Origin of the sequence: Lysinibacillus sp. NPDC096212, from assembly GCF_044763105.1 — a bacterium.
Lineage (GTDB): Bacteria > Bacillota > Bacilli > Bacillales_A > Planococcaceae > Lysinibacillus.
Map to the genome: position 1 here is coordinate 1 of NZ_JBIWFQ010000017.1, position 57,671 is coordinate 57,671.

General features: G+C 36.5%; 62 protein-coding genes, 1 pseudogene and 1 riboswitch (1 of these 64 running past the window's edge). Of the genes and pseudogenes, 17 read left to right on the forward strand and 46 right to left on the reverse strand.

Going from position 1 to position 57,671, the window contains the following annotated elements; genetic code table 11:
* Positions 1–820: 820 nt before the first annotated feature.
* Positions 821–1,114 carry a hypothetical protein gene (locus tag ACIQ7T_RS16410; protein ID WP_402871659.1) on the reverse strand — a complete coding sequence of 98 codons (294 nt, stop codon included), beginning with the start codon at positions 1,112–1,114 and terminating at the stop codon, positions 821–823.
* Between the two features lie 227 nt (positions 1,115–1,341).
* Between ACIQ7T_RS16410 and yjcZ the strand changes: the two genes are divergently transcribed.
* On the forward strand, positions 1,342–1,551 hold the full coding sequence (yjcZ, locus tag ACIQ7T_RS16415) for a sporulation protein YjcZ (RefSeq protein ID WP_402871662.1): 210 nt from the start codon (positions 1,342–1,344) through the stop codon (positions 1,549–1,551).
* 224 nt (positions 1,552–1,775) lie between these two features.
* Here the strand turns inward: yjcZ and ACIQ7T_RS16420 are convergent, their stop codons facing one another.
* Entirely contained in the window at positions 1,776–2,066 is a 291-nt protein-coding gene (locus ACIQ7T_RS16420; RefSeq protein WP_402871665.1) for a DUF5316 domain-containing protein, read from the reverse strand.
* Positions 2,067–2,456: 390 nt separating this feature from the next.
* On the opposite strand from ACIQ7T_RS16420, the gene ACIQ7T_RS16425 reads away from it, so the two are divergent.
* Positions 2,457–2,993, forward strand: coding sequence for a methyltransferase family protein (locus ACIQ7T_RS16425; protein ID WP_402871667.1), 537 nt, complete (start codon positions 2,457–2,459; stop codon positions 2,991–2,993).
* A 186-nt stretch (positions 2,994–3,179) separates the two neighbouring features.
* Here ACIQ7T_RS16425 and ACIQ7T_RS16430 read toward each other — a convergent pair whose 3' ends face one another.
* On the reverse strand, positions 3,180–3,473 hold the full coding sequence (locus ACIQ7T_RS16430; protein WP_402871669.1) for a 3-isopropylmalate dehydrogenase: 294 nt from the start codon (positions 3,471–3,473) through the stop codon (positions 3,180–3,182).
* A gap of 321 nt (positions 3,474–3,794) precedes the next feature.
* Between ACIQ7T_RS16430 and ACIQ7T_RS27995 the strand changes: the two are divergent.
* Positions 3,795–4,112: pseudogene (locus ACIQ7T_RS27995) on the forward strand (transposase); the annotation flags it as partial.
* Positions 4,113–4,169: 57 nt separating this feature from the next.
* Here the strand turns inward: ACIQ7T_RS27995 and ACIQ7T_RS16440 are convergent.
* From ACIQ7T_RS16440 to ACIQ7T_RS16450, 3 genes are all read right to left on the reverse strand, one after another.
* Positions 4,170–4,868, reverse strand: a complete 699-nt coding sequence (locus ACIQ7T_RS16440) for a Type 1 glutamine amidotransferase-like domain-containing protein (protein WP_402871672.1) — start codon at positions 4,866–4,868, stop codon at positions 4,170–4,172.
* 86 nt (positions 4,869–4,954) lie between these two features.
* Complete coding sequence (locus ACIQ7T_RS16445; RefSeq protein ID WP_402871675.1) at positions 4,955–5,422, reverse strand: NUDIX hydrolase; 468 nt, start codon at positions 5,420–5,422, stop codon at positions 4,955–4,957.
* Positions 5,423–5,615: 193 nt separating this feature from the next.
* Positions 5,616–6,353, reverse strand: coding sequence for a polysaccharide deacetylase family protein (locus ACIQ7T_RS16450; protein ID WP_402871678.1), 738 nt, complete (start codon positions 6,351–6,353; stop codon positions 5,616–5,618).
* Positions 6,354–6,524: 171 nt separating this feature from the next.
* On the opposite strand from ACIQ7T_RS16450, the gene ACIQ7T_RS16455 reads away from it, so the two are divergent.
* The 3 genes from ACIQ7T_RS16455 to ACIQ7T_RS16465 all read left to right on the forward strand — a co-directional run bounded on the left by ACIQ7T_RS16455 (position 6,525) and on the right by ACIQ7T_RS16465 (position 8,129).
* A complete protein-coding gene (locus ACIQ7T_RS16455) occupies positions 6,525–7,055 on the forward strand; it encodes a hypothetical protein (protein WP_402871681.1) in 531 nt (176 codons plus the stop codon).
* A gap of 12 nt (positions 7,056–7,067) precedes the next feature.
* Entirely contained in the window at positions 7,068–7,400 is a 333-nt protein-coding gene (csaA, locus tag ACIQ7T_RS16460) for a chaperone CsaA (protein ID WP_402871684.1), read from the forward strand.
* A gap of 300 nt (positions 7,401–7,700) precedes the next feature.
* Positions 7,701–8,129, forward strand: a complete 429-nt coding sequence (locus ACIQ7T_RS16465; protein WP_402871687.1) for a GNAT family N-acetyltransferase — start codon at positions 7,701–7,703, stop codon at positions 8,127–8,129.
* Positions 8,130–8,692: 563 nt separating this feature from the next.
* Here ACIQ7T_RS16465 and ACIQ7T_RS16470 read toward each other — a convergent pair.
* Both ACIQ7T_RS16470 and ACIQ7T_RS16475 read right to left on the reverse strand, forming a co-directional pair.
* Entirely contained in the window at positions 8,693–9,331 is a 639-nt protein-coding gene (locus tag ACIQ7T_RS16470; protein WP_402871690.1) for an O-methyltransferase, read from the reverse strand.
* Entirely contained in the window at positions 9,318–9,683 is a 366-nt protein-coding gene (locus ACIQ7T_RS16475; RefSeq protein ID WP_402871693.1) for a hypothetical protein, read from the reverse strand. Before ACIQ7T_RS16475 ends, ACIQ7T_RS16470 begins: the two co-directional genes overlap by 14 nt.
* 204 nt (positions 9,684–9,887) lie before the next feature.
* Here ACIQ7T_RS16475 and ACIQ7T_RS16480 point away from each other — a divergent pair, with 204 nt between their 5' ends.
* Both ACIQ7T_RS16480 and ACIQ7T_RS16485 read left to right on the forward strand, forming a co-directional pair.
* Positions 9,888–10,274 carry a hypothetical protein gene (locus tag ACIQ7T_RS16480; RefSeq protein WP_402871696.1) on the forward strand — a complete coding sequence of 129 codons (387 nt, stop codon included), beginning with the start codon at positions 9,888–9,890 and terminating at the stop codon, positions 10,272–10,274.
* A 21-nt stretch (positions 10,275–10,295) separates the two neighbouring features.
* Complete coding sequence (locus ACIQ7T_RS16485; protein ID WP_402871699.1) at positions 10,296–11,147, forward strand: hypothetical protein; 852 nt, start codon at positions 10,296–10,298, stop codon at positions 11,145–11,147.
* 101 nt (positions 11,148–11,248) lie between these two features.
* Here ACIQ7T_RS16485 and ACIQ7T_RS16490 read toward each other — a convergent pair whose 3' ends face one another.
* The 9 genes from ACIQ7T_RS16490 to ACIQ7T_RS16530 all read right to left on the reverse strand — a co-directional run bounded on the left by ACIQ7T_RS16490 (position 11,249) and on the right by ACIQ7T_RS16530 (position 16,736).
* Entirely contained in the window at positions 11,249–12,148 is a 900-nt protein-coding gene (locus tag ACIQ7T_RS16490) for a S16 family serine protease (RefSeq protein ID WP_402871702.1), read from the reverse strand.
* 339 nt (positions 12,149–12,487) lie between these two features.
* Positions 12,488–13,108, reverse strand: coding sequence for an NAD(P)-dependent oxidoreductase (locus ACIQ7T_RS16495; RefSeq protein WP_370078664.1), 621 nt, complete (start codon positions 13,106–13,108; stop codon positions 12,488–12,490).
* A gap of 69 nt (positions 13,109–13,177) precedes the next feature.
* On the reverse strand, positions 13,178–13,567 hold the full coding sequence (locus tag ACIQ7T_RS16500) for a hypothetical protein (RefSeq protein WP_402871705.1): 390 nt from the start codon (positions 13,565–13,567) through the stop codon (positions 13,178–13,180).
* 162 nt (positions 13,568–13,729) lie between these two features.
* Positions 13,730–14,032 carry a hypothetical protein gene (locus tag ACIQ7T_RS16505; protein ID WP_402871708.1) on the reverse strand — a complete coding sequence of 101 codons (303 nt, stop codon included), beginning with the start codon at positions 14,030–14,032 and terminating at the stop codon, positions 13,730–13,732.
* 235 nt (positions 14,033–14,267) lie between these two features.
* Positions 14,268–14,468 (reverse strand): hypothetical protein, encoded by a 201-nt coding sequence (locus ACIQ7T_RS16510; protein ID WP_402871711.1) that lies wholly within the window; start codon positions 14,466–14,468, stop codon positions 14,268–14,270.
* 52 nt (positions 14,469–14,520) lie between these two features.
* Positions 14,521–15,204, reverse strand: coding sequence for a DUF1963 domain-containing protein (locus ACIQ7T_RS16515; RefSeq protein ID WP_402871714.1), 684 nt, complete (start codon positions 15,202–15,204; stop codon positions 14,521–14,523).
* A complete protein-coding gene (locus ACIQ7T_RS16520; RefSeq protein WP_402871717.1) occupies positions 15,194–15,769 on the reverse strand; it encodes a DNA-3-methyladenine glycosylase I in 576 nt (191 codons plus the stop codon). Before ACIQ7T_RS16520 ends, ACIQ7T_RS16515 begins: the two co-directional genes overlap by 11 nt.
* A gap of 21 nt (positions 15,770–15,790) precedes the next feature.
* Positions 15,791–16,387 carry a class I SAM-dependent methyltransferase gene (locus ACIQ7T_RS16525; protein ID WP_402871720.1) on the reverse strand — a complete coding sequence of 199 codons (597 nt, stop codon included), beginning with the start codon at positions 16,385–16,387 and terminating at the stop codon, positions 15,791–15,793.
* A gap of 148 nt (positions 16,388–16,535) precedes the next feature.
* Positions 16,536–16,736 carry an isochorismatase family protein gene (locus tag ACIQ7T_RS16530; protein WP_402871723.1) on the reverse strand — a complete coding sequence of 67 codons (201 nt, stop codon included), beginning with the start codon at positions 16,734–16,736 and terminating at the stop codon, positions 16,536–16,538.
* A 97-nt stretch (positions 16,737–16,833) separates the two neighbouring features.
* Here ACIQ7T_RS16530 and aac(6') point away from each other — a divergent pair, with 97 nt between their 5' ends.
* Positions 16,834–17,268: an aminoglycoside 6'-N-acetyltransferase gene (gene aac(6'), locus ACIQ7T_RS16535; RefSeq protein ID WP_402871726.1), complete on the forward strand. Its 435-nt coding sequence runs from the start codon at positions 16,834–16,836 to the stop codon at positions 17,266–17,268.
* 40 nt (positions 17,269–17,308) lie between these two features.
* Here the strand turns inward: aac(6') and ACIQ7T_RS16540 are convergent, their stop codons facing one another.
* The 9 genes from ACIQ7T_RS16540 to ACIQ7T_RS16580 all read right to left on the reverse strand — a co-directional run bounded on the left by ACIQ7T_RS16540 (position 17,309) and on the right by ACIQ7T_RS16580 (position 27,116).
* Complete coding sequence (locus ACIQ7T_RS16540; RefSeq protein ID WP_402871727.1) at positions 17,309–18,301, reverse strand: anti sigma factor C-terminal domain-containing protein; 993 nt, start codon at positions 18,299–18,301, stop codon at positions 17,309–17,311.
* Positions 18,285–18,794 carry an RNA polymerase sigma factor gene (locus ACIQ7T_RS16545; protein ID WP_402871730.1) on the reverse strand — a complete coding sequence of 170 codons (510 nt, stop codon included), beginning with the start codon at positions 18,792–18,794 and terminating at the stop codon, positions 18,285–18,287. The genes ACIQ7T_RS16540 and ACIQ7T_RS16545 overlap by 17 nt, the downstream gene beginning before the upstream one ends.
* A gap of 252 nt (positions 18,795–19,046) precedes the next feature.
* Positions 19,047–19,238, reverse strand: coding sequence for a hypothetical protein (locus tag ACIQ7T_RS16550; protein WP_370078642.1), 192 nt, complete (start codon positions 19,236–19,238; stop codon positions 19,047–19,049).
* Between the two features lie 464 nt (positions 19,239–19,702).
* Complete coding sequence (locus ACIQ7T_RS16555) at positions 19,703–21,349, reverse strand: right-handed parallel beta-helix repeat-containing protein (RefSeq protein ID WP_402871734.1); 1,647 nt, start codon at positions 21,347–21,349, stop codon at positions 19,703–19,705.
* Positions 21,350–21,610: 261 nt separating this feature from the next.
* Positions 21,611–23,293: a methyl-accepting chemotaxis protein gene (locus ACIQ7T_RS16560; RefSeq protein ID WP_370078638.1), complete on the reverse strand. Its 1,683-nt coding sequence runs from the start codon at positions 23,291–23,293 to the stop codon at positions 21,611–21,613.
* Positions 23,294–23,563: 270 nt separating this feature from the next.
* Positions 23,564–24,001, reverse strand: coding sequence for a hypothetical protein (locus tag ACIQ7T_RS16565; protein WP_370078636.1), 438 nt, complete (start codon positions 23,999–24,001; stop codon positions 23,564–23,566).
* A 70-nt stretch (positions 24,002–24,071) separates the two neighbouring features.
* Positions 24,072–25,607: a YndJ family protein gene (locus tag ACIQ7T_RS16570; protein WP_402871738.1), complete on the reverse strand. Its 1,536-nt coding sequence runs from the start codon at positions 25,605–25,607 to the stop codon at positions 24,072–24,074.
* A complete protein-coding gene (locus ACIQ7T_RS16575) occupies positions 25,576–26,187 on the reverse strand; it encodes a DUF4166 domain-containing protein (protein WP_370078632.1) in 612 nt (203 codons plus the stop codon). The genes ACIQ7T_RS16570 and ACIQ7T_RS16575 overlap by 32 nt, the downstream gene beginning before the upstream one ends.
* Positions 26,184–27,116 (reverse strand): DoxX-like family protein, encoded by a 933-nt coding sequence (locus tag ACIQ7T_RS16580; protein ID WP_370078630.1) that lies wholly within the window; start codon positions 27,114–27,116, stop codon positions 26,184–26,186. The genes ACIQ7T_RS16575 and ACIQ7T_RS16580 overlap by 4 nt, the downstream gene beginning before the upstream one ends.
* Positions 27,117–27,635: 519 nt before the next feature.
* On the opposite strand from ACIQ7T_RS16580, the gene ACIQ7T_RS16585 reads away from it, so the two are divergent.
* The 4 genes from ACIQ7T_RS16585 to ACIQ7T_RS16600 all read left to right on the forward strand — a co-directional run bounded on the left by ACIQ7T_RS16585 (position 27,636) and on the right by ACIQ7T_RS16600 (position 33,439).
* Positions 27,636–28,175 (forward strand): sigma-70 family RNA polymerase sigma factor, encoded by a 540-nt coding sequence (locus ACIQ7T_RS16585; RefSeq protein ID WP_370078628.1) that lies wholly within the window; start codon positions 27,636–27,638, stop codon positions 28,173–28,175.
* A gap of 52 nt (positions 28,176–28,227) precedes the next feature.
* A complete protein-coding gene (locus ACIQ7T_RS16590) occupies positions 28,228–28,956 on the forward strand; it encodes an ABC transporter ATP-binding protein (protein ID WP_370078822.1) in 729 nt (242 codons plus the stop codon).
* Positions 28,956–31,460 carry an ABC transporter permease gene (locus ACIQ7T_RS16595; RefSeq protein ID WP_402871743.1) on the forward strand — a complete coding sequence of 835 codons (2,505 nt, stop codon included), beginning with the start codon at positions 28,956–28,958 and terminating at the stop codon, positions 31,458–31,460. Before ACIQ7T_RS16590 ends, ACIQ7T_RS16595 begins: the two co-directional genes overlap by 1 nt.
* 320 nt (positions 31,461–31,780) lie before the next feature.
* A complete protein-coding gene (locus ACIQ7T_RS16600) occupies positions 31,781–33,439 on the forward strand; it encodes a DUF6138 family protein (protein WP_402871746.1) in 1,659 nt (552 codons plus the stop codon).
* A 145-nt stretch (positions 33,440–33,584) separates the two neighbouring features.
* Here ACIQ7T_RS16600 and ACIQ7T_RS16605 read toward each other — a convergent pair whose 3' ends face one another.
* From ACIQ7T_RS16605 to ACIQ7T_RS16655, 11 genes are all read right to left on the reverse strand, one after another.
* The gene (locus ACIQ7T_RS16605; RefSeq protein WP_370078622.1) at positions 33,585–34,109 is read right to left on the reverse strand and encodes a tubby C-terminal domain-like protein; all 525 of its coding nucleotides are present in this window, start codon (positions 34,107–34,109) and stop codon (positions 33,585–33,587) included.
* An 86-nt stretch (positions 34,110–34,195) separates the two neighbouring features.
* Positions 34,196–35,302 (reverse strand): DUF4179 domain-containing protein, encoded by a 1,107-nt coding sequence (locus ACIQ7T_RS16610; protein WP_402871749.1) that lies wholly within the window; start codon positions 35,300–35,302, stop codon positions 34,196–34,198.
* Positions 35,286–35,828, reverse strand: a complete 543-nt coding sequence (locus tag ACIQ7T_RS16615; protein WP_370078618.1) for a sigma-70 family RNA polymerase sigma factor — start codon at positions 35,826–35,828, stop codon at positions 35,286–35,288. Before ACIQ7T_RS16615 ends, ACIQ7T_RS16610 begins: the two co-directional genes overlap by 17 nt.
* A gap of 115 nt (positions 35,829–35,943) precedes the next feature.
* Complete coding sequence (locus tag ACIQ7T_RS16620) at positions 35,944–36,132, reverse strand: hypothetical protein (protein ID WP_402871751.1); 189 nt, start codon at positions 36,130–36,132, stop codon at positions 35,944–35,946.
* 71 nt (positions 36,133–36,203) lie between these two features.
* Positions 36,204–36,920 carry a toast rack family protein gene (locus ACIQ7T_RS16625; RefSeq protein WP_402871754.1) on the reverse strand — a complete coding sequence of 239 codons (717 nt, stop codon included), beginning with the start codon at positions 36,918–36,920 and terminating at the stop codon, positions 36,204–36,206.
* 177 nt (positions 36,921–37,097) lie between these two features.
* Entirely contained in the window at positions 37,098–37,979 is an 882-nt protein-coding gene (locus tag ACIQ7T_RS16630) for a hypothetical protein (RefSeq protein ID WP_370078612.1), read from the reverse strand.
* The gene (locus ACIQ7T_RS16635) at positions 37,963–38,496 is read right to left on the reverse strand and encodes a sigma-70 family RNA polymerase sigma factor (protein WP_370078610.1); all 534 of its coding nucleotides are present in this window, start codon (positions 38,494–38,496) and stop codon (positions 37,963–37,965) included. Before ACIQ7T_RS16635 ends, ACIQ7T_RS16630 begins: the two co-directional genes overlap by 17 nt.
* Before the next feature lie 90 nt (positions 38,497–38,586).
* Positions 38,587–38,970: an SRPBCC family protein gene (locus ACIQ7T_RS16640; RefSeq protein ID WP_402871758.1), complete on the reverse strand. Its 384-nt coding sequence runs from the start codon at positions 38,968–38,970 to the stop codon at positions 38,587–38,589.
* 158 nt (positions 38,971–39,128) lie between these two features.
* Positions 39,129–39,917, reverse strand: a complete 789-nt coding sequence (locus ACIQ7T_RS16645) for an ABC transporter permease (protein WP_370078606.1) — start codon at positions 39,915–39,917, stop codon at positions 39,129–39,131.
* Entirely contained in the window at positions 39,914–40,924 is a 1,011-nt protein-coding gene (locus ACIQ7T_RS16650) for an ATP-binding cassette domain-containing protein (protein WP_402871762.1), read from the reverse strand. Before ACIQ7T_RS16650 ends, ACIQ7T_RS16645 begins: the two co-directional genes overlap by 4 nt.
* Before the next feature lie 149 nt (positions 40,925–41,073).
* Positions 41,074–42,273 carry an MFS transporter gene (locus ACIQ7T_RS16655; RefSeq protein WP_402871765.1) on the reverse strand — a complete coding sequence of 400 codons (1,200 nt, stop codon included), beginning with the start codon at positions 42,271–42,273 and terminating at the stop codon, positions 41,074–41,076.
* A gap of 133 nt (positions 42,274–42,406) precedes the next feature.
* Between ACIQ7T_RS16655 and ACIQ7T_RS16660 the strand changes: the two genes are divergently transcribed.
* The gene (locus ACIQ7T_RS16660) at positions 42,407–43,285 is read left to right on the forward strand and encodes a LysR substrate-binding domain-containing protein (protein ID WP_402871768.1); all 879 of its coding nucleotides are present in this window, start codon (positions 42,407–42,409) and stop codon (positions 43,283–43,285) included.
* A gap of 59 nt (positions 43,286–43,344) precedes the next feature.
* Here the strand turns inward: ACIQ7T_RS16660 and ACIQ7T_RS16665 are convergent, their stop codons facing one another.
* The 7 genes from ACIQ7T_RS16665 to ACIQ7T_RS16695 form a co-directional block, all read right to left on the reverse strand.
* Entirely contained in the window at positions 43,345–43,485 is a 141-nt protein-coding gene (locus ACIQ7T_RS16665) for a hypothetical protein (protein ID WP_402871771.1), read from the reverse strand.
* Between the two features lie 129 nt (positions 43,486–43,614).
* On the reverse strand, positions 43,615–44,715 hold the full coding sequence (locus tag ACIQ7T_RS16670) for a lactonase family protein (protein WP_402871773.1): 1,101 nt from the start codon (positions 44,713–44,715) through the stop codon (positions 43,615–43,617).
* 131 nt (positions 44,716–44,846) lie between these two features.
* Positions 44,847–45,842 carry a sensor histidine kinase gene (locus ACIQ7T_RS16675; RefSeq protein WP_402871776.1) on the reverse strand — a complete coding sequence of 332 codons (996 nt, stop codon included), beginning with the start codon at positions 45,840–45,842 and terminating at the stop codon, positions 44,847–44,849.
* The gene (locus tag ACIQ7T_RS16680) at positions 45,839–46,510 is read right to left on the reverse strand and encodes a response regulator transcription factor (protein ID WP_402871779.1); all 672 of its coding nucleotides are present in this window, start codon (positions 46,508–46,510) and stop codon (positions 45,839–45,841) included. The genes ACIQ7T_RS16675 and ACIQ7T_RS16680 overlap by 4 nt, the downstream gene beginning before the upstream one ends.
* On the reverse strand, positions 46,510–47,499 hold the full coding sequence (locus ACIQ7T_RS16685) for an alpha/beta fold hydrolase (RefSeq protein ID WP_370078592.1): 990 nt from the start codon (positions 47,497–47,499) through the stop codon (positions 46,510–46,512). The genes ACIQ7T_RS16680 and ACIQ7T_RS16685 overlap by 1 nt, the downstream gene beginning before the upstream one ends.
* 121 nt (positions 47,500–47,620) lie before the next feature.
* The gene (locus ACIQ7T_RS16690) at positions 47,621–49,432 is read right to left on the reverse strand and encodes an ABC transporter ATP-binding protein (RefSeq protein ID WP_402871782.1); all 1,812 of its coding nucleotides are present in this window, start codon (positions 49,430–49,432) and stop codon (positions 47,621–47,623) included.
* Positions 49,429–51,162 carry an ABC transporter ATP-binding protein gene (locus ACIQ7T_RS16695; RefSeq protein WP_402871785.1) on the reverse strand — a complete coding sequence of 578 codons (1,734 nt, stop codon included), beginning with the start codon at positions 51,160–51,162 and terminating at the stop codon, positions 49,429–49,431. Before ACIQ7T_RS16695 ends, ACIQ7T_RS16690 begins: the two co-directional genes overlap by 4 nt.
* A 314-nt stretch (positions 51,163–51,476) precedes the next feature.
* Between ACIQ7T_RS16695 and ACIQ7T_RS16700 the strand changes: the two genes are divergently transcribed.
* From ACIQ7T_RS16700 to ACIQ7T_RS16710, 3 genes are all read left to right on the forward strand, one after another.
* Positions 51,477–52,538: a tetratricopeptide repeat protein gene (locus tag ACIQ7T_RS16700; protein ID WP_370078586.1), complete on the forward strand. Its 1,062-nt coding sequence runs from the start codon at positions 51,477–51,479 to the stop codon at positions 52,536–52,538.
* A 182-nt stretch (positions 52,539–52,720) separates the two neighbouring features.
* The gene (locus ACIQ7T_RS16705) at positions 52,721–53,623 is read left to right on the forward strand and encodes a M23 family metallopeptidase (protein ID WP_370078584.1); all 903 of its coding nucleotides are present in this window, start codon (positions 52,721–52,723) and stop codon (positions 53,621–53,623) included.
* A 46-nt stretch (positions 53,624–53,669) separates the two neighbouring features.
* A complete protein-coding gene (locus ACIQ7T_RS16710; RefSeq protein ID WP_402871789.1) occupies positions 53,670–53,945 on the forward strand; it encodes a DUF4190 domain-containing protein in 276 nt (91 codons plus the stop codon).
* Between the two features lie 149 nt (positions 53,946–54,094).
* On the opposite strand, the gene ACIQ7T_RS16715 is transcribed toward ACIQ7T_RS16710, so the two are convergent.
* Together ACIQ7T_RS16715 and ACIQ7T_RS16720 are read right to left on the reverse strand one after the other, a co-directional pair.
* Positions 54,095–55,135 carry a ribonucleotide-diphosphate reductase subunit beta gene (locus tag ACIQ7T_RS16715; protein WP_370078580.1) on the reverse strand — a complete coding sequence of 347 codons (1,041 nt, stop codon included), beginning with the start codon at positions 55,133–55,135 and terminating at the stop codon, positions 54,095–54,097.
* Positions 55,136–55,147: 12 nt separating this feature from the next.
* Positions 55,148–57,361, reverse strand: coding sequence for a ribonucleoside-diphosphate reductase subunit alpha (locus tag ACIQ7T_RS16720; RefSeq protein ID WP_402871792.1), 2,214 nt, complete (start codon positions 57,359–57,361; stop codon positions 55,148–55,150).
* Positions 57,362–57,523: 162 nt separating this feature from the next.
* Positions 57,524–57,671, reverse strand: a riboswitch (cobalamin riboswitch) (it continues 40 nt past the right edge of the window).

Here is a 57,671-nt window from a genome sequence, read left to right on the forward strand (position 1 = left end):
GTAGCAAAAGCTATCTCTTGTCTGACCTCACTTTCATCCCATGTCTAAAGACGGGCTACACCCTGCATGGGCTTTCTCGTTCGGAAAATCTGTAACAAGCCTTCATATTTGTAAGTTGCATTTGACTAGCTTCATACATAGACAACTTTATGTTAGGAGGTTTTTAGTCTAATAGCACTTTATTATCCTGCTATGCTTATTACTTATATTGTCTCAAAATAAATAAGGAGAGCATGTAGAAAAATGATTGATACAAAATTTTGAAACTGTACCTGTAGATTATTATTTTTTTAATCTAATTGTCAGGCATTTCACTATACAAACATAGCTACTAAATCATATTAATAATAGTGTAAAGCTAACTTAGCTTTGCACCTCCTAGTTTGTGGTTTAGGGTCACTTTGGTTCGAGTGACCCTTACTTATTTATCTTTCATTGTTATTTTCATAACTGTACTGATAAATATATAAGCATGATCCGATGAGTTATCTCAGATTTTGTATGATGGAATTTTCTTCAATGTACTTCCCGACATAAGTTCCACATACAATAACTTTGTGGCTTTTATATCCATCCCTTCCCCTTGAAGTCTTTTTTGGACTAGAATTTTGGGGTCTCATTAGTGGCATTTTATATGCGGTTGGTATATGTGTAGGAACAGTAGCCACTTTGGTCTGGAAACAAATTATAAATAAGCCACTTTAAAAAGAGTCTTTAAAACGAAGACCTTTATAGAAATTATAAAAATATCCCCTTGAATTTAGACACGGACAACATTATCTACTTCAAGGGAAACATTTTTTAGGCACATTGTGTCATTCTAAAACATTTCGTTAGTCATTCCACCACTTTTATCTTTCCGAACTTTGAAAAACATGTAAAGGCTAAATAATAAAATGATCATGACTGTTACTGCTAAAAAATATGTATCTTGAATCTTAAACAAGAAAGTATTCAAAGAATTTAATAATCCAGCTGACATCAACAATAACCAATAATTATTCTTTCTTTTTGATTGATCACCGTTATTTAGATAACTAGCAGAAAGCCAAATAAAGAAAGGTAAATAACAGACAATTGAAAAAGTTAGAACAGCCCATCCAATAAACGACATAGTACAAACACCTCCTAGAGCCTTCCTTATTTTATACGATTGACATTTGTAATAGTTTCAATTTTATTATTCTTTAAAAATGTTGCTTCCTTTTTGAAGTTGAGTAATTCTTCATCATTAATTTTTTTTGGGGATTATTAATTCAAACTAAGTAAAAACTAGATGAATAACCTCCCCTTCTTTCTAACCCTGAACATATTATAGATTGTAGAAGGGAGGGATATTTCATGGGATATTACGGCGGAAATTTTGGTAGCTGTTGTGGCGGTGGCTACGGTGGTTACGGTGGTGGCTATGGCGGCGGCGGCTACGGCGGTGGCGGCGGTGGCGGCGGTGGCGGTTACTATGGACATGGCGGAGGCCATGGTTCAGCATTCGCATTAATTGTAGTTCTATTCATTCTTTTAATTATTGTTGGTACAACATTCATGTATTAATTTTTCCAGTACTTTAGATTCTATTCAGATCTATAATGAATAAAGTTAATGCTATTTATCATTGTCACAATTAATCATTTCCATAACCTCTGTTACTAAATATCAAATACCTAGTAATAGTAGGATAACTAACCAGCCTAACATACTACAGTGAAAACAAAAAGGTCACTTTTGTCCGAGTGACCTTTTATTTTAGATTGTTCAACTTTTCTTTCCATTCAATATCATTTACTTAAATAATAAAATAAAACCGCTACAATAATATTTGGTAAAGCAATGTATAAGGAATGTAAAGTAATATTATTGCGTTCGTCCCGATGTTCTGTTGTTTCGGTAGCAAAATTTGCTCTCATCCGATCCCCACTAACCATGGACCCTGAAAAAATCATTGAAATGACAATGAAGATACAGCCAACCGTGCCTGAAACTAAATAAACCTTTTCCATTCCCCACAACATCATCGAGATCAAAACACCGCAAAGTGATAAGAAAACACCAATTAGTAAATATTTCACCTCAAATCCCCCCTATCCTTATTTTACGTTTGATTACCATACTTTGTTTCATTTTTGTAATCATTGCTTAATTTTCTTTTCAATTTTAGGAGTGACAGTGTTTGGCTTTGGAGATAGTACCAGCCAAATATTTATAGTTGTATATGTACTTCTTTACGTTTTTATGCCAAAAGGATTTTTAAAATAGATTACCCACACAAAGAATAATAACCAACACAAATATCATAAATAAGGATGGTTGCTATTCAACGAACGAAGCAGGTTAGTTGAATAAGCATTTTGGCTAGTTTTAACTTGTTTTGACAGCATCAAACAAGGAAGAGCAATTAGATATTTCTGAAGGGATAATGAGTTAATCATAAGATACTTTTATTGAAAGGAAAATGAATCATGTTTTTCATAGCATATTTACCTATTTTTCTTTACTTATTATTAGAATTTTATAGAAGTTCACCTATTAAAGAAGAAAAACGAGATCTTGGTTCTAGTTTTTTTATCGGGGTAGTTTTAGCCTTGATGTTAACCATTCCAGAGATTATTTATTTCTTTACAATAAATAAGATTAATTCATTGCTGTTTTTTGGTGTTATTGTCGGGCTAGTTGGTGTATGGATAAGATTTTATTCAATGAAAATCTTAGGGAGATTTTACAGTAGGAATGTCGGAATGCAGGGGGAACATAAGTTAATTCAAAACGGTCTATATAAATATATTCGCCACCCTGGTTATTTAGGGTCTTTTTTGACCTTTTTAGGATTTGCTATATCTTCATCTTCGTTCATTGCCATTTTTATAAATATCATTTTATTTTTCCTTGCATATTCGTATCGTATAAAAATTGAAGAGAGAATTCTTGTTACATTGTTTGGTGAACAATACAAACAATATCAGTCCAAAACTTGGCGAATTATTCCGTTTCTATACTAGAGATTTTAGGATAAAATAGATTAAATCTGCCTCTTATTTTTAGGCTGTTTTCTAAAAGATTGTTGCTTTTAAAACATAAAAACAGAGTTAATCTACAAAATGTGTAGAATCAACTCTGTTTTTATGTTTGATATTTCGAAAATCGAATATTTAACTAAGCAGCCGTTAGTTGAATATAGTCGTGATTTATGTTGTTCTGTTGTTATATCTTTTTATTATAGTTACTAAAATTGCAATAATGAAAACGATGATACTATTGAATAATAAATATTGTGCTAGTTGCATTCCGTAAAATACTGCAAAAGCATCACGAATAATAAATATTGCTAATGCACCACCGATTGCCCCAAAGAAAACTGCTGATAACAATATTGTAAAAGCAGCAGAATATAAATTTTTCTTTTTTTTGTAGAATATAAAGCCAATGATATTTGCAATAACGATAAAAACTCCCATAAGTGGTAATAAAAAATTAGCCATTTAAATCCCTCCCATTATAAACATATTTTACCACTAAAACTAAAACTTTATTGAATTATTCTGCTCCGATAGTTCAATAAGAAAAAAAGGGGCTGCTAATGCAACTCAATGTACTTCAAGTAAAGCACCCCTATAGTTTAAGTAGATTTCTTCACAAACTTGTCTTTTTTAAACCTAATTAATTATTACTATTTGAGTTAATTTCATAATTCTAATCCCTTTAGCATCAGGGGTTCCGATACAATAAAAAACGGGCACCTCCCCAAATTCGGTATAATGGTAGCGTCTAAACTAAACCATACTGAATGAGGTGAATGCCCTATGACTATTGTAAAACAAATGAGCCTATTTGACATCCAAGAATTATTGAAAATGGAAAGTTCCTGTCGTTTCGATGCGATTTTTGCCACTTTCGACGTACAACCGAATTTTCAGTTGTTTTTAAAAAGGACATTGCGTGGTGCCCCACGTGAACTAAACTATGGTGCGATGATTCAATCACTGATTATTCGTATTGTCGAGCGTATTCCAACGATCAAGGATTTAATCAAACGTTTGGTCAATGATCCTTTATTCCGTTTAGATTGTGGGTTTCTTGTTTCGGATGTTGTGCCTTCTGAAGCGTCTTATTCCCGTATGAATGAAAATAAGCCTTTTCAAGATCTGATTCTTGAAAAAGCTTATTTTTCGAAGTTGTTATATACTTCCTAAATATTCTACAGCTAACTCTACCTCATTGATATCATTATCCAAGGATACCTTATATGCTTTACCATTAGGTTTTGAACTAACGATTTTATGGATTTCTTGATCGATAAAATGAACGGCTACTCCATCATCAGCGGCAATTCCAGATGAGAGTTTATTAGCTTTAACCAAATTATGATAAGCAGGTCTTCGATTGATTTCTCCATCATAATGAGGGCAATTACTTCCTGGGAGAAAACCTAAACATGATATCGGCTCTAATTCTCCTCCAAATGAATCTGTTATTCCTTCCTCGAACCAACAAATTGAACCAGCACTAATGCCTGTTAATAGGATTCCCTCTTGCCAAGCAGTCTTAAAAATGCTATCTAACGACCACTCTTTCCATAAAGCTAAAAGGTTTTTAGTATTTCCTCCGCCAACATAAATAATATCTTTTTCCATAATAAAACTTTCTAAATCTCGAGTTGGAGGAGAAAAAAGTGATAAGTGGGACGGAATGCATTGTTGCGAGTTAAAGAAAGAATAAAATTTTGCAATATAATTTTCCGAGTCTCCGCTTGCAGTAGGTATAAAGCAAATCTTTGGATTGGCTTTGTTAGATTGCTGTAAAATATATGTATCTAATAATGGATTATGAGGCTCCATAGAAAAGCCCCCTCCTCCTAATGCAATAATTTGTTTCATCATCCCCCACCCCTTTTTGAAAATACTGTATTTTCTAATTATATAAAACTTCTAGAGGAAACGCACCCATTGGATTAAGAACTTTTTCATTTTATTATTGGTGTAGGTATACCATTTCTCCAATCCTTAATAAATGAGGATTGGTGAGGATTAAGGTTTAAAGGTATTTCATCTCTCGATAAAAAGTAAAATTCGCTACTTTCATCATTAATTTGTAAAGTACCTTTATAATCGCTTGAGTAAAAAATTATTTGAACACTAAATACTTTATCTCCATTTGAGTACTCTGCAAAACCATTTTTACCAGAATATAATCCAAACAATGTTATATCGTTCAGAATAAGATTCGTTTCTTCAAAGACTTCCCTTTTAACGGTCTCTTCAAAAGTTTCTCCGATTTCCAAGATACCTCCTGGGATTCCCCAAATATCACCGTCAGTCCTTTTTTGTAAAAGAATACGTCCCCTATCATCTTCAATTATTGCTCCACAGCCAATAGTCAATAGAGTTTCATGCCCGATCATCTGTCTCATCGTTTTAATGTAATCATTCATAATTGATACCTTCTTTCCTTGTTGTAGATTCCTAAAACATTCTTTTTCACAATTTACTATTTCAGCTCATTAAAAAGTAAAATAACCATAAACATCCTTATTTTACATTGTTTCTCCAAATATAAATACACATGGTTCAATAATGCAAAAAAGCAAGGCCCAGATTACATAAAAAAATGAGCCCTGCCTATATTTATTTTCCATCCTTATTACTTAACTTTTGAATCTCGAGTAGCTCAGAAATCGTTACAAATTTATATCCCTGCTCTTCAAGCTTTGGTAAGATTTTTTCTAATGCTTTCACAGTTTGCTCACGATTTCCACCGCCATCATGAAATAACACGACACTTCCAGGCTTAGCACCCTTTAAAACAGTATTGACAATTTTCTTTTCTCCAGGACTTTTCCAATCAAATGTATCTAAATGCCATGACCACATGACAACTTTATACCCTTCTTTTGCTATTGCATCAATCATGGAATCCGTGTATTGGCCTTCAACTGGTCTAAATAAAACAGGGACATAACCTGTAATACCATAAATTGTTGCATGTGTTTGTTTTATTTCTTTCATCAAATTGGAAACATTCGTTCTAAAAGGATGCGTATATGTGTGAATGGCTAGTTCGTGACCTTCTTCATGTATACGTAAAGCAAGCTCTGGATTTTTTTCTGCATTTTCACCCACAATAAAGAATGTGGCCTTTGCATTGTACTTGTCTAATATATCTAAAATGTCAGGTGTGTACTTTTTATGAGGACCATCATCAAAGGTTAAGGCGATTACTTTTTCATCCGTATTAATATCCCACAAAATTTGTCCTGCCTCTTCGTAATACTTCCTTCCCTTGTCTGCAAAAGATTTTTCATTTACAAAAAATAAAAATACCCCGAAAAAGCATAAAGCGATCAGTAGATAGTATTTCCTCAAGTTTTCACCTCCTATTTCTAATCATTATTATTTGAGGTTTAAAGTAAAAAATGCTTTTATTTTTGTTCTTTTAATTGTATATAAAACCAATAACAATCCAAAATGAATGTAAATAACGCTGCACATTCTAATCCTAAAAATGTTATATTATTTGGAAGGAGTGTGATTATTTTGATAATAAGTGTAAAGAAAGAGGATTTAGATTTTAATTGCTCCAGTTTAAGTCAAAGGTGTTTCGAGCCGCTCATTAAGATTTATAAGGTAAGAATGTCTGAAGAAACTAATATCGGTGTAAAAGAACGTTTTTATGAGGAACTTACAGAAGGTCAAAGAGCATTATTTATGTTTCATGTTTATTATAACCATATTAATAAATCTCTTATCGAATTTTATTGGTGGAGTGCTTATTTCATGGCACAGTCTAAAAAATGGGCAGCTCTCAAAGCCTGTTTTAAGTATTTTAATGATGAATCTTTTCTTTTACTCCTTGAAAATATTGAACAGGAACTAAAACAACATAATCACCCTACTACATTAGAGAATTTTACAATCACTCGAGATGAATTAAATCAAAATAAAGAGCTCCATGCATCATTTGAATCGCTTTATGCAATATTCGAAAACATTTATCCAGCTACTATAGAAAAAATAAATATTTTCATCGAAAAAAATTTACAAGACTTTATACAAATTGAAAAGTAAGGAGTATTTTTTATGGCAACTATAGAAGACTTTATAAACCTTGATATTAGAATTGGGACAGTTATCCAAGCGGAAGAGCTTCCGAAAGCAAGGGTTCCTGCTATTAAAATGATAATTGATTTTGGAGAAGATATTGGCATCAAGCAATCCTCTGCTCAAATTACTAAACGCTATACGCCAAAAGGAGTTGTTAATAAGCAAGTAGTTGCGATCGTTAATTTCCCACCCCGTCGTGTAGCAGGCTTTAAATCTGAAGTTTTAGTGATTGGCGGAGTTCCTTTAGAAGGAGATGTGATTTTATTAGCTCCTGATCAGCCTGTACCAAACGGAACTAAAATTAGTTAAGTTTAGGATTTTCTGATAGTGTTAATTTCTTCAACATCATATATATAGTAGAGAAAAACTAACTTAGCCTTACACCTCCTGACTTGGTACTAAGGGTCACTGATGTGGCCCTTTTATTATTTCGCTTATCTTGTATCACATGTTACAATTTTTGTTACATATAAATTATAAGTAGAACAAATCCCCTAAATCGAGAGGATCATAGAAAATGAAAATTTATTTTGATTGGTGTTACATCATTAAAATCTTCAAATAAAAAATAGAAAGGAGCCTGATAATCAAGAAAAAGGAGAGAACATTATGAAAAACAGACAAGCAACAACTAATGACTATGAAACTATTATAAATCTTTGGGATAGATCCGTTACCAAAACCCACGATTTTTTAAGTTTAAAAGATAAGGAAGACATTAAACAGGAAATTCCTATGTATTTCCCACATCTTGATGTGAGACTTTGGTATGCGGAAAATAAATTGATAGGTTTCTCAGGTACCAATATTCAGCACTTAGAAATGCTGTTTTTAGAACCTACTGAAATAGGAAAAGGTTATGGAAAACAAATAATACAACAACTCATTAAAGATTTTAATATAAGGTCTGTTGATGTTAATAAAGATAATGAAAATGCAAAGATGTTTTATTTAAAAAATGGTTTCACGATTGTCAGTGAAGAACCAACAGATAGTTCAGGCCGCCCTTATCCAATATTACATCTTGGATTGAAGTAACAAGAGAAATTGCCCTCCCTTCCACAGGAGCAAACTGAAATACTTAGAAACATTTCAGATAAGTTAAATCGATATAGTTAAATGTGAAATCTGACTGAAATCAAACTTATAACAACAAGTTTGACTTCAGTCTTTTTTGTAATTAAGCACGAAACTTACCTTGAATCCCCTATTTTATACAACTGATAATATCCAAATTAATTATGTACTTAAACAGAATTTTCCAATAAAATGATATGTATAAATAACGATGAAAAGAGGAATTTTTGTGGAAACTGAAAAAAGCTGTAAATCCCTACTCATAACAATTGGTTGGTTAAATGCTTTGTTTGCACTTTTCTTTTTTCAATTATTTTGTGGTATTATGGCCATTTGTAGGGCATCGTTTTAAGAAGTGATTATCATGCTAAGAAGAATGGACTTGTCTTAATTATTGTAGGAATTATAGTTGGGATTGCCGGATGGGTACTCAATTATTTATTTATGTAGGCTATGAAAAGTTTTAAGCAAGAAAGCACTAACATGTATTCGTCCGTCAGTGCCTTCTCGTATCAATATGGTGCTTATTTCTTCACTTTTGAAAGTGTCATACCATCACCAATTGGAATAATAATCGACTCTAATTGAGGGTGATTCGCTACTGCTTCATTGAATTTCTTCATTATTTCCGTATATCGTTTTGGTTTGGCAGTTGGATCTGCCACACTTCCTGCAGCAAGCACATTGTCAGTAACTATGATCGCATCGGGATTTGCTAGTTGTACACAGTAATTTAAATAGTTTTCATAATTATCCTTATCAGCATCGATAAAGAAAAAATCGAATCGTTCATTACTTTGCACTAGCTTTTCAAGGCTTTGCAATGCAGGTCCTGTTATATATGTAACTTGTTCACCAAAACCCGCCTTCGATAAATTACTGTAAGCAAACTGTGCGTATTTTTCCTCTAATTCTAGAGAAGTTAATGTTCCATCACTGCCGAACCCTCTAGATAAACAAATTCCACTATATCCACCGAGAGCCCCTACTTCAAGAATGTTTTTAGCTCCTGTCATTGAGACAAGCATTGTTAAAAGTTTTCCAGAGGAAGCTGAAACGGAAATGGCGGGCATTCCGTTTTCTTCAATAGATATAATGACCTCCTCTAAAATCGAGTCTTCGTTATGAAACACGGAATCAATGTAATGATTAATTATTTTCATTCAGGTTATTCCCTTCCTCATCATGATTTAAAGATTTTTCATCATCTTCTTGACTGTCGGATGTAGCCATCGTTTCGCTTTCGTGTAATTCAAATAATTGAATGAACTCATTGATGACCATATCAATGGCTTTTAATTCACCCACTAATATTGGCTGAATAGATTGAAACTCCGGTTGTTCTAATTGCTGCTTAATCGTTGCACGCTTTAGATTCATCATTTCTAAAAAAGCAATGGCTCTTCCACGTCGGAAAGTTTTAGCTCCACGTTGTTGAGAGCCGTCTCTTCCTCTATGACGTCCTCCACGATGATGTCCCTCTTCTCTAAATTCCTTAAATTTTTCACTTTTCATTTAGTGTCCTCCTTTTATCGTATACATTTGTATACACTCTAACCACAACTCAACTGTATACGAATGTATACAATTTGTCAATCATCCTTCTCTTTAATTTTCCATTACTTTACATAATCAACTGAGAAATTTGTAATATTTACCTCTTCAAGGTTTTCCATTAAACTGTAAGTATCAGCCGAATTAATTTGGGAGTGAAATTTATTGAAGAAAAAATCCTGTTTATTAATTGTGGTATTGTTTAGTTTATTTTTAGTTGGTTGTAATGAAAAAGGCACAGTAGCTACTATTAAATCTAAAAAACCTGATGCAGCAGAAGTTTTAAGATTGGACAACAAAGCAGATATTTTTCAATGGAAAGGTAACATTTTAAAAACCAATATAGAATGGATTGATGAACTTGAAGTCAATGAAGATAAAAATATTGGTGAGATAGAATTTAATGCAACTAAAGCTGAGGACTTTAAAAATGGTGCAGCTAACCTTTTACCAATTGGTACAAAGATTTATTCTGTAAAAGAACGTGATGATATTTTCATCGTGAAATATGACAATGTGGTTAAACGATATTTAGTTCTATCTGAGGGCTGATTTCTTAAAAGGGAGACGAATATGTTCATTCATGATACAGTTGCAGATTTTACCAATAATTATGTGCCTATCATTGATTATTTAAAGAACTATTATAAAAAGCATGCGAGCCATTTTGAAGAATACTTTCGATTTCATTGCCATAATGTAGATGAAAAAATGAAAATGGCTATTCCAAAGCACCAGGAAAAGATTTCAGCGTTAATTGAAATAAAAGATAAAATGCCTAAGCTTATTCGTGATATTGCAAGGGACTATGAACAGATGTACGATATTACATTTACAAAGGATGTACATCTGATTGTAGGTTTATATGGCAGTAATGCTTTTACTTACCGACAGTTCATACCAGAAATTGCATTTTGCTTAGAGAAACTTTCCCCTCTAGATCGCCATTTACAAATTATTATTGCTCATGAGTTTGGGCACGCTTCACACCATTTATTATCCGAAAAAAGAGGTATTAATTGGGCAATGGTAGACTGGGAGAGCCCATTCACTTGGCTTTTACAGGAAGGCATTGCAACGCATTTTTCTACAAAGGTGGTAAGTGCGAGGAAAGATGAATATTTTGCATTTGAGGAAGACTTAGAGTGGCTAACATTTGCTTCAAATAATAAACAAATAATTATGGAAGAGTTTTTAAGCGATGTAACTTCGCTCGATGCAAGAGCAGTGTTTCTTGAATGGTTCTCTATTAATGGAGGTAAACGATTTGGTTTTAATCGCTTAGCTTATTTTATCGCTTATGAATTCATACAAAGCAGCCTTCAAGAACTCACAGAATTGGATGTTATTACATTATGGCGAGACGTAAACTATCAAGATGTTATTTATCAACAATTAACCGGAATGGCAAAGAAAAATGTATGATTCGGCTATATCTTTTTGGGGAGGTCACCTTTCATTTTTGAAGGTGACTTTATTTTTTAGCCTATTGGCAAAAAGAAAAGACGTCATAAGACGCCTTATATTCATTTAGTTTTATCGTTCATTTCATTAATTAGTTGAACAGCTTCATCAATATGAGTCACATTCAAAATTTTTATGTCGATATTTTGTTCCTTTTGAATCTGTGCGGCTTCTTCGGCATTTTTAGTGGGAATAATCATAAACGGTAAACCGTATTTTTCTGCGATTAGCATTTTTTCTTTTAGTACCCCTATAGGTAAGACGTCACCCGTTTCGCTTATTGCCCCAGTCACTGCAATGGCTACGTTGTTTTGTAAATCGCCTCGTATAATGAGTCCTGTTAGTGCTAGCCCTAACCCAGCACTATTTCCACCAATATTATCCTGATTAAAAAATTCATTAATACGGACATCTTCTTTACCTAGATAATGATTAACGTTGTCTTTCATTTGCTCTGCTTCATTCTTTTGAAGATGAAGCCACTTTAATATTTGCTGGTTTTTGCTCTTGTACAGAACAAAATTCGTAATTTCATCCACATCTATAAAAGGAACTTGCTGTTTATTTAAAAGATCTTCAACAGATTGAATACTCTCCATTAATTGAAAATCTACTCTATTTACGCCTATTAAATAGATTTCACTACCTTTGGCATGTAATGGCTCAGTGTATATGTATGCGACATGAGAAGTTCCTTCATAAAATATAAGAGGCAATTCGAAGCAAAACAGCAAGAACATCATGCAAGTAGCGAGCGTGATTTTTCTTTTATATATTTTGTTTCTCAGTAAGATCCGAGCTATTAATAAGATGATAAAATTAATCAATAATAAAGCAACAAAAGAAATTCCACCTATTACATCTTGAAGATACAAAAATAAAATTACACCATAATAAAGAAATATTAAAAAGATAGTCACGATATAAAGCAAACTTCTTTTACGATTAGAAATATTATCCACTCCTTACTTTAATATTCGTCTATTTTCTAACTTTAGGACCTTACATGTAATTTCACATCTCAGTTTATTTATTCCAGAAATACCCTGAGAATCCTTCTTATTCGAAAAATGAGTCATTTTCTATAGCTAGCATCTTTTTAACAACTGAGTCCATTAGAGCTTTAGTTTACGTTCAATCAACATTCTAATTGATTTTTACTTATTTCCATTTTTAGGTAACAATTCTTTACAACAAAAAAGCGTTAATCCTTATCGATTAACGCCTCCAAAGTTCTACCAACCTTTTTTCAGTTTCTTTTTGTCCTCTTCTTATACTTAATTACGCATTTGTTTGAAAATCTAATATGCAATACCTACACGTGATTTTACATATTCCTTACTCTGAATTTGTTGATATGCAAACTCTGCGGTATCTGCTACAGATATTTCTACCCCACCATCCGGTAAAAAGTCTCGTTCGATACGATAGCTACCTGTATATTCACCATCGGGTAAGTATGTCGGACAGACGATTGTCCAATCAGTATTAGAGTTCTTCAAGAAATGATAAACTTTATGATGTTCCGCTGCCGCAATGGTTGTTTTTCTTTTGGATTCGCTCGATTGATAACGTAAAATACTTGGAGTCAATCGACTTTGTAGAATACCAGCCGTTCCGACAGTTATAATTCTTTTTACGTGCTCTTTTTCCATTGCATCAAGAATTAGCGGCATACTTTCAGTTAATGTATTAGTGCCATCTGTGTTTAATGCACTCATCACAATATCAACATTCGCCATGACATTTTCTATATCTTGTTTTTCTAAAACATTTCCTTGTACAATATGTAAATTTTCATCATTTATTTGTAGCTTATTTGGGTGACGAACTAAAGCTGTAACGCTATGTTCATCTCGTAACGCTAGGGAAACAATATGGCTACCCACGCGCCCAGTGGCACCTAAAACTAAAATCCTCACTATGATCACCTCTTTTCTTGATTATAGCATACAAATTTTTTGTAACTATTTAGAGGTCTCTTAGCGTGGTTAATGAACATCAGTAAGTCTGATATTAACAAGAAACTGTTGAAGATCATTAGTTTCTGCAATACTGTTGACGATATTTTGGATTTCGCTTTCTGTACTCTTTTCAAGTTTATCCAGATTATGTAATTGTATAGTCATTACTTGATTATTTGGAGATTCAATTAAGTAGCTGATCATACTATCTGGAAAATAGCCTGCTGCTCGTAACGCTACTATAATTTTTTCTGTAAAATTCGTGCTTTGTAATTTTTCACCAATTTCTTCACTATAATTTGTATCGGGATTTTTTTGAATGGGTCTTTCATATGAAGGTTGATTATACTTAAGCAATGCTGCAGTTACTAACACCAAGGAAAATAAAATAAAAAGGCCTTTTATTAATCCTCTCATATTTTCTCTCCATTTCATCTTTTTAATAGAATACGCTAATCATATTAAATAATGAATAAATCCCACTGGCCCAGTATGAACTATTTGTTTAATAATCCTTATAATATTTGCCAGGCTAACATTTAAATAGCCTGGCAAAGGGACAACATTCACCCTAATCGTTTACTCGTTTACGATGACTTTCACAACAGGTTCTAATTTTCCTACATATGCATCTCCAACATAATCAACATCTATTACTATAGCTCGTGGCACGAAACGTTGAATGCTTTCCAAAAGACGTGCGGTGTTACGTCTTTTGACAAGCTGGAAAGGTGGAAGAGTGTCTAGTTTTAAACCAAAATCTCTGTAAAAAGGGCAAGATATTACGAAAGTAGATAGTATATAAGCTACATTTTGTAATATTTCATCAACACCTGTAGCATTAAAATCAATATTGCTTGTGGCGGTCACTTGATGTGTCATCCTATCAACCTTTCTTCTACGATACATGGAAAGATGTCAGCAATCTTTCTTAATATGAGCTTTTCATCGAAAAAAGAGCACTTAGTTATTTATGCTAAATGCTCAAATGTTATGAATAGCACACATTCACTATTGTATGTATATGATGCAATGTATCGCTAAACAATTGCACAGCGTTAGGTTCAACATCATCCCGCTTCTTTGAATGGATTCCACATGCTAGTCATTGTTTATGTTAGTAGCGTGCTGCATAATAGATGACATACAACCAACTAAAACAACCATGTATGATTGCCCATAATATCGAATGATTAACACTCCAAGAAATAGTAATGGCCAATACGGAGCCAAAACTAATACCGCTCTTTATAACTGTTTTGTTTTCCATTTTCTTCACCTTCTTTACTCTTCTAATTTCGGAAGTTTGCCTCCTCATCATTATTCCTCCTAATCATGTCATCACGGATGTATCTAAAATACTTTTACCGCTAATAAAAATCACAATGAACACGCCATTCTTTTAGTTCTGGATTAAAAAAGAAATAGAAATTTCCATTATCGACGATATTGAAATTTGCCTTCTCGTCTGAGGCAATCTGTAATACAAAGGGAAAGTCCTCACCGTAATCATGACCACTTTGACAAAAAGCTGGATAGCCACCTATTTTATGAATAGCGTATATTTCCTTTACGATATCATCGAAGTATTCAAAATCCTCCTCGTGCTCTAGCCTCAAAATTTCATCCTCCACATCAGATGGAATCCCTCCTCCATCCCATGTCGGATAATCATTATCAATATGTTTTGGAATAAGCGGGAAAGCGCGAATACGGTCATGCTGCCAATTTTGCTGGATTAATCCTTCTATAGATGTATATGCTCTTATTTCAAAAAAACGGCTTAAATCATCTTCTATGAGGTGATCAAATATTTTTTCATTCATAAATAATGTTAGTAGCTCAATATGCTTTAGCGATACGGGCACAAAAGAAAGGTCCTTTAAAAATAATGTTGCTAATGGCTGAAACCCTTGTGGCCTCTGTTCTCCAGGTAATGACCATCCTACATAGCCAATCCAGCTTTCTAGCATGTCATGTGTAGGTCTAACCCCACCTGTTTTAAAGATTGTTGCCTGTCTCACTAGCTGTGACTTAATTTCATCAATTTTCATTAACTGAACCCTCACTGCGACAAATACAATCTACGACATGATCATTAACCATCCCAGTAGCCTGCATAAATGAATAGCAAATCGTACTTCCAACAAATTTAAAGCCGTCTTTTTTTAATTGCTTGCTCATTCGTTCACTAATTTCTGTTGTAGCAGGTACATCTGCTATGGACGACCATTCATTGATGATCGGCTGATGATCCACAAAGCCCCAAATATATTCAGAGAAGGATCCATATTTCTCCTGTATCCGTAGAAAAGCTTGAGCATTCGTCACAACACTAGCAATTTTAAGCTTATTACGAACGATGCGAGAATCCTGACGAAGCTCCTGTAGCTTGTCATCCGTATAGAGTATGATTTTCGAAGCATCAAATTGATCGAAAACTGCACGATAGCCCTCTCTTTTTTGTAGAATTGTCCACCAGCTAAGTCCAGCTTGTGCCCCTTCTAGACAGAGCATCTCAAATAAATGCTGATCATCATAGACGGGAATACCCCATTCCTTGTCATGATACTCAACATATAAAGGTTCATCTAACTTTACCCAGTCACATCTTTTCATTTATATCCTCCATTTTATGTATCATTTAATCCCTGTTATACAAAGCCATCCTTTTTGTGTGTTTTCCCGTATAGTAACGGTTTGAAACCCAACACTTTCAAACAACTGCTTGATTTCAGGTTTTGTTTTATAGGCTTTCATATGATAATTAATTTTATAGAGCTCCGAAATTATAATAAACTTACCATCGTCCTTCAACACTCTAAATACTTCTTTCACATCATTTGCCAAGTCTGGCCAAAAATAATGCGTTTGGAACGCTGTAATCGTATCGAAAAACTTATCTGTGTACGGAATGCTTGAAACACTTGCTTGCGTCACGATCACTTTTCCATTTGCTACATCCATTTGATTTGTTTTTATAGAGTCTTTGACAGCTTGCACAGAAAAGTCTATACCATAGATTTTACCACTTGGATTAATTTTCGATAAGGATTGAAGTGTTTTTCCGCCTCCACAGCCAATATCTAATACAATATTACCATCATTTATGGCTTCATATTTCATTAGCCAAGCATTCATACCACTATGAGCCTTATTCATAATTCGTAACATCAATGAGCCCACGAATCCTCTTGGGTTTTTAGCTTGCTCAATTAATCGTTGTAAAAGCGTCATTTCAAATTTCCCCCTTGTCATTTTTACTTATCAATTATGCCTCGGTATAATTGCGTCCGCTTTATTTTTTTGAAAAACAGACACCATTAGATCTTAATAATCATTCATCCAATTCAGCACCTTTACTGCCTTTTAACGCAGTGAATTTTCATAAAAGGTTGGAAAGTAATTGCATTCGCTCAAATCCATTCCTAATATAGAGGATAGGGACATTTGACTTTTCAGCTCTTTTTATCAGGTCATTAATGCAATTTATAGTTGACTCAATTTGTTGCTTGGCGATAGGCATTCGAGCTTGATCACTAAAGTAATCACTTTGAATATCAAGTATCATTAACGCTTGCTTCAAAAATAGTAACCTCCCTGTATTTTTATATCTTATATTTTTTACGTTTAATAAAATCAAAAGTTTCAATTTTTACCATTTTATAAAAAGGAGACTCAATATGATTAAACAAGCCACTATGGAAGATGCTCAAACAGCAGCATTATTAGCACTACAACTTTGGCCAAATCATTCGTTAGAAGAATTTAGTGAGGAGATGACGCAACTAATTAATGCTGAAAACGCTACGATTTTCCTTGCCTACGAGGATGAGGAAGCAGTCGGTTTTGCACAATGTCAACTCCGAACAGATTATGTTGAAGGTACCCACTCTAGCCCAGTTGGCTATTTAGAAGGGCTCTTCGTAAAAAAACAATATCGACAGAAAGGCTTTGCAAAGCTGCTTATTGAGAGCTGTGAGCATTGGGCTAAACATAAAGGATGTAAAGAATTCGCGAGTGATTGTGAAATGCAAAATCTCGAAAGTTTAGCAGTCCATCTTAAATTAGATTTCACCGAGGCAAACCGCATTATTTGTTTTACGAAGGAATTGTAAAAACAAGGTCATCCTTCTATGGGATGACCTTATTCAAATGTCAATACTTATCTGTTATAACTCCGATTGAGGATGCTTTAATATAATCAAGATTTTGTAAGCTTGAAAGTGTCTTCGTATTTCCAGTTACGACAGCCCCATATATCACAAGATCTTTTACTGATAGACCATCCGCACCACCAATTTCTTTTTCTAACCGTTTATACTCATCTTGTAAACTTGATTTTTGTCTAGTTCCACTAGTTAGTTCATGCACAAATAGCTCAGCTGGGTTCTCTTCTAAATCACCGTTCATGTTTAAAAGTGAAAAACCATATACATTTTGTTCTGAACGCAAAAGATAATCCCCTTTCTCAACTGTTCCATCACTATTGATAATCTTAACAATATTGTCATCTGATTCGTTAATATCCTTCACCCATAACCAAGAAGTAGTCACATTTTTCGGCAGCTTTGCAAGCGCTTCTTGCACTGTGTAGCCTTTATCAAAAGATAGAGCAATCTCCATAATTTTATCGTCACTAATTTGAGGCAACAACGCTAAATCATTTCGTGTCTTTTTATAATTTAAAAATGGATAGAAAAACAACATTTCGCGCTGTCCAAGCTCATTGTAACGCTGAACATCTAAATCTCCTTCCCTGCCGCTCTTTCCAAATGGAAGAGGAGAAATAGATCCTTCATAAAGTATCTCATCTCGAAAAAGACCGTAGCCATACGTGTCATCTCCAGTAGGAACGATTTTACCTTCAATGTATTTAAACGTTTTATAATGTGTTTCACCGCCTAAAATGCCAGGGTAATTCTTCGTTGTCCCAATAAACTCATTCGCTCCTTTTACTTGATGTAGTGTATTAAAGGAATTCTGTGCATGGAATTGCAAAAAACTAGTAATTGCATCATTAGCTAATTTCCCAGCAAACGATGTCACAATGATGACGCATAACGTAATAATGATTGTTTTCCATGTTGCACAACGTTGTGCTTTTTTCATTGTTTTTTTCATCTGTTCTGTATTAAAAAGGTTGTCCATCTTCTAACGCCTCCCATTGTTTTTTAAATGCTTTACGTGCTCGCTGTAAATAAGTTTTTACATGCGACTCACTCACCGCTAGAATCGTAGCAATTTCTTTATAGGATAACTCCATATCGTATTTCATTAAAAGCAATTGCTGAAATGTTGGCTGTAGCGCCAACAAGGCTTCATTAATCTTTGCATTTTTCTCTTTTTGTAAAAAATGTTGCTCTGCATCATCCAATACAGTTTTTAATTTTTCAATTTCATCATCACCAATTAATGTTGCGCGCTTTTGCTTGTTATACAACGTATAGTAACGATTAAGGGCGACCTTAAATAACCAAGCTCGTAAATTATCATGTCGAATTGTAGACAGACATTCAATTGTTTTAATGATTGCTTCTTGCACTACGTCCTCTGCATCTTCTTTTGTAGCCCCTATTTTTATCAAATATTTGAAAACGACTTCTGCATGCGCTAGCAATAGACGCTCCCACTCATTATTCATACTTCACCAACTTTTGGATATCCATTTCGTAGTTAACTCAACTATATAACCAATTAAACCCTAAAATGTATACAGTTGTTTTTTTAAAAAAAAAAAAAAAATCACAAGTGCTTTTCTTTACACACTTGTGATTTATATTTTTTCAATATATGAAGGATCTATATAGAGCACAAACCTTAAAAATCCTTTTATTTTGGATACTAAATAATATGTAATTTGTCAAAAAGTTAAATTTCTTTTTCTAAGTCATTTTTAATTTAAATATGTATTGTTTGAAATATTTCTTTCGCGTTCATCAATTACTAGGTCGATAATAAATGCAAGTTGTTGCTCTATTCGCTTATTGTTAAGATGCATGATGTTCGCTATTGCATTTTTTTGTTTTTCTTCTAATCCTACCTTCTCAAGCAATAACATAATTTCTTCTTTCGAAAGCCCAAACATACTTTTTTCACCTCCAGTTCATCCATTCATTATTTCACAATCATTACTCAAGTTTCTTAAACAATTAACTAATACAGCCATTTTATGACCTATTTTCAGGATAACATATGGACTTAATTAATCCAAATTTTACTTTATTTTAATAAAATTCCAACCTCTATAAAAAATCATTATTATTCAATAATAATTTTTAATGAAGTATTTGTAACGATTTTTGGTATTCACTTAATTCTATTATAAAAATAACAATCCCTTTTGTCGAATTTTCACATTCTGCGGCACAGGTTAAATTTCTAAATATGAAAGCATAATTGAATGAATATAGACAACAAATATAATACTCATTTTTTAATATTTTTTTATCTTAATCATACATTACTATCCGTTATCACAGTACTTTTAACTCATGAAAAAAGTAATTTCAAAATAATTGAAACTACTTATCCTACTTTATTATTCGGTTATTACATTGTTTTATTAATATTATTCTTCAAAATATTTTTGTTAAATTTTTGTAAATTTTCAATTGGTATTCGTAATTTTACATCCAATTTTCGGATATCAACTATATCTACTTTATTTAATATTACGTTCTTTGTCTGATCACTAGTATTGACTGGCAAATTAACTATTCTCGACGTTGCATCAGTCTTCCATATTGTCTCGTTAGTGTACCCTTCGATAAATAACTGACTCTTCCCCTGTACAATAGCAGGTATTTTTACAGCAGTTAGATCTGTGTACACCATTTCAAGTAAAGATTGATTGGACATCGCTAAAAATGGACGATCTGCTTTATCAATCGTACAATGCTCAATACGCCCCATTGATTTATCAGACCATACTATTGCATATGGGCCATCATAACAGTTGTTAAATTCACTATTCACAACTTCAAAAATAGCATCAATACAAGTAATCGCATTTCCGCTAATTTGATCAAAAGTACAATTATCAGTAAATAGTCGAGCATTGTTTATATAAATATGATGACTGTGAAGCTCTTGAATTATTGTGTTGTGCAGCGTAATCTTGGCGTGATCATTGCCATAAATACCACCTGCCTGCCCAAATCGGATCTTGCACTGATTGAGCTTTAACCCGCTTGAGTCGATAATAAAGTGAAATTGGGGGTGTTCTTGGAGATCACACTCAGTCATCGATACATCGGCTTCGTTGACAATCGTAACGCCTGTCGCCTTTCCCTTATCTATGCTACATGTACGAAACTCCGCTTTACTATTTTCAATTAACAACTGCGACTTGACATGTCGATGGAACTTACAATCATACAATTTCGCCTTAGATTTCTCACCAAGATAAAGCCCATTCCCTACACCATCAGTCAAGATAGAATCTGTCACCAACAACTCACTTTGATGAACAACCAGTTGCGTGTCTTGATGATGTTTGATTTCACAGCCATCCATCGTTAGTTTCGAGCTATCGAAAACTTGCACCCCTACATCTTGCCCTTGGTGAATAAGTGTATTGGTCATTGAAATTGTACTGGAGGCTGCTACAATTTGTGCCTTTTTATGTCCATGAATTTCACAATCCACAAGCTCCATTTTTACATCCCGTATTGCATAAATGCCATTCGTTCGCCCTTCTAACAGCATGCAATTAGTCAATGCGATTTCACTATTTTGCACATTAATTTGAGCTTTAACATGATGCTGGATCGTTGTATCCACTAGAATAACGCTTGAGCCATTATCGATATTTAGGCCAAAATGATTGATTGGGCTTGCTAAAATATCAACATTTTTCATCATTAAACTACCGAAGCTTACGGTCACTTGTGCCTGTACCATTTGTTGCTCAATAATACAGTTTTCTAGCTGTAAATCGCCCTTTACGTAAATTCCCTGCCCTTGAGTAAAACGCAGGTTTCGCATATTTACAAGTGTCTGATAGCGGATAAATACGCCACCTTTAATGATCACATTCCCCACTCCATAAAGTGTCAGCCTTTTGGAAATTTCGAAGCTTTCTTCATATATCCCATCCCGGATTTCAATGAAATCCCCCGGCTCTGCCACTTGAATCGCCTGCCCAATACTTTGGTAACGGTGCATAATACTTCTCTTTACAACAAGTGTCGCCATCTCTACACTCCTATTGTCGGTTTTCTTTTATTTATATCCCCATTGAACTTCCTATTATTCAATTTTGTACAAATAATTTACAACCGGTTTTTATTTAGAGCGATGACAATACATATATCTTCTATTTCATCCTTCTAAACCAAACAATAAAAAACCAGCAATTAAACGTTTTTCTCGTCAATTGCTGGTTTAACTGATTCTTAATTTTCGATGGAGCATTTACTGTCTAATTATGATTCTGCATTAAATACATGTCCAAAATTACAATTTAAATTTCCTAACAAGGTCGTTTAAACTCTCTGCCATTTCCGCTAAATTGGATGAACTGTTTTTGATTTCATCCATCGAGCTGGCTGCTTGTTCGATCGTTGCGGAAGTTTGCTGTATGCCTGCAGCGGATTGCTCTGATACAGCAGCTATTTCGTCCACTGATTTATTAATATTGACAGTGTTTTGTACTACGTCTTCTAGCTTTGTCGTCATGCTATCAATGTTTGTTGACATCGAGTACACTGCCTCTGCAATGTGGCCGAATGTTTCGTTTGTAGATGTAATTTGATTTGTACCTTTTTCAACTTCTTCATAGCCGTTTTCCAGTGAAGATGTCACCATGTTCGATTCTTTTTGGATTTTTTGTACAATATCCGTGATATCGTCAACTGAGACTGCTACTTGTTCAGCGAGTTTACGAACCTCATCTGCAACGACCGCAAATCCTTTACCATTCTCCCCAGCTCGCGCCGCTTCGATCGCTGCATTAAGTGCCAGTAAATTCGTTTGTGCAGCAATACCCTGTATCACTGCCACGATTTTTGAAATGTCCTGAGTTTGTTTACTTAGTTCGTCCACCTTACAAACTGCATCCTTCACAATATGATGAATAGATGTCATTTGCTCTGTGGATGCGTCCATTAAATTTTGGCCCTCTTTCGTTAAAGCCATAACATTTTGGGAATATTGCTGAACATCCGTACTGCTATTATTGACATCTGTTATCTTCAACGTAAATTCTGTCATTGTTGTAGCTACATCTGATGCATTACTTGCCTGCACTTCTGTGCCACTCGCGATTTCAGTGACTGTGTCGACAATTTGTTCCGTACCAGTTTTCACCTCTGTTGCTGATTGCATGAGCTCCTCACTATACGCAGCTACATCATTAGACACGGTTTGAATTTGCTTTAATAAACGGTTCAAAATATCGGACATCGTATTAGTCGCTTCTGTAAGCCGTCCTACTTCATCTTTTGATTTCACAACAAGTGCAGGCTCACTTAAATCACCTTCAGTAATTCGTTGCATACGTTTTGTCACAGCGATGATTGGTCTAGAAATGATTCGAGCACTTAATAATGCAATCACGATAGCAATGATAACAATCACAACACCTACGATTATTCCTGTAAGCTGCTTAGTCTCGCCTGCACTGACAATGTCTGCACCAGTCGCATTAATCAATTGCTTACGATGCTCTGCTAACCCCTCAAAGCCTTCACGTATTTCCGTAGCCTTATCACTCATAGTTGCTAAATTTTTTGTTGCTTGTTCAATTTGGCCTTGGTCATAAACAGTAAATACTTCTTTTTCAACATAACTGCTCCATTCTTTAGCCATTTCCGCAAATTTGTTGAAATCACCTGTCTCTGATATTGCTAAACGTAGTTTCTCATTGTCATCAGCATGCTTGACATTATCTTCAAAAATTTTCTTATACTTTTCATCACCAGAAAGTACATACCCTCTAGCTGCTGCAATTCTTAGCCCTATCGTCTGAGCTTCCTCATAATCTGTAATTAATAATTGCATTTCTTCATCAATAATTTGTTCCGTTGCGCTGTTGCTTTGGTTGACTGCATAAAAATTGTAACCAATATATAAAACCACTACTGCTACTACAATGCTGAAGGAAAAAACGATTCTCTTACTTATTGATTTAAAATTCATTTCAAATTCTCCTTACTTTCCAAATGCAATCTAATGTGCATTGTTATAATTTGCACACCATTAGTAATTTAACACTCTCGAGCCAAGTTTGGATTGATTTGGAATTTTCCCTAGATTAAATGAAATAACTAGGTGATTTTCATGTAATTTTCAGCGGATTATTAAAGCCAAAATTTTCAGACAGACGGACTACCCCCCAAAAAACCAAACAGGACTTTTGACACACAAAAAGAACAGCCTCAAAAGTAAGCTGTTCCTTCTATTTAAATATTAATCCCAATAATTAAACATAACATCTCCGATTGTTTTACTATCAAAGCGTGAAATGTATTTCCATTCCACTTCAGATAAACTGTGCAACTCCTTATCCTGCGTCAACAATGTGTTTAGTGTATCGGCAGGAAGGCATTTACGCATCGGAAAATATTTGTGTAATGGAGATTTTGTTAAAAATCGGAATATTAACTCTTCATCAAACTTAGCAAACGCAATATAAGGCATCAGCCTATGATGAAGTATCGTCAAACGTTCATCTTCCAGTTGAATCACCGCTTGCATATAAACAAAATGAGGCTGATCAATAAATTGGATAGCTTTTGCTCGTTGTTCACTTGTAACTAAATGATAAACCATCGACTGGAAAGATCGCATATCCTGTTCAATTAGATGTCCTGCATCAAAACCTGAAATCCCTTTAGTTAATCGCAACGAATCACCCCTTTATTATTATGTCTATATGACCTTCTAGTAAAGATAGGCAGATTCCTTCAATAAGGATCTATTTTCTTGTTATTTGATAGTTTATTTCTAAAAAGGGAAGTCCGAAAATACGCATCTTGTGCACAGCCGTTAGTGTTGTTTCATCTTCTGCCTTTATCTTAAAATGCTCCTGTAAAGGTAATTGAAATAAAAAACGGTTAATGGCTAAATAAATCCCAGCATCCCCATCGTAATTACTCGTTAAATATAAAGCACCATTATCTTCATGTAAATGTAACACCCCAATCATTGTTGAGAAAGGCAGTGGAAGTGCAATATTCATATAGGTGGTTTGTCCTATTGTATGCTTTGAATAGATTGCGACAAAGGTTGTTTGTTTGTCTATTTTACGAATCCATGCACGTGGAGCTGGACGTCCATCGCGCAGCTCATCTACTTTAACAACCATTCCTGTCATCTCAATTTGCTTACTGGAGAAGGGTAAATTCAGCTGTTGCATGAAGCGACTTAAGCCTTGATAAATCAAAGCAAACGGTTTAAACCAGCTTTTCCACTTTACAGATGCCATTAAACGATACTGATTGGTTTCTTCATAAAAATGTGGAATGATGTGTGGCAGCTTTGTCGTATCCACAAAATCACTAAGCGCATCGACTAAACCAGGGTGCGGGTCTTTTCGTTCTCGCAATTTCCCCCTAATTTGGCTAACTGGAAAATGAAATGGTTGAAATTTAGTTTCCGGAATAGCTATAGCCCAAGCCAGCACCCCTACACTACCGAAGAAAATACCATTCATAAATCCATGGAATTTTAGCATTTCTGGTATCCCTACATATCCAAATGCATATATAAACGACCATAATATCGTAATACATAGAGACCCATAGGAAATGCGTAACAGTAAACCTTGTCCACGAGGAAGTTTCGTTTTTAGAGCAAGGAAAAATAAACTGTAAATCGCAGCGATATAAAGTGTCACTGAAATAATTTCTATTATTGTAGAGAACGTTATACCAATTGCAACAAGAAGTGGGCCTGTCAATAAAATAACAACGACTGCATTGTACCATCTACTATTATGTATTCGCCCAAAAAGACCTATAGAAATAGCTAATAAACAAGCTGAGTAATGAAAATGGATGGCTGTTAACCACGTTATTAACGATGAAAAACCTGTATCGATGTTTGCGATAAAAGCAAAAAACCATAGTCCACCGATCAATATATAAATAAGTCCCACATCAATCGATATCTCCGCCATGTTTGTAAAGCCTCGTTGTAAAAATCGCTTCACACCTTGTATAGCTATAAACGCCGTATAAAGAACATAAATAAGTACGAGAACGATGGCTATCCAACCTTCAGAGCACCAATGTAGCATCGTAATCGCAAGCATCATCGCGACAATAATAGCATCACCGGCTTTGTTAAAGGAAATGACCATTTTCACCATCGCAGGAACAAAGATCAGCTGTGCAACTGTGAGTAGCAACATATATCCAGGCTGCGGGCTAAACAAATAACAAACGACCGACAGCATAAGCCCTACTATTAGGACAGGACTACATAGATTGTTGCGTAAATTCACCAGCATACATCATCAGCCTCCCTATCAATGGATTATGGATGGACACATGAATCGTAAACACATTCCTTTTGTCATCAAATCCTTCCTCGACGATTACACGCCCCTCTAATATTTTTGGTATTGGACATTCCATTTTGGAAACTACAAACCGTTGGACACCAGAACGAATGATTAATCTCCCCTCCCGTGTCACTGAAAAATGTAAATCTGAATAAAAAAGAGCTGGTGATCCTAAGTAATCCTTGACTATTTTTCGGACTGGATCAATCGTCATTCTCGCATCGAAATGTCTAGTTCTGGTTGAAAAATTGAAAGTACGCTCCCATAACACTTCAAGTTCTCCACTTGGTAATACTCGACAAGTATTACAAATTGAGAATGGAACACCGTCGCCTGATTCAGGAAACAGGAATTTAGTTTTGGTAGCTATCGCATAAAAAGGACGCAGCCACTTTGTACCAGATTCAATTTTATGCATTACGCCAGTAGCATAAAAAGACTGATCTACAGGTAACATATAACGCTTCTGCAGCATCGGATGGAGTCGAGTAAAGTCCTCGCCCAATAAAGTTTGATAAATCGTCATGTTGTTTCTCCTCGCTTTCGTTTACAGCTTTTGGCACTAGGCATATCTTTACTTAGAATCAACCCGATAATGGACAATACCCACAATGCTACATTAAGTGTTACAGGATTAAACGGAGCAGTAGCAATCGTTTTATCTGCTAGAACGGCACCCAATGTTAAAAACGGAAATAACACTATTTGCACACCAAACAATAAACGCTTTCCTCGAGGCAATAGCCAACACAGTGCAAAGATTATCTCCGCAAGTCCAATCCAGTTTACTATTTGGCTAGTGTTACTTGATCCATTCAACTGACTATAATCCCCGCCTAGTAATTTCTCAATCATCATCACCTCAGTAGGATGTTGTACGATGATTTTCGGTACAAGACCGTGGTACAACCACACAAAACAAAAAAGCACACTAATGAGCATAGTTAAAAAGAAGCGACGATACTGAGAAAAAGGATTTTCTCCTTTTTCAAGCCATCTTTTTAAAACATCGAAACTAAGAGCTGTTGCCCAGCCCATTACGGGACGAAACACAGCATCAAATAATTTCCCTAGTTTCCCGTAGCGAACATCATAGTCATACTGGGTTAAAAATGTGAGCCCCTGGTCTTTAGGAATATATCGCCAGTACCCTTTCCCCTCTGCAATTGGAGATATTTTTTGGGGTGTACCAAAATGTAACGAGGATGTTTTCGTACCATCTTTTTTATGATGCTCTCCTTTACTCTCACCCCAGCCACTAACTGCTATGCCCGGCATCACCTTCGTTTCATAGGTAAAGCGCTGAGGTTCTTCAGGAGATTTTTTATCGATATATGTAATAGAAGTAAAACGTAAATCCCATTGCTCATGCAGCTTAGGGTTTTGGGTATAATTCCAAGCCTCGTCGATAGGTGCTCGTATATCCAGCTCCACATAAATAGGCTTTTTCTTCATCTTTATTTCCTCCTTAAAACAAGCTTATTAGTTATTTTAGTTTACTTTCCATGAACTTCCATAAATCCCACTCTATTAATGTTATTATAGCAATAAATTAATCTTTAACCATAAATTGGACTTTATCTATTAAATTGGAACAACACCATAACATAGGGTTGATTCCCGTTCCTACTGAGCGCTTTCGCACAGATAAAACTTTGTTGCTGCTGCTACGTTAGCTATACGCCTTTTGCACAGAAAACACACGCTTCGCTCCAGGGTCTTGGGCTAACACGATGTTGGTCACGAAAGCGTTATCACAGGTTTAGCCTTCTTGCCCTATCGCTAATCCCCAAGGAGTCGCCAAGAACGAAGATCAACTGATATGCATTGTATAGTCTTTAACAAAAGTAATCTCCTGTTTTCGGAAATGACCCATTAAATTCCCATAAAATAAAAAAAGTTGAATCGAAATGATAGTTTGCCAAGTCTAATAGTCGGAAGGAGGCGTTTTTCATTACTACAAAGCAAGAATCATTGGTACAGTTAGCACAAAACGGAGATGAGCAAGCTTTTTATCAGCTTATTGAGCAGGAGCAACATAAGTTATATCGAATGGCTTATGTTTATGTCCAAAATGAAAATGACGCCGTAGAAGTTTTTCAACAGACCATTATCCGTGCATATGAGGGCTTACCTAAATTAAACGACCCTCAATATTTTTCTACCTGGTTAACGCGTATTATTATAAATTGCTGTAAAACCTATCTTGCCAAGAAAAACTCGGTACAGCTTGTTGAACCACATACATTAGAGGATCTCAATAGTACTTCACCTACATATATCGAAGAAGAACTTGATTTATGGCATTCTCTCTGCGAGCTAGAGGAAAAATACAAAACGGTTTTACTATTACGTTTTTATCAAGACTACTCGGTAAAAGATATTGCAGCGATTTTACAATGTCCTGAGGGCACTGTGAAAACGCATATTCGCCGAGGCTTACAAGCTTTACGACAACAATTAAAGGGGGCATATATAGATGAATGGGTTCAATCCGTTGAAAGGAGTTATTAATGCGATTCCGATCCCCGAAGGACGTTTAACAGAAGTGTTACGCATCGAAGGGATGTCAAAAATCTTTCAACAAAAGCATCATACGGTCAATGCTTTGAAAAATATCCATTGTACAGTTTATCAAGGTGAAATGGTGGCCATTATGGGGACGAGCGGTTCTGGTAAAAGTACACTGCTCAATATGATTAGCGCCATCGATGAACCGACTGAAGGAGCGTTATTCTTATTTGGAAAGGAAGCGCATGATATTTATCAAGAGCCAAAAGCATCGAAATTCCGCAAAGAGAATATCGGCTTTATCTTTCAATCATTCCATCTGTTGAAGGATTTATCAGTTGAAGATAATATTGCGCTCCCTCTTATCCTCAATGATGTACCAAGTAAAGACATCAAAGTACGCGTACAGCAAATGATGGAAAAGCTAAATATCGCTGCATGGGCAAAGCATCGACCAAATGAGCTTTCTGGTGGTCAAAAACAACGAGTGGCCATAGCCCGCGCCATTATTGCAAACCCACCAATATTGCTGGCAGATGAGCCGACTGGTGCATTGGATGTGAATACGACTGATGAAATTTTAGGGCTGTTAGTAGACTTGCAAAAAACTATGAATCAAACCATGTTACTCGTGACACATGACCCTTATGTTGCGACTTATGCAAATCGTGTATTATTTTTCCATGATGGTGCCATTGTGGATTCCTATCAAAATACGCAAACAGCGGAGGATTTAGATTGTATTTTAGCGAAGTTCAAGCTGATTACTAGAGGTGATGTGTAATGTTTACGATGCGTACCATTGCTCTGAAGCTATTTCGTGCAGCATGGGCCAATGTATTAACGAGTATTAGTATTATTACCATTTCCATTTGCCTTGTCATGACAATGAGTGTTTACATATGGAATGCCCATAGTCAAATGAAAGAAGACATACAAGCATTATATGGCGAAATGGATTTAATGGTCGGCTATAACCCCGATCAAAATAGGCTGTTAACTTCACAGCAAATCGAAAATTTCGAAGCAATGCCTGGTGTTACAAAAGTTTCGAGTGTGTCACTAGCTCAAACTAATGTTGAAAATGAGAAAAATACATCATTTTATACAGTTGGTGTGGAAAACGACGACTTAGTGAAAAGCCGCTATCATTTTAATGTCGATCTTGGCCCGAACGAAGTTGTGATTACTGAAAATGTGGCACGTCTTTTCCACAAAGAGGTCGGTGATACGCTAAACGTTACTTTCAATAAAACGATTGGAGATACTGTTGAAGCAAATACAGGTAGCTTTACGATACAAGAAATCCTTTCACCCCTTAAAGGCACAGATAGTCCTAATTTTATCCTTATGCAAAATGATGAGTTGAAAACTTGGATGAATAATAGTAATGCACAAACGGCCGGTATGTTTGCACTCATTAAAACGGAAGATAATATGGCTACCTCAGTTGGTACAGATTTGAAACAACTTGATGAAACATTACGTGTAGATGTCATGAGTGACTATGATGAATTTAAGAGAAATTTACAAGCATTAATCATTTTTATGGTTGTACTTTCATTCTTTATATTACTTATTTCAAGTGTTTTACTGCTATCAACGTTCCAGCTATTATTTTACAAAATTAAAGAACAGCTTATGGTATTTCGTGCACTTGGCGCCTCTACCAAGCAAGTAGGACGCATTGTACAATTGCAATTATCTACAATTATTGGCGTTGGCGTATTGCTTGGGACAGCGGTCAGTTTATTGATAATAAAAAGTTGGTTACCACAGCTCATTAGTTTGATGAAAATGCCAGATGCAAAAACTGATTTACCGATGATCTTTGTATTGGCGATTGCTATTGTAAGTTTTTTATTGCTCCAGCTAATCACACAGTGGCAAGTTCATAAAAGCTCAAGTCTATTACCTTTACAAATCGCAACAGAGAATGAAAATTTAAGTTTACGGTGGACAAAATGGAAATCGATTATTGTGAGTGGCGTTGCGTTCATATCCCTATTCTTGTTTTTAAATGCTTATAAAATCGGAAAGAATAGTGGACAAGGTGCACTTATGATTTTAATAGGCACATTACTCGTCAGTGGAATCTTCCTTTACCTGATGCCATACCTCTTTACAGCATTATTTAAATTTTCATTGAAGCCTATTCGTACTGTGCTCGGCAAAGAAGCATACTTAGCGTGTCAGCAGCTTATGCCACAAGTACGAAGAAATATGCCGATTATACTTAGCATTATCGGCTTAATGGTCATTTTAATTTTCGGCAGCTCTTTATTTAAATCAGTTCAGCAAAGCTCCTATGAGTATATTAACTCTCAATATGAAACATCGATTAAAATTGATAATGAATTAAATGACCCAACCGTTACACCGGATCTAATAAAAGAAATTGAGGCATTGCCGAGTGTGGCCTATGCCTATGCACGAAGTGAAGCACCTTGGATCGCGCTTGAAGGCGAAAATGGCTGGGAAGAAGGTAGTAACTTCGAGGCCATTGATGTCGAAAAATACGTCCAGTTAAAAAAGCTTGATGCTGTTAAAGGAGATTTGAAAAATGGAGTGATCATTACAGAAAGATTTGCTAAAAAACATCAATTAGCAGTTGGTGATCGTATAATGGCAGGGACATTTGATGAAACACTTCAACAAAATGTGCCAATTGGTGAATTACTAGTAATTGATGTAGCTCTTGATTCTTATAATAAATATATAGATTTATTTGTGGATTGGTCCTCTTTTATAGTATCTTCTGATTCAACTATCATTACAAACATAATGGTGGAAGCAGATAATACAGAGCAGGCATTAGCCGATCTCTCATACTTACAAGAAAGTTGGCCAGCTTTAAAAATTACTGATAAAGAGACATTTATTAAGCAAAACGATGAAATGACCTTCCAGCGCTGGAGCCTTTTTGTTGGAGTCTTTGTTATTTTAATTTCTGCAACTTGTCTCGGCGTATTGCAAACACTGCTTCACTCCATTTACTCAAAACGTGCGGATTATGCAATTCAGCGGCTTATAGGTCTTTCACCGCGAGGATTAATCAAGCTGATTTTGACGCAAGTGTTATCCTTTGTACTTTATGGACTGACTGTTGGGACATTTCTCGGACTTCTAGTTACAAAATTACTGTTCACGATTGACGGAGGATCTTATGACTTCGTTACATTAGGTGTTACGAGTATCGTCTTTTTAGGCGCGACACTTATTGTCTTTACGCTACAAGGTTACTGGATAAGTCGTAGAAAATTAGCGAATGAAATGCTAGATATTTAAATGAAAGTAGACCCTCTTATGTAGCATAGGGTCTACTTTTCATTTATCGCTTAAATTTTCAGTTTATCGTCCTATTTTTCGGATTTATCGCCCAACTAAACAGAGTTTTATTAAAAATAGCTTTCTAAGAAATAAGCTATTTTTTATGCTAATCCGACTATGAATATGTGAACTTTTGTACTTAAACTAAACGAACGTAGCAGATTAGTATAAAAGATGTTCGCTTCTTGTGTAAGATTATGTAAAATATATGTAGACTAATACAATTTTACTTATAAAACTAACTAAGCTAATAGAATAGTTATTAGGAGGAGATACCGTTGAATCAGGCTGTGGAAGCTTTTCTGAATAAGGTATGGAAGGAAATCACTACACTTTACGAACAAGAAAGCAAAAGAATCAATGAGTTTAAGGATCAAAGAACGTTGCAAGCTGGAGTGCACAACTACCTCCGGGTGGCGTGGAGAAAAGGCAAGTTTACCTGGACTAAGGGGAAAATTTATATCGATTTCTCCAAATTATTATCCAGCTCGAACAAATTTGGAGCGGATACTTACATCATGGAGTTGACCGATGAACTTCTGACTGAGGAGTTCTTTCCTACCTTGTGCGGGCTTGTAGACGACCTGTTCCGCTCGGAAAAACTGGGGCCCGATTTCTTTGATTACAAGTTTGAAGTTGTGTTTGAGTTTGAGTGGGAGAATTCGAAATTAACCCTTAACAAACAGCTATATAATGTGCCCAAGTTGATTCAACTCCAAAAGAGGCTGGATCATTTTATTCAAACAATGATTCTGTCTGATCTACCTGTGTTACCTGTAGAGATTGACATTTTCTTTTTCGCCAAGCATTTGGTCAATCCTGATTTGATGAAACAGGAAGTGGAAGTAATTGATCTGTTAATTCGTCGTCTCTCCGACAAGTTAGATAACGACCAGGAGCTCAAAAATGATTGGATCAGTCGGTATACTTATACGTTTAAAAAATGGGCGCTGGATTACTTTTTACTGCAGCATTTTACCCGATCCGGTCATTATGGAATGATTTGGACTTTGAAAGAGGATCATCCTTCCGTAGATATCGGAGAGATGGATTTCTTTCTTTATGCAGCATTGCAGATTGGCTTCACTGAGCCAGATATTCGGCAAAAGTATATGGAACTAGCAGTCCAATTGGGTTCCAAGGAGGCTGCTATTTATTTAAAAGAAGGCAGTGGAAAATTTGCTCGTACATATCGTGGAGAGCTGATAGAAGGCAGAAACAACGATATTACACAAACGATTGAAATTCGAATTCTCTCCGAAGAAGAACTTGCTTATAAAGAAGCGTTGGATTATATTATCAATCTTTTGAAACAAGAGTTTCCTAAAAGTTATCAACTAAAGTTAGAGAGTAGCCAAAAGAACTTCCTTCCCGTGGAGGAACTGGCGAAGTCCGAGCTACATCAGTTTTTTGCAAATGCACTTAGCTACCCTAATTTGTTCCCGAAGATTGCAGAATATGTAGATATAGCTATGGAAGAGTTCGCGTGGTACGGGGACGTGGAGCCAAGCGAGAAATCGGTCATGCCGGGCACTTATGCAGTATTGGGCCTTGGCTTGTACAGCGAAGCTTATTTTCCGCTAGTGTGCCGCTATATGGAACTGGTAGATACAGAGCATCAGTCAGCGCAGGATGGTTATGCAGAGGCGTTTATTGATGCGCATGGCGTAAAAGTAGAGCTTATGCCAGTGATTGTATCCATTTTACAGGGAGGAATTGATGAAGGCACGTTGGTCACCAATTTAACCATCGACACTCCTGAGCTAGCCGAGGCGCTATTCAAGGCGCTAAAAGGCAAAGAGATTTATGAAAGCGAAATGGTACTGCACCGGATTTTTGGGAGCATAGAGGAACTTGAAGAGGCAGCCCGAGAGGCACAACCGCCATTAAAAGAAGGATTGGAGCAGCTGATGGCCCTTCAAATCGAAATGACCTGATAGCTTTATCTTCTAATAAATTAAAAAGAGCATGTTTTGGAAATAATAACCAAGATATGCTCTTTAGTTTTGTTCTCAAATTATTAAAAGATTTATCGTTTAACTATTTCAGTTTATCGGACACTTTTTCAAATATATCGACATCTTACGCTCCTACAAACAGCACTGCCTGTCCAATCGCAATAAAAAAGGCTTCATGCTGTATCGGGCTGTTGTCTTCGATTTGCAGAGTAATCTCAAAATGGGTTTCACAAAAGACAGCATGCCAGCGTGCTATCGGTTGTTCCTCTAACGAAAATACGGACCAGTCCTCCATTTCCTTGTTGAGTTTTATAGTTTGGACATCATCCGTGATAATTAAGTCAGGAATCATAATTTGCCAACCATCATAGGCAATCATATACTCTTTGCCTGTGACGAAATCCTTCCCTTTAAAATGCACTCGACCCCGACGCGACACCTTCTTACATGTGAAAAGAGGCTGACCAGTGACATCACTGACATCAAAACGTACAAAATAGCGATAGTCCATTGTGCGGTCAAATGCCTTTTTCAGGCCATTCGAATAAACACGTTGGACATTCGACGATACTTCCCCCGCTTCATTTAAAATGGCTACTGCCTCTGTTGACTCAATGGCCGCTGGTTGTTTGTATGTATAAATCTTCAATCCGTTCGCTCCTTCATTCAGTTGCTTTCTATAAACTAACATAAAATAAGCGCCAAATACAAAGGTTGTATTTGACGCCTGAATGTTTATTTATTTTGCTTAGGTAATTCTACTGTGAATGGTTGGAACTTCACTTCTTTTACAGATGGTTTATTAAATGGAATTTTAGTTTCTACGCCAGCAATATCAACATGTACACCGCCTCCACCTGAAGGAATCACTAAATATGGTGTAATCATTAATTTTTGAACATTGCTTGAAATCGGGTCAAAGGACTTGGTACTGCTAAAGTTCCATTCACCATTATCGAAATGACCTTCTCCTCCACCAGAATGCGAAGTAATCTCCTTGCCATTCTGATCGGTAATACGGAATTCTATAAACGATGCACCTACTTGTGAATTATCAATTGTCCCCTTTTCAGAAGCTTTATAGTCAAGTGCTATACCTGATGGGCTTAATGAAATTTTTGACACATCCAGTTGAATGCCCTCTGCTTGTTGCTGATGATTAACTGGCACATCAATAGTATTCGTAATCTTTTTAACAGGAACTGAAAATTCCCATTTTTCCCCTTCTTTCCCTTCTAACGTTAAGCCCATTTCAAAGGAATCCGGCATGTCTTCCTTCACTTCAAATCTTGCGATGCCTGTACGGACTGTTGAACTTAAAACTTTTTCACCATAGCCACCAGAACTTACTTTAGGGTTTTTACCATTAATAGTAAAGTTCGGTCCTGCCCCTAAGTAATAATCACCTAATTTCTTTTCAGAATCAATTGTAAGTCCTACCGTAATATTTGACGCGTCATAAAGTACTTCATCTATTGTTACGGAAATACCGTTAATTGTATGTTTTTCTCCAATAGTGCTTGTTAGCCCTTGTTCACTTGCTTGTTTTAGTCCAAGGTAACCAGAGTTACTGAATACCGACCCGACAATCGGTAGCTGTGACAATGTGCTTGCGAAAGTTGGAGATACATACGCTGCAGAACCTACCATAATACTAAATGCGGCTGCCGCACTTGCTACATATAATAATGGTTTACGTTTACTTTTTCTTTTAATTTGTACAGGTTTTTGAGTCATATTTTTTTGCTCCTCTGCTTGTTTTATTCCATTGGCAATCGCTGTTCGTACCTCATCTCTTGGGAATTCTGGAAGGGTACTGTTTTCATTAAATGGCTTTTTCATTAAACGTTGCACTCCTTTCTAATTCTCGTTTTAATTGTTTTTTTCCACGATGCAAATACGTTTTAATCGTGCTAACCGGCTTTTCCATTACTTCTGAAATTTCTTTAATTGGTAAATCATGATAATAAAATAAAATGATGGCCATTTGCTGAGAGTGATTCAAAAGCTGTATAGCATCCGATAAATCGATTGGATTCGCCAGAACATTTTCTTGCTCCCGTAAACGATTTAATAATTCATTTTCTTCATAAGGAATGATTTTTTGCCCTTTTTTTAGCAAACGATAGCATTCATGTATTAAAATCCGAAACAGCCATGTGGAGAAAAATTCTGGATGCTTTAGTTGATGCACGGTTAGATAGGCTTTACATGCTGCTTCTTGAATAGCATCCAGTGCATCCTCTTTTTGGCCAACATAAGAAAGCGCAGTATAAAATAATTTTTCTTCCTCTAGAATGAGTAGCTGCTCAAACGCTTCCTTATTCCCTGCAATAGCCTGTTTGACGATCGATAAGTCATGTTCCACGCTGTCTCCCCCTTTCAATACTTAGAGTAATTAACTCTATCAAAAGGTTTCACTTTGATAAAATTCTTTTTACAAATAGATAAAAGTGGCTCTGCTTTAAATATTGGGGTGACGTTCAAACCGTCATTCCTGCACTTTTATCGTGCATTTTATTCGTTCTATCCATGACTTTGGCTCTTCTATCCATGACTTTGACTCTTCTTTCCACGGCTTTGGCTCTTCTATCCACGATTTTGATCGTTCTATCCACGTTTTTGGCTCTTCTATCCACGTTTTCGGCTCTTCTATCCGCTACTTTGCTCATTCTATCCGTCACCTATGTTTCTACAAAAAAAAGTAGACTACTTCACTTAAAGTAGCCTACTAAATTTTTCATTATTTATCCAATTTGAAAGTAATGTCGCCTACTCCGATTTCGGAATTGACCTCTATTTTTACATCTGCTTTGTCATACGCTTCGTTTACATAAACCCCTTCTCCTTTAGAAATGAGGCCTTCAATATTTGATGTGCCAATGCCTTTTTCTGTCGTAAGCTTTACCCCAACCTTTGACGGTAAAGTGACAGTAGTGTTCCCAACACCTGTTTCAATATTCGTTTCGAAGTTTTTTTTCCAATCGCCACCTAAATTTACTTCAAGATCGCCAACACCTGTGTTAATATCTAATTTTTCCAGCTGCAACCCTTGTAAATCTAGTTCTGCATCCGATGCTCCCGTTTCGATTGAGAGATCCATTGGAATATCTTCATTCAGTTTAATATCCCATATATTTTTTATTTTCCCTAAACGCACGCTAGTTGAACCTTTATGATCAATCGATATTTTTCCTGTCTTGCCACGTAAGTCATATTTTACTTTTGGAGCAAGTTTATCAATATTGTATTGAGCAGTACCTTCAACCCAATCCTTAGCACCTTTTTCTACTGTTATTTCCCCAATTCCAAGTTGTAATTCAACATCTAACTTTTCTGCTTTATCCTTTTCGACTAAAATCGTTTCATCTTTGGTTTTACCTGGCATGACTGAGTTGCACCCCGATAACGCAATTAATGAGGCACCTATTACCAAACCAAGTCCCATAAATTTTTTCAATGTAATTTCCTCCCGCTATATAATATTCCAATAAATTCATTATATAGGAATTTTCATTTATAAAAACGACCCTCCGCTTTAAAATCTTCTAAGACCTAAGACGTAGTGAGCACTCCTTCCATGGATATGTCAAAAATGAACCCCGTATGAAAGCATCATATTCATACGGGGTAGCAGTTAATAGGTGAAAATACGTGAATCTTTATAAAGAATAGAAGTATTTCCTTCATGATCCAATGCATGTATCAGCAATTGAGAAGTAGCTATTTCTGATTTTAGAGGCACTGATATTAATTGCGCATCATTCGAATCAACTGCTTTCTCAATACGCTCGGTCCCAGTGTCTATTATTAATTTTTCAATGTTATGATTGTTAAGTAATGGAATAACAAGATTGTGGATGTCTTTTAAATAAACAGAAACCATGGTATCTACTTCGCTCTGTATATACTGATCCAATGCATAGCCTTTTCCATCATGCTTGAAAATTGCAATACCTCTAAAGCGATTCTCCGAAAAATAACCAATTCTATACTGTTGTATCGTTATTGTACCATTCATTTTAACAGTATCTGGATGAAACGGTCCCAGTACAGTATTTCGAATGTCCGCTTCATTCTGTACGTAAACGCGATAGCCAATTCGTTCAGACATATTCCCTAAAATGGCAATAATAATGACGATACATAGTAGTACGCGCCAAAACCATTTTTTCATAAATGCTAATATCGCAAAAATAAATAAGAACACAGAACTCACTAATCCTACTACCATCCAAGGTTTTGTTAATACGCTATAGTCTTTCACCCTTCCAGACTTTTCTGGATAGAAATTTGAATCGATAACCGTCGACGTCGTTAATTGGATATCATGTTGGAAAAGCATCATCTTTAAACCGATGATCAGACAAGCTGTTACGACTACTGTTAGGATAATTGGCATTAACGGTGTTCGCTTCTTCGTTTTTTGATTGATTTTTTGAAACGTTTTACCATGACTTTCATGAGAGAATTTACCTTCCTTATACATTTCATTGATGGCATTACGAATCTGATCCATATTCGAACCCCTCCTCCAATAGCGTGATGCCAACCATTTGACGTGCTCGCCTTAATCGTGTTTTGACCGTATTTTCTGGTAGCTTTAGTAAAGCTGCAACGTCCTTTAAGGAAAACTCGGCAAAGTGAAATAGTAGTAATACATCTTTGTATTTCGTCGGGAGTTTCTCAATCGATGCCACTAGCAATGCATCCGTCTCTCCCATCAATACTTCTTTTTCAGGATTATTGGAAAGGCTCTTTAATTTGCTCCAATAATCAATGACTTGTATTTTTTTATAACGCCAGCTTGAAAGATAACTATGACAATTGTTAATCGCAATTCGATATAAATATGTTTTGATGGAAGCTTCTTCACGGAATTGCTCCATTTTCTCATAATATTTAACAAAGGTATCTTGTACTAAATCTTCAGCCACTGCCCAATCTTGTACATATGTAAAGCATACGCGTAATAAATAATCCCCGTACATTGTCATGGCTCTAGATAAGTGAGCGTCCTTTTGTTCTTTTAACATTTTGCTCGCCCCCACAAAAGCATTTACAGTTAGACTGATGAACAATAAAAAAGTTTCATGAAAAATGAAAATTTCCATGAAACATACAAGTTAACAGATTTCATTTCCCTCCACTAAAACTTTTAAGCTTGCGAGAGAAGCCCCGTAGCCGCTCGTATTAAAAGTGACCGTGGTGCCATTTTTTTCTTCCTGTAAAAATATAGCGATCAGCGTTTCTTCTACACCTAAGTAAAAAGAAAACTCTCGATTTGGCGTTACATTTTTAATCGTTAACACCATCGGTAATTTTTCTGCAAGCTGATTTTGTTCATTCGGCATTATCGAGAAAATCATCTCTTCTCCTGCCTCTAATTTGGGAATTTCCCAAGTTGAATCTGGGGCGTACCATTGCGTCAGTAGCTGTTCCTCTATGACAGCCTGCCAAACTGTAGCAATACTTGCATCAATCCAAATCGAACTTTTTTCTGGATCCATCATCGCATTCCTCCGTTTGTTGAATTCATTCCTTTTTCCATCATTTTATCCTATTATAGGAATCAGCAACAGTTACAACTTTAATTCTCGCAACAATCCAAAATAAAAAGCGTGTTTTGACAATTGCTTGATCAAAACACACTCTTTAAGGATTTTTCTTATGTTCTACGCATATAAGCACGAACTGTCAGTGGTGCAAAAATGATGACAACAATTGCCGCTCCAATAAGTGAAGCTGACAAATCCCAACCTATAGTTCCTGAATTTGCAAGTTCTCTAACGGCTGTGACGAGATGTGAAATTGGATTAAATTTCACAAACCACTGCAGGAAATTTGGCAAAGTCTCTGCTGGTACAAAAGCGTTAGAAAGAAATGTCAGTGGAAACAGAACGAGCATGGAAATTCCCTGTACACTCGAAGCTGTACGTGCAATGACACCAAAGAAGGCAAAAATCCAGCTAATAGCCCAGGCACAGACAATAACTAAAAGCCCCGCAAGTACAACGTAACCAAATCCACCTTCTGGTCGATACCCCATGATATATCCCATAGTAAAAGTAAGTACAGTTGCAATTGTATAACGAATTGTATCCGCCAATAGGGCCCCTGCCAGTGGAGCAATGCGGGCAATCGGTAGTGATTTAAATCGATCAAACACCCCTTTATCCATATCTTCCCGCAATTGGACTCCTGTAACGATTGAGGTAGTGATGACCGTTTGCACGAGAATTCCTGGAATGATGACTGGCAAATAGTTTTGCACATTGCCCGAAATGGCTCCCCCAAAAATATAGGTGAACATGAGGGTGAAAATAATCGGCTGAAGCGTTACGTCAAATAATTGCTCAGGTGTACGTCGAATTTTTAATACGCCTCGATAGGCCATCGTTAACGAATTTCTTAAAGATTGATTGAAGCTCGGCTTCTTTAGCAATTGACTTTTCATACTCTTTCCCCCTCTACTTGCTCAGAGCCTTTGAGTTCTTGGGGAACATTCTCATCGGTAATTGTCAAAAACACTTCATCTAAGGTCGGTTTTTGTACGCTGAACTCATCAAGTTGTATTCCTTTTTGACGAAGGGCGATCAGTAAATCCGTCACTGCGTCAACATTTGCCATCGGGGCCGTAATCTTCCCGATGTCCTGTGTAACTGTAGTTTTTACGTCGAGTATTTGTTCTACGGTTTCACGAGCAACTATGATCTCCTGAGGATTTTGAATGTTCAAATGTAAAGATGATGTACCTACAGATGCCTTTAGCTCATCGACCGTTCCCTCCGCAACAACTCGACCATGATTAATAACGGCAAGTCGATCTGCTAGCTCATCAACCTCTTGCAAATACTGTGTCGTTAATAGGACGGTTGATCCTGTATCTACTAATCGACGGATTGTGTCCCACATTTGATTGCGTGTTCGAGGGTCTAACCCTGTAGTCGGCTCATCTAAGAAAATCAATGGTGGCTGTGCGATAAGACTTGCAGCCAAGTCCAAGCGACGTCGCATACCACCAGAGAAATTTTTCAAAGGACGTTTGGCAGCTTCTGATAAACCGAACTCTTCCAGTAATTCAGCTGCTTTATTTCGAGCCTCTGTACGTCCCAATCCTAGCAAACGAGAGAAGATTATCAAATTTTCCGTTGCACTAAGTGACTCGTCAACCGAAGCATACTGACCAGTGACTCCAATTAATTGACGGACAATGTGAGGCTCCTTCACTATGTCATAACCGAATATTCGTGCCGACCCCTCATCTGCTCGTAGAAGGGTTGCGAGCATTCTGATCGTAGTAGTCTTTCCCGCTCCGTTAGGGCCAAGTACACCATAGATAGTACCAGCACGTACGTTTAGATCGACACCATCAACAGCACGATTTCCTCCAAAATGTTTGATGAGACCATGTGCTTCAATGGCCCATTCACTATTCCCTATCGTGCTTTCCATTCTATTCATTGTATTTCCTCCTTCGCTTATTTCCACCGTTTCATTTTTCTTGAAACAGATGAAAATCACTTTTCTAAGTTTTTTATAGATGTTGTCTATAAACGGATGATACAACAAATATATGAACTGAATGTGAACCGAATTTGGGTTTATTTTTGCTACGATACTACAGCGTTTTTGTTTTGGGTCACTCTATATAAATTCATTGCACCGAGAGCGACAAATATGGCTACAATGTCCAGCGCCAATTGATAGCTTGAAAAAAAGGTTACCATGAATCCAAATAACGAAGGGGCGATCACAATAAATAACTGATTCAACGTCAAGGCTGCACTTACAGTTAGACCAACATATTGTGGATTCGATTGCTCTGTTACACAAGCGATAAACAGTGAATACCAGCCAAGTGCTACGAAGCCCAATAAGAAACAACCTAATAGCATCAACATTTTTGCATGTAGCATAAGCGGCAATATGACGATAAGAATAACTGCACTAGCCATTACGATCATTAATAAAAATTCCCGCTTCTGCGCAAAAAAATGATCACTAATCCACGCAATTGCTACCCTTCCAATCATTCCACCGATTAATACAACGCTTAAATATTGCCCCGCCTCTGTTAAGGAATAACCTCCTTCTTGATGTAAATAACTCATGAAATGAGCAACAAGTATCATTTGTAACGTCATCATCACAATCCCAACAATATAGATTGGATATAAATCTTTATTATTTTTAATAGCTTCTAGCTTCTCTTTAAAAGTGACAGAGGTTGTAGCTACTGCTTCGCGATTTTTAGGCTCCTGATAAATCAGTAAAAAAAGCAATCCACCAGCAATAGCCACCAATCCTTGTACAAGATGTACCGATATTAGGCTATGATGATAGTACATATATGTGAGAATGGCTGACGCTAAAGCTCCACCGATAGGAATGCCTGTTTGTCGAATGCCAATCGCTAGTCCGCGATGTTTGTCTGGAAACCATTTCACAATTGCGGTGCTGCCCCCTGTTTGTGCACTTCCGTACCATACGCCCACGATTAATAATAAAAATAACAACACTGCATAATTATTGACCAACATGAGAAGTAAAGCTGAGAACCCTAATAAAATAGAGCCCCATCCGATAATTTGTTTTTCTCCTCTTTTATCCATTAAATAGCCGAACAGCATCATCGAAAAAATTGGCCCAATATTAACAGCAGAAACGATAAAACCTGTTTGAAAAGATGATAAATCCCATTCAATTTGATAAAATGTAGCAATTGGCCCCATGCCGTACGTCACAAAAGTTGCCGCAGTTTGGGACAGTGTAGCTACTAATACGATGATCCATTTATAATATGTATTCATAAAAATTCCTCCAATGCTGTCTCACTGATTCATTAACTTTACGTATTTGAGTTTACGCTTGCTCAATGAATGCGTAAAATGGAGGAAAATGATAGTAGCTATCAAAAAATTTTATAGGTGTGTGACATACAACATGAACATAGAAGAAATAGCATTAAAAATCGAAATTTTAGAGAGGCAAAATCTTAGTAAATCCGCTCAAATTACGAATTATACGCAATCTGCCTTAACCTCTAAAGTGAAGAAAATGGAGGGGGAGATTGGTCAGGAGGTATTTAAGCGTACACCGCAGGGCTTGAAGATTACAAATGTAGGGACACAATATTTAAAATTTCTAAAGCTTATTACACAGGAGTACGATGAATTTTTACAAGAGATTGGTTTGACACAAACGAAGTCGAAAATTACCCTTGGCACTTCTCATACAACGATTAAAATTTATGGCGCATCCATTATGAATGCCTTGCAGACAAATAATATTCCTTTAGATGTCGATTTCACTGTGGAGTCTAGCACTTCCTTAAATGAAAAAATACATAATGCCGAAATGGATTGTGCACTGACGAGTAATCCTATTAAACACTACCCTGATGTAAATTATGACTTGATTGCAACAGAAACATTTGAAGTCATTTCGAACAATTCTTATATTATTGATTTTGAGAAACGTTCACCTGTCACACTCCTTGTGTTAAGTAGAGGCTGTATGTATACACGGGCGATGGCAGAGTGGTTAAAAAAGAATGAAGTTCCATTTACGATGAAAGAAATAAAATCGGTCAGTAGTATCCTTGATTTCCTACAAATTGACAATACGATTGCTGTATTAAATACAAAACTAATTGACCTTTATAACTACTCCAACATTCACTATTACGATTTGCCGCAGTTAAATAAAGTGATCGAGACTGTCTTTATTTACAAGAAGAACGAAAGTCAACAATCTTCTATTTTTCAATTAAAACATGTGATTAAATCATTGTTGCTGGAAGACCCTATCGAACGAAGCTAGTTCGATAGGGCCTTCTAGTGATTTATCGGAACAATTTTTAAATTTATCGCCTAACTTTTTTATTTATCTACCAACTTTTTTAATTTATCTACCAACTTTTTTAATTTATCAACCAACTTTTTTAATTTATCAACCAACTTTTTTAATTTATCAACCAACTTTTTTAATTTATCACCCAACTTTTTTAATTTATCACCCAACTTTAATTTATCACCTAACTTTTAAAATTCATCACCCAACTTTTTTTATTTATCACTCAACTTTTAAAATTTATCACCTAACTTTTAAAATTCATCACCCAACTTAACTTTTTATCGCTCAACTTAAAGTCAAAGAACCGCTAATCCCTGCGAGCCAAAATAAGGGAGTTGAGTCCATGCAGCAACCTGCAATCTAACTAGACTTCCATCCCCTTGAATAGCAAATACGGAGACTGTTCCTTGATTTCCGTTCAGGGTGTAAAAATGCCGCCCATCTTTACTCACTCCAACATCCATCGGTAGTCCTGGAGCTGTACCTTGCGGTGTACTAGTAATATGCCCTGCCACTGACAGTTCACCATTGGGATCGATTCGGTAGGTGGAAATAGTGCCACTTAAAGTATTTGTTATGAATGCAAAACGTTCATCTCTAGTTGTGATTACCCAGCATGCAGTTTTATATCCGTTTGGTACAGAGCCACTGATCACATGGAGAATCCCGTCGTTGCTCATTGAATAGGATGACAGGGCATTTGAACTCGCTTCAGTAACTAAGAGGATTCCAGAGGATAGAAAATAGGCACCCAATGGACCGTCACCATAAGAATCATTAACGATTGGTTCTGAAACTGTACCATTTTGATTTACGTTGAAAACGCTAAGACGGTTTGTAGTATACTCGGTTACAAGGAGCTTACTGCCATCACGTGTGAAAAGAACCTGAGCAGGCTCGGCATTGAAAGTGCTGAGAGAACGTGAGGAGCCAGCAATAGGAGTAAGGCGTCCATGTTCTTCTATGCGAAAACCCATGATGTTAGATGCAAAATTGTTTGTGCCATACCCTACATTGGCAACATAGATAAAATCACCAAACACATCTACACTATTTGGCTGAGCACCTCCCGATGGCTTTACGTCCACTAGAACAGGTACACCGCTGTCACTAATGATAAAACTGCTGATACTATGGCTGCCTGCGTTCACTGCGAGAAGAAAACGACCATCATGGGATAAGGTTAATGCTCCTTGTGACGTCAGAGGATCGACACCATTGTTTGGGGTTGCCGCTGAGACTTTCCTTATGCCAGTACCTCTACCATTAGTTGGATAGGCACCCACAAAGGCGAGCATTCCATTTGTGTCCCTGTAAAAGGCAATGACTTGATTCATGACTTCATTATTCGTCATCATGTAAACCATACTTACACTTGCAGGGGAATTTTTGTTCATATAAACTTTCCTCCTTTTATAGCTTTATATGGTTCTTTAACGGTTTCAATTCCCTGTTTTTTATTTAAAAACATCAACTAACTTTTTTCGACGTAATAAAAAACAACGGCAAAATGAAAAAGCCGTTGTTTTTATGTTGAAATAGAAAAACAAAATGATGTCCCTTCTTCGGTTGAATGAAGTGAATAGCTTACTTGAAGAATTCTAGCGATGTCATCAATGATCTTCAAACCTAGACCCCCACTTAAACGATTTTGTTCAAAGCCAATACCGTTATCAATCATGAAAATCATACTATCTGTTATTGTTATCTCAAGCTTCGTAGCATTGGAATGTTTCAATGTATTTTGGAACACATTATCGAACATTCGTTGAAGCCATAGCTCATTACTAGTCCATGCTAAATGAGTATCCTCTGGATGATAGATTAATTCAATGTTATGCATTCTATATAAATAGCTCCATTTTTTTATCATCGTTTCTAACAGTATCGCGAGTTGTACTTGTTCCGTCACTATATAAGAATTCTCAATATCGTCTAAGGACTGCAAATTAAATTCATTCGTTAAGCTAGCGATATACTGTATTTGCTCATTCAAGGATTCTACCAATTTTGGTTGTTCCTCCTTATAGTAATCTTCTAGATAAAATAATTGTAAACGGAGCGCTGTTAATGGTGTATTAATGTCGTGCCTCAGCTTTTGTAGTAGCTCTTTTTGTTGCTCTTGCTGTTGTTTAAGCTCTAATTCCCGATAAGTAGTTCGCTCAATTAGTATATTCACCGACTGAATTAGCTGTCCAATTTCATCCTCACTGCCAGCCTCTAATGTACTCGGTGTACTTTCATTACTCGCTAAGTCACGAATCGTTTTGTTTAGCATATTAATTTTCGCTAGTAATGAATTGATCGATTTCGAAAATAAAAATGCTAGCAAACATAAGGATAGGAAGAACACAATCAGCATCGTTGGATAGGCGAAAGATTCATGGAATGGAGTGCCTTTATTTCTAGTTTTAAAAGCAAATTCGTAAATAATAGACATCGACACACTAATCCCTAACAAGACGATTGGAACACTAACTATAGCAGTAAATAATAATAATCGATATTTTGTTTTTAATGTCATTTCTTTATGTAGGTATTTAATCGATACCCTTCTCCGTAAATATTTTGTAGGATGGTACCTGATGAATCATTCATTTTCGTTCTAATCTTTTTGATGTGAACATTGATGATATTTTGATTTCGATCTTCAAGTGGCCATAAATAGTCAAAAAAGTGATCCTTCGTTAACACCCTATCCTTGTTGTCAAATAAATAAAAGAAGATTTTACGTTCGATTGCTGTTAATGAAATTTCATCATGTATATTATTTTTAAATAATTTACGATGTTCGGTATCAATTAATAGATGCTGGATTTGCGTAAATGTTCCATATTGCTGCTCTAGCATTTTCTGCATTCTTAAAAGGAGCTCTCTCGGATCAAATGGTTTTGTCATATAATCTTCACCAACTGTTAACCCTTGAAGCTTGCTCTCTATATCGTTACGAGCCGAAAGAAAAATAATGGGGATATTTAAGCCTAAGCTTTTAATGTTCTTTGTTAGCTGATAGCCATCCTCCCCTGGAAGCATAATGTCCATTATGACTAAATCGATTTGATGGATAAGATTCATAATTTCTCGTCCATCAGTTTTCCATACAACGTCGTAACCTTCACGTTGTAGTATTTTTTGCATCAAATCGCCAATCATTTGGTCGTCTTCTACTATTAAAATTGTAAATCCTTTCATTACCTCGACCTTTCTTTGTTGCCAACTTTTGTCTTCATAAATTCTATCGCAAGATTATAAATTTCATCAGGTTTATATAAATAAATACTATGAGTACCACTTATTTCTTTCACTTCCGCTATATTAATTTGATCGGCAAATTCAGCATATTTCTGGCGATGGTACTTCGTAAATTCCAAATCTTTATTTTGTTCAGCAATGGCATCTATTAATAATATCGGAGTGTCTTTTGGTTTCGGAAGCTCTTCTGATTTTAAACTATTTTCATACACATGTAGTAGCTCATTTTTCATATCATTATTAAAAACTTGTTTATAGGATAGTGCTTTATAAATTTCTTTTTCTTCCCCCGTTAAAAACGATTGTTTTATTACTTCTGGATTATACACTTGCGAAGGTGTTAAACGATGTACGCCCAATTTCGTTAGCAAATTCATTCCCCTAACAGTCCATAAATCGACTACTCCCATTTTATGCTCCACATATTGACTTGGCAAACCAATATCAAGCGCAATAATCCCCTTAATTTCTTCAGGATATTTTTGAGCCCAATAAATAGCTTCAACCCCTGAAATGGAATGAGGTACTAATATATAAGGAGGCTTATTCCCACTTTTCAGGAGCGCTTCCCTCATCTGCGCTAACATTGTATCAACATCTCGTTCGTCCTTCGAGACATCGCTATAGCCATATCCCGCTCTTTCAATAACAGCAATCTTATGTTCTTGAGAAAATTTACTGTACAGTCCTTTCATTTCATAAATAGGTGCTGCAACCCCTGAGCCTGCCATAAACACATAAGTGTCCTGACCATCCCCCTCAGTGTAAACATTGATTTTTTGATGATCGACCTCAACAAGTGTTCCTTTAATATCTAAAAGTTTGGATTCCTTACTTAGCTGATATCGATGATAGCTGAATATCGCCACTAGTCCAATAAGCATGAACGCGATAAAGTAGATGACTATTTTCTTAAACATTTTTTTCATAAATTTCCCCTCTCAGTTGATAATGAAAAGGATAAACAATAAAAATAAATTTCCCATAAATTTTTTGCAGAAAATAAAAAGCTGTCTATTAAGCTTACTTAATAGACAGCCTTCTATATTATTATTCCACTTGCTCCAGCAAAAGTTTTTGTTGGAGATTACTATAAATGCCTTGTTTTTTCATGAGCTGCTCGTGATTGCCCTGCTCAACAATTTCACCTTGTTGAATAACAAGAATTTGGTCAGCATTTTCGATTGTTTTTAGACGGTGCGCAATAACAAAGCTTGTGCGCCCCTGCATTAAATGCTGGAGACCTTTTTGAATATCGACCTCTGTTTGCGTATCCACACTGGATGTAGCTTCATCTAAAATCAAAATATCCGAATTTTCTAAAATTTCCCGGGCAATAGCCAATAATTGTCGTTGACCTTGACTTAAGTTCGCCCCACCTGCCTGTACAGGTGTATCGTATTGAGCTGGTAAATATTTAATGAAGTTATGGGCATTCGCGATTTTCGCCGCTTCTTCCACCTCTTCATCTGTAGCATCTAGTTTACCGAAACGAATATTTTCACGAATCGTTCCGGAAAATAAATACGTATCCTGCAATACAACACCCACTCGTTGACGGATCGTTGCCATTTTAAAATCCTCAATGTTATGACCATCAATCAAAATTTCACCTGCATCGACATCATAAAAACGAGTTAACAAATTGATTATCGTTGTTTTCCCTGATCCGGTTGGGCCAACAAGTGCAATAGTTTCACCAGCCTTGGCATGGAAGCTAATATTTTTCAGTACTGGCTTCTCTGGTACATAGCTGAAGGATACATGTTGAAATGACACGTCCCCTTTTAAACTTTGACAATCAATGGCATGCTTTTTATCAGCTACTTCCGAAGGTTCATCTAAAATTTCGAAGACTCGTTCGGCCCCAGCAATCGCTGACTGGAATGTATTCAAAAGGTTAGATAGCTGATTCAGCGGACGGAAAAATTGACGTGTATACGTGACAAATGCGGCGATAACCCCAATTGAAACGATTCCTTTTACCGATAAAAATGCTCCTGTACCAATAACAACAGCTAAACCTAAGTTATTCATAAAGTTATTAATAGGCCCGAGTAGACCAGAAGTAATTTCTGCTCGCTGTGCCGAGTTACGGAGATTTTCATTCTGTTTATGGAACGTCTCAATCGTTTGTTGTTCTGTTCCAAAAAGTGTCACAACCTCCGCCCCCGTAATCATCTCCTCAATAGTACCGTTCAGCTTCCCTAAATCACGTTGACGTGCCGCATAGTTTTTACTACTACGTTTGACAATTTGCTTCGTCGTAAAAACTATGAGTGGAATAATGATCAGCGTCACGATTGCTAGCTGCCAGCTAAGCGAGAACATAGCAATACTAACACCGATTACCGTTAGGACCGACGATACGATTTGTGTCACACTTTGTGCAAGTGCCGTATTTAAATTATCAATATCATTCGTTACACGGCTCATTAAATCACCGAGCGCTCGCTGATCGAAAAATCTCAGTGTTAATGTTTGTAGCTTTTTAAATAGTTCCAGTCGCAATGTTCGAATAGTTTTCATCGCCACATGAATCATGACATATGTTTGTAGCCAAGTAAAAATAGACGCTGCAGTATAGATAACTGCTAGCACAACACCTAGACGAATCGTACCAGCAATGTCCTTTTTCATAATATATTCATCAACGATATGTCCAATTAAGTACGGCCCTGCTAAGCTTAAAAATGTAGAAGCTACTACAAAAAAGATAGAAAAATAAAGGCCTATTTTTTGTTGCTTCACATATTGCCACACACGATTAATCGTTGCTTTTTGATTTTCAGCCTTCTCAGCTGGCCCAGCCATACGTGGACCACGTCCGAAATTCATTTGCTTTGGTTGACTTTTACTCATTGTTGTACACCAGCCTTTTGCTGTGAAGCGTAAATTGCTTGGTAAGGTTTGTTATTCTGCAATAACTGTTGATGTGTACCTTGACCAACAATTTCGCCGTCCTCTACTACTAGAATCAGGTCCGCCTGTTGAATAGAAGCAATTTTAGACGCTACGATAAACGTCGTTGTGTCTTGATATTCATTGCTTATGGCTTGCTGGACATGTTTTTCAGAGGAGCTATCAAGAGCAGATGTTGTATCATCCAGCACTAAAATGGCAGGTTGTCTGACGAGTGCACGCGTTAACGCCAATCGCTGCTTTTGACCGCCAGAGAGATTGGTTGCCCCCTGTGAAAGTTCATATGCTAAGCCTTTATCCAGCCGGTCCACAAATTCAGTGGCACATGCTGCATCTAGAGCTTGCTGAATTTCCTCTGACGTTGCATCCTCTTTGCCAAGACGGATATTATTGTCAATTGCACCTGAGAACAGTAATGCTTTTTGAGAGGTAAAGCCGATATGTTTGCGTAAAGTGGATAATGCATAATCCTTTAGAGGCTTTCCATCCAAGTGTATTTCTCCACTTGTTGGATCAAATAAACGTGGTAATAACTTCACTAGCGTTGATTTTCCACTACCTGTTTTTCCGATCAGACCCACCGTTTGCCCCGGCTTTACGGAAAATGTAATATTTTTTAGCACATCCTCAGCCGATTCATAATAACGATAGCTCACATTTTGAAAGTCAATCGCCCCTTGAATTGGCGATGTAAGTGGATTTTCCGCTTCCTTAACCGCTACTTCTTTATTTAAGACGTCTACGATACGCTCCCCTGAAGGAATAGCACGTGCAATTTGCATTAGCACCATGCTAGAAGTCATCAAACCATTAAGTATAATCGTTAAATAATTAATAAAAGCTAGAATGACCCCAACTTGTAATGTACCGGCTTCTACTTTAATTGCCCCAAGCCAAAGCGCTGCTACAATTCCTAGATTAACAACGAACATCGTAAACGGCACAAGTACGCCAACAATTTGCTCGGCTGTAATAAAGCGCTTCGTCAGCGTATCATTAAGCTCACTAAATTGTTCAATTTGTTGCGTTTCACGACGGAACGCCTTCACAACACGAAGCCCCGCTAAATTTTCCTGAAGCTTCGTATTAACACCATCAATTGCCTCCTGCACTCTACGGTATAGGACACCTGAGTACTTTGTGAAAAAGTACATCGCAATAATCAATATCGGCACAATAATAAGTAGGATCGAAAATAGCTCACGTGCCGTCACAAAAACAATAATGACCGCTCCAATAAATAATAGAGGACCACGTACAAAAATACGCAATGTCATCATAAACGCACGCTGAACACTTTCCACATCATTCGTTAAAATCGTAATAAGCTTCCCTGTTGTAAAAGCGTCACGTTCCTTTGCCGAATACGTCATCATTTTTTCATACAGTGACTGACGAACATCCGATGCAAAATGGATCGCTGCCTTCGAACTATAATAGGAGCAGCCAATCCCACCAACAAGTCCAAACACTGCACTCATTAGCATCCAGACGAACATTTTTAACACATATGGATTGTCGCCATTAGCAATACCCGTATCAATCATATGCTGCATAATAGTCGGCTGAAGTAAATCCATCGTTACCTCTAGTACCATTAATAATGGCGCAATCAAGGTAAAAAATTTATAGGGCCCTAAAAACCCTCCTAACTGTTTAATTGCCTGCATTCTTTCGTCTCCGTTCTTTTCTTTCACATCCGCTCTTAATTATAACTGAAAATCATTCTCAAATGGTAATTAATTTTTTCGTGTTTCGTAATATTCGGGACACGTTTAATCATGTAAATGAACTTCTAGCTTAAATAAAAGGATGTTTTATCCTATTTTTCCAGTATAATAATTATAGGTAATTAATTGGCTCATCATCATAACTTAAGGCTGAATTCTGTTCCGACTGAGCGCTTTCCTGAGGGCGTCCAGTTTCCCACTGCAATAAATTTTTGGTATGAGCACTTAAATCAAAGCAGAAACGAGGATGAATCATGGAAAACACAATACATAGAGCATTACAACTACGAAGCCAAGGAAAACTACAAGAATCGAAAGAAATGTTTTTGACATTATTATCAAATAATCCTCTCAATCCTTCCCTCCACTTTCAATGTGCACGAAGCTTTGATATTTTAGCTGAAGAAACAAAGGCAATGCCATTTTATGAGAAGGCGATTGAATTAGGCTTAGCAGATGATGAACTAGAGGACGCATTTATCAAATTAGGCTGCATTTATCGAACACACGAACGCTTTGTAGAGGCGAAAAAGCTATACTTAGAAGCGTTGAGTAAATTTCCTAAAAAAGAACAAATGAAAATATTTTACGCGATGTCATTATATAACTTAGGAGAGCATGCTGAAGCAATGGGTTTCTTAATTAGCAACATCGCTTATACGACAACTGATCAAGATATATTAACGTACTATCGAACAATTACTTATTTAGGTCATCGATTAGATTCTAGTAGCGATGAAATTATCACACTTGATAAAAATCAGCAATTACAGCCTTCTACAAAATCTATTGTAGAAAAAGTAACAGAGGGTCTTAAAGGTTTTGGTATTGGAGGTTTTTATACTAGTAGAGGTTTTGAGTATGATGAATATTATCGCTTTTTTAATGATCGAGATTTAGAAACACGGAGATGTGCCCTTACCGCTTTTACAGTAATGCTCGGTGCATGGCATGCTCTCAGTGGTTTTACCTTTATTCCACAGCACGACCGAAAATATTTAGGTGGATATAATCCAAATGAACCGCTTCATGAATTGAATAATTACATTGAAGCCTTCGTTGCTCATCATCAACAAATTAAACAAGATTTCCCTGTGATGTTTAACTATATGATTAGGTTTTTTATTTCTATTGAAGAAGAAAGAAAAGTACCATATGAACAATGGTTTCCAGAATTAGATGCTCATCTCGTCCAACGATTGAGAGATGAAGTATTACTTCCCAATAAATCACTTTTAGACGTCCCTACTGAATACAAATACTTTTTAAAGGAAGCTGGTATTCAACCATTTTTCGAAGACGATTTTTTTGAATAACTAGAGAAAAGCCATGTTAGCATGAATCACGCGAATATGGCTTTTTTCATGTAAGAACGCTGAACTCTCGGATAAAGGTTCTTTAATTATTATCACTATGTTAAAATGAAAATTAGAATGATGTAAATATTACCAATGATGTAAGAGATTCTATTAAAGCATCTAAAGGGGGATGAGAAATAGTGCTTCCAATCTTTTATTCCATTGGTATGCTAATCGTATTACCTGCCAGCTTTATTATTTCGCTATGGAAAGCTGCTTTTAAAAGTAAACTGGAATGGTTGTTGGACTCATTGGTGACGGCAACACTAATCGTTTGGTTATTTCAAGCAGGAAACTGGAGTTGGGTCGGATATTATGTTCGCTTTCTTTGGTTGGCTCTCTTGATTGTCACTTTCATTTTTTCTTGGAAAAGGGTAAGAAATTTACCGTTTACCACAAAATATACGCTATCTCAAAAGTTTTCAATTGGTATTTATATTGTCCTCATTTTGGTTTTTGGTACTTATAATGCTTTGGTCGTGAAAAGCTATACAGTAACCGAAAAAGGAATTGAGTTATCTTTCCCACTTAAGGATGGCACCTATTATGTCGGACAGGGTGGCAATCAGGTGTTAATGAACTATCATCAAGCCTATCCAGGTCAAAAATATGCTTTAGACATTTTAAAATTAAATACGCTCGGAACCCGTGCAAGTGGACTATATCCAGAACAATTAGATAAATATCAAATATTCGCAGATGATTTATATAGTCCTTGTAACGGAAAAGTAGTCAACATACAAAATGATTTACCTGACCTCACTCCTCCGAAATCTAATCCCGAAAATCCTGAGGGGAATCATGTCACTCTTTCATGTGAGAACCATGATGCTACTGTTTTATTAGCTCATATGAAAAAAGGCAGCGTAGTGGTGGCACAAGGCGATAAAGTAACAACGGGCCAAATACTTGGAAAAGTAGGAAACTCGGGTAATACAAGCGAACCACATTTACATATTCACGCCGAAAAGGATGGGAAAGGTGTACCGATAACATTTAATGATCGATTTTTAGTGCGAAATAGTTTAGTACGATCATATTAACGATAAATAAAAAATGCTTAAATTCTTAAAAGAGGGCGGATAGCGAATGTCTGAAAAAAATCAAACAAACAATAATTCTGTAATTTCTTTAACGCTTGGAATTCTATCATTGTTTATACCTTTTATTGGCTTTATCTTAGGCATCATCGGAATAGTTTTTTCAAATAAAGCTGTAAAAGAAATTAATACAACTAATGAAAATGGTAGAGGATTAGCAACTGCAGGTTTAATTTGCAGTATAATAGGGATTATTTTACAAGTCCTTGCGATTTTGGGGTATGTAGCCTTTTTCTCAATGACGGTGGTAAATAATAACGGCTAACATGAGCACATTTCGTGCGATTTCTATTGTTTTTGTCCCCCGAACCCATTTGTTTAACCTGAGCAATTTTTTTCTTTTACTTAAGCGTCCCCCTATTCTCACAAAAAAATCCACCTCCATGTTTTTTCAACATGGAGGTGGACTTGGCATTACAAATCATCAAAGCCGTTATCTTCTACATTAACCTTTACATACTGGCGAGAACGTTGCTCGAAGAAATCTGTCTTCCCTAAATCAACATCCTCATACGCTTTAACCCACTTTAATGGATTTTTGCGATAGCCTTCAAATGGACGCTCTACGCCAAGCTGATTACAGCGTACATTAGCATAGAAATGTACATAATCATGCACATCTTCCACATCGAGGCCAGCAATTTTATCGCCAATCACTTCATTGGCCCAATCGATTTCTAGTTGAACGGCTTCACGGAAGATTTCCTGTACACGAGCTGCTCGTTCAGGTGTATCGTATTCAGGATATTCCTCTAATAGCTCCTGATAAATTTTCACAAATAAATCGACATGTAGCTGTTCATCGCGATTAATATAATTAATCATCGTTGACGAGGCCACCATTTTTTGATTGCGTGCTAAATGATAGAAGAACGCAAAGCCAGAATAGAAGAATAAACCTTCTAAAATCACATCATAAACAATCGCTTCTAGCATATTTTCAACAGATGGCTCCTCGGAAAATGCTTGGTAGCCCTTAATAACGAAATCATTACGTCGCTCTAGCACTGGCTCTGTACGCCAAAAATCAAATGTACGATCCTGCTCGTCTTTGTTGACAATACTTGATAGCACGTAGGAATAAGAGTGATTATGGATTACCTCTTGTTGCGCTAAAATAATCATTAGTGCATTTAAACTTGAATCTGTTAAATAATCCGCTACTTTCCCCGCAAAATCGGTTTGTACACTATCTAATAGTGCTAGCAAGCCAATGATTTTTAAAAAGGATTCCTGTTCATCTGCTGATAGCTGTGGAAACTGTTTGACATCATTGCTCATATTAATTTCAAACGGTGTCCAGAAGTTCCCTAGCATTTTTTTATACTTAGGATATGCCCAGCTAAAACGCACATCATCCCAGTTCAAAATGTTAGAAGAACGTCCGTTGACAATTCCTGTTGAACGGTTCGGTGCATCTTTATCCATAATTTGTCGTTTTGTAATAGTTGTCATTGTTATTTCCTCCTAGCTCGCGCAAGACTCACATTCTAGCAATTCTACAGATGTTGAGCGCACATAATAAGTCGTTTTTACACCGCTCGCCCAAGCATTCATATGCAATGCTAGTAAATCTTTCGCCTTAATCGTATTTTGAACGTATAAATTAAGTGAAATGCCTTGGTCGATATGACGTGCTCGTGCAGCATTTTGCTTGATTGTCCAATTTTGATCGATGAAATAAGCAGATTTATAATACCAAGTTGTCACAGGTGATAGATCAGGTACTGTTACTGGAATTTTGTAATCCTTCTTCTCTTCTGAATAACTCTTTTGGAAGATCGGATCAATCGTAGCCGTACTGCCTGCTAAAATAGATGTTGATGAGTTCGGTGCAACTGCCATTACATAGCCGTTACGCATACCTTTCTCAGCAACCGCGGCGCGTAATGCATTCCATTTATGACTGTCATAGCCACGTTTGTCAAAATACGCACCCGTATGCCAATCTGAGCCTTCAAATAATGGGTAAGCTCCTTTTTCACATGCCAAATCGTTAGAAGCACGAATCGTTAAATATGCAATTTCTTCATATAGCTTGTCCGCAAACTCTACAGCTTCCTCAGACTCCCATTGAATTTCTTTCAAAGCTAATAAATGGTGCCAGCCAAACGTTCCAAGTCCAATACCACGGTAGCGTAGGTTCGTACGTTCTGCTTGTTTTACTGGAATTGTATTTAAAGCAATAACGTTATCTAACATACGTACTTGAACTGGGATTAATCGTTCTAGAACACCAGCCGGTACTGCTCTACCTAAATTGATAGACGATAAGTTACATACAACGAAATCTCCAGGCTTGCGACGTGTTACGATGACATCATCTTCAAGGGTAATAGACTCAAATTCAGTAGCTGACATATTTTGGAATATTTCTGTACACAGGTTCGAGCTGTAAACCATCCCTTCATGCTTATTCGGATTCATGCGATTGACTTCATCTCGATAGAACATAAACGGCACGCCTGTTTCAAGCTGAGAGCGCATAATACGCTTCATAATATCAATGGCTGGTACAACTTCACGACTTAACAATGGATTGGCGATACATTCCTCATATTTAGTACGGAAAGAGCCGTCACCCTTTTTCTCATCATAGAAATCCTCTAGTGAAAAGCCCATAACTTCTCGCACTTCATGTGGGTCAAATAAATGCCATTCCCCGCGCTCTTCTACCGTTTCCATAAATAAATCCGGTAAGCATAGCCCTGTGAAAATATCATGAGCACGCAAACGCTCATCCCCATTGTTTAAGCGTAAATCTAAAAACGTAAAGACGTCTTTATGCCAAACATCTAAATAGACAGCAATAGCGCCTTGTCGTTGACCAAGCTGATCGACTGAAACCGCCGTATTATTAAGTTGTTTAATCCATGGTAAAACACCACTTGATGCACCTTTAAAGCCTTTAATAGATGAGCCTCGGCTACGAATTTTACCCATATAAACACCAATACCACCGCCGTACTTCGATAATGTTGCGACATCTGTATTCGTGTCATAAATGCTTTGTAAACTATCATCTACTGTATCGATAAAGCAACTTGATAGCTGTCCATGTGTTTTACCTGCATTTGATAATGTTGGTGTGGCAACAGTCATATATAAATTACTCATTGCCCAGTAAGATTCACGTACTTTTTCTAAACGATTTTCTGTTTCATCCTGCATCAGAGTCATCGCAATGACCATCCATCGTTCCTGCGGTAATTCCACCGGTGTTTTCGTGTAATCACGGACTACATAGCGGTCCATTAATGTTTTTAAACCTATATACGTAAACAACTCATCTCGACTTGATTCTAAATAAGAAGCGAGTTCCTGAAGCTCCTGCTCACTATACTTTGTTGTTAAACTTTCATGATACAAACCAACTTCTGTATAGTGTGCTAAATGTTCTGGGAAAACCTTATAAACATCTTTCACTGAGACACCACGACGCATCGCAAATTGGTCATATAATTTTTCTAAATAAATTTGAGCTGCGACAAATGTCCAGTATGGCTCCTCTTCATCAATGAGGCTAAGCGTTTGTAAAATCATCGCATCTGCCCATGCTTCAAATGTGGCATTGTCGTTTTTTCGTAGCCATCGATCCGATAACCTCACAAAACTTTCGAGTTCATCCTCCGTGTAACTTTTCTTGAGCTTAGTCATTTGCTGTTCGATTTGAATTGTCATGTACACATTCTCTCCCTTTCCTTCTCCAGCAACACAAAAAGCGATCACGCAACATCTATCGGTTACGTGATCGCAGTAAAATCGGAAATGGAAATGAAGGATAAGCGCACAAAGAAGTGAACAAATCTCTCGCCTCCACTTCTCAATCCCCGAAGAATGTGTTGCTGTCTTGAACATATCGGCAGGTCTCCTGGCTCATGCTTCCTCCAAATGATCACCTTCCCGTTCTTCACAGTGGCCTACTCATCATTTGTCAGCACTTACAGTTGCGGGGACAGCTTCGGCCTAAGATGACTCTTTTTCCGAATTC

Coding starts and splice junctions, on each gene's coding strand:
- ACIQ7T_RS16410 (WP_402871659.1), bottom strand. CDS start 1,114: ATGTCGTTTATTGGATGGGCTGTTCTAACTTTTTCAATTGTCTGTTAT.
- yjcZ (WP_402871662.1), top strand. CDS start 1,342: ATGGGATATTACGGCGGAAATTTTGGTAGCTGTTGTGGCGGTGGCTAC.
- ACIQ7T_RS16425 (WP_402871667.1), top strand. CDS start 2,457: ATGTTTTTCATAGCATATTTACCTATTTTTCTTTACTTATTATTAGAA.
- ACIQ7T_RS16430 (WP_402871669.1), bottom strand. CDS start 3,473: ATGGCTAATTTTTTATTACCACTTATGGGAGTTTTTATCGTTATTGCA.
- ACIQ7T_RS16440 (WP_402871672.1), bottom strand. CDS start 4,868: ATGAAACAAATTATTGCATTAGGAGGAGGGGGCTTTTCTATGGAGCCT.
- ACIQ7T_RS16445 (WP_402871675.1), bottom strand. CDS start 5,422: ATGAATGATTACATTAAAACGATGAGACAGATGATCGGGCATGAAACT.
- csaA (WP_402871684.1), top strand. CDS start 7,068: ATGGCAACTATAGAAGACTTTATAAACCTTGATATTAGAATTGGGACA.
- ACIQ7T_RS16465 (WP_402871687.1), top strand. CDS start 7,701: ATGAAAAACAGACAAGCAACAACTAATGACTATGAAACTATTATAAAT.
- ACIQ7T_RS16470 (WP_402871690.1), bottom strand. CDS start 9,331: ATGAAAATAATTAATCATTACATTGATTCCGTGTTTCATAACGAAGAC.
- ACIQ7T_RS16475 (WP_402871693.1), bottom strand. CDS start 9,683: ATGAAAAGTGAAAAATTTAAGGAATTTAGAGAAGAGGGACATCATCGT.
- ACIQ7T_RS16485 (WP_402871699.1), top strand. CDS start 10,296: ATGTTCATTCATGATACAGTTGCAGATTTTACCAATAATTATGTGCCT.
- ACIQ7T_RS16500 (WP_402871705.1), bottom strand. CDS start 13,567: ATGAGAGGATTAATAAAAGGCCTTTTTATTTTATTTTCCTTGGTGTTA.
- ACIQ7T_RS16505 (WP_402871708.1), bottom strand. CDS start 14,032: ATGACACATCAAGTGACCGCCACAAGCAATATTGATTTTAATGCTACA.
- ACIQ7T_RS16510 (WP_402871711.1), bottom strand. CDS start 14,468: ATGAGGAGGCAAACTTCCGAAATTAGAAGAGTAAAGAAGGTGAAGAAA.
- ACIQ7T_RS16515 (WP_402871714.1), bottom strand. CDS start 15,204: ATGAAAATTGATGAAATTAAGTCACAGCTAGTGAGACAGGCAACAATC.
- ACIQ7T_RS16520 (WP_402871717.1), bottom strand. CDS start 15,769: ATGAAAAGATGTGACTGGGTAAAGTTAGATGAACCTTTATATGTTGAG.
- ACIQ7T_RS16525 (WP_402871720.1), bottom strand. CDS start 16,387: ATGACGCTTTTACAACGATTAATTGAGCAAGCTAAAAACCCAAGAGGA.
- ACIQ7T_RS16540 (WP_402871727.1), bottom strand. CDS start 18,301: ATGGACAACCTTTTTAATACAGAACAGATGAAAAAAACAATGAAAAAA.
- ACIQ7T_RS16545 (WP_402871730.1), bottom strand. CDS start 18,794: ATGAATAATGAGTGGGAGCGTCTATTGCTAGCGCATGCAGAAGTCGTT.
- ACIQ7T_RS16550 (WP_370078642.1), bottom strand. CDS start 19,238: ATGTTTGGGCTTTCGAAAGAAGAAATTATGTTATTGCTTGAGAAGGTA.
- ACIQ7T_RS16555 (WP_402871734.1), bottom strand. CDS start 21,349: ATGGCGACACTTGTTGTAAAGAGAAGTATTATGCACCGTTACCAAAGT.
- ACIQ7T_RS16560 (WP_370078638.1), bottom strand. CDS start 23,293: ATGAATTTTAAATCAATAAGTAAGAGAATCGTTTTTTCCTTCAGCATT.
- ACIQ7T_RS16570 (WP_402871738.1), bottom strand. CDS start 25,607: ATGCTGGTGAATTTACGCAACAATCTATGTAGTCCTGTCCTAATAGTA.
- ACIQ7T_RS16575 (WP_370078632.1), bottom strand. CDS start 26,187: ATGACGATTTATCAAACTTTATTGGGCGAGGACTTTACTCGACTCCAT.
- ACIQ7T_RS16580 (WP_370078630.1), bottom strand. CDS start 27,116: ATGAAGAAAAAGCCTATTTATGTGGAGCTGGATATACGAGCACCTATC.
- ACIQ7T_RS16590 (WP_370078822.1), top strand. CDS start 28,228: ATGTCAAAAATCTTTCAACAAAAGCATCATACGGTCAATGCTTTGAAA.
- ACIQ7T_RS16595 (WP_402871743.1), top strand. CDS start 28,956: ATGTTTACGATGCGTACCATTGCTCTGAAGCTATTTCGTGCAGCATGG.
- ACIQ7T_RS16610 (WP_402871749.1), bottom strand. CDS start 35,302: ATGAAAAAGCCATTTAATGAAAACAGTACCCTTCCAGAATTCCCAAGA.
- ACIQ7T_RS16620 (WP_402871751.1), bottom strand. CDS start 36,132: ATGAGCAAAGTAGCGGATAGAAGAGCCGAAAACGTGGATAGAAGAGCC.
- ACIQ7T_RS16630 (WP_370078612.1), bottom strand. CDS start 37,979: ATGGATCAGATTCGTAATGCCATCAATGAAATGTATAAGGAAGGTAAA.
- ACIQ7T_RS16635 (WP_370078610.1), bottom strand. CDS start 38,496: ATGTTAAAAGAACAAAAGGACGCTCACTTATCTAGAGCCATGACAATG.
- ACIQ7T_RS16640 (WP_402871758.1), bottom strand. CDS start 38,970: ATGGATCCAGAAAAAAGTTCGATTTGGATTGATGCAAGTATTGCTACA.
- ACIQ7T_RS16645 (WP_370078606.1), bottom strand. CDS start 39,917: ATGAAAAGTCAATTGCTAAAGAAGCCGAGCTTCAATCAATCTTTAAGA.
- ACIQ7T_RS16650 (WP_402871762.1), bottom strand. CDS start 40,924: ATGAATAGAATGGAAAGCACGATAGGGAATAGTGAATGGGCCATTGAA.
- ACIQ7T_RS16655 (WP_402871765.1), bottom strand. CDS start 42,273: ATGAATACATATTATAAATGGATCATCGTATTAGTAGCTACACTGTCC.
- ACIQ7T_RS16660 (WP_402871768.1), top strand. CDS start 42,407: ATGAACATAGAAGAAATAGCATTAAAAATCGAAATTTTAGAGAGGCAA.
- ACIQ7T_RS16670 (WP_402871773.1), bottom strand. CDS start 44,715: ATGAACAAAAATTCCCCTGCAAGTGTAAGTATGGTTTACATGATGACG.
- ACIQ7T_RS16675 (WP_402871776.1), bottom strand. CDS start 45,842: ATGACATTAAAAACAAAATATCGATTATTATTATTTACTGCTATAGTT.
- ACIQ7T_RS16680 (WP_402871779.1), bottom strand. CDS start 46,510: ATGAAAGGATTTACAATTTTAATAGTAGAAGACGACCAAATGATTGGC.
- ACIQ7T_RS16685 (WP_370078592.1), bottom strand. CDS start 47,499: ATGAAAAAAATGTTTAAGAAAATAGTCATCTACTTTATCGCGTTCATG.
- ACIQ7T_RS16690 (WP_402871782.1), bottom strand. CDS start 49,432: ATGAGTAAAAGTCAACCAAAGCAAATGAATTTCGGACGTGGTCCACGT.
- ACIQ7T_RS16695 (WP_402871785.1), bottom strand. CDS start 51,162: ATGCAGGCAATTAAACAGTTAGGAGGGTTTTTAGGGCCCTATAAATTT.
- ACIQ7T_RS16700 (WP_370078586.1), top strand. CDS start 51,477: ATGGAAAACACAATACATAGAGCATTACAACTACGAAGCCAAGGAAAA.
- ACIQ7T_RS16710 (WP_402871789.1), top strand. CDS start 53,670: ATGTCTGAAAAAAATCAAACAAACAATAATTCTGTAATTTCTTTAACG.
- ACIQ7T_RS16715 (WP_370078580.1), bottom strand. CDS start 55,135: ATGACAACTATTACAAAACGACAAATTATGGATAAAGATGCACCGAAC.
- ACIQ7T_RS16720 (WP_402871792.1), bottom strand. CDS start 57,361: ATGACAATTCAAATCGAACAGCAAATGACTAAGCTCAAGAAAAGTTAC.